The organism is Desulfovibrio gilichinskyi, assembly GCF_900177375.1.
Classification (GTDB): Bacteria; Desulfobacterota; Desulfovibrionia; order Desulfovibrionales; family Desulfovibrionaceae; genus Maridesulfovibrio; species Maridesulfovibrio gilichinskyi.
Genome location: NZ_FWZU01000005.1, coordinates 230,687 through 288,357 on the forward strand (window position 1 = coordinate 230,687; position 57,671 = coordinate 288,357).

46 protein-coding genes and 1 riboswitch (1 of these 47 cut by a window edge) are annotated in these 57,671 nt (G+C 42.8%); of the genes, 29 read left to right on the forward strand and 17 right to left on the reverse strand.

Features of this window, described 5'->3' with window-relative positions; genetic code table 11:
* The 3 genes in view from B9N78_RS14970 to B9N78_RS14980 are tightly spaced (at most 23 nt apart) and all read right to left on the reverse strand, a layout consistent with a single transcriptional unit that may run on beyond the window.
* Positions 1 to 2,111, reverse strand: the 5' portion of a protein-coding gene (locus B9N78_RS14970) for an efflux RND transporter permease subunit (RefSeq protein WP_085103733.1). It extends 1,789 nt beyond the left edge of the window; only the first 2,111 of its 3,900 coding nucleotides appear in the window; it begins with the start codon at positions 2,109 to 2,111; its stop codon lies beyond the left edge, outside the window.
* 12 nt (positions 2,112 to 2,123) lie between these two features.
* Positions 2,124 to 4,286, reverse strand: a complete 2,163-nt coding sequence (locus B9N78_RS14975) for an efflux RND transporter periplasmic adaptor subunit (RefSeq protein WP_085103734.1) — start codon at positions 4,284 to 4,286, stop codon at positions 2,124 to 2,126.
* A 23-nt stretch (positions 4,287 to 4,309) separates the two neighbouring features.
* Positions 4,310 to 5,677, reverse strand: a complete 1,368-nt coding sequence (locus tag B9N78_RS14980) for a TolC family protein (RefSeq protein ID WP_085103736.1) — start codon at positions 5,675 to 5,677, stop codon at positions 4,310 to 4,312.
* Between the two features lie 502 nt (positions 5,678 to 6,179).
* Here B9N78_RS14980 and B9N78_RS14985 point away from each other — a divergent pair.
* Both B9N78_RS14985 and B9N78_RS14990 read left to right on the forward strand, forming a co-directional pair.
* On the forward strand, positions 6,180 to 8,318 hold the full coding sequence (locus B9N78_RS14985) for a SpoIIE family protein phosphatase (RefSeq protein ID WP_085103738.1): 2,139 nt from the start codon (positions 6,180 to 6,182) through the stop codon (positions 8,316 to 8,318).
* 27 nt (positions 8,319 to 8,345) lie between these two features.
* A complete protein-coding gene (locus B9N78_RS14990) occupies positions 8,346 to 8,816 on the forward strand; it encodes a hypothetical protein (protein ID WP_085103739.1) in 471 nt (156 codons plus the stop codon).
* Between the two features lie 287 nt (positions 8,817 to 9,103).
* On the opposite strand, the gene B9N78_RS14995 is transcribed toward B9N78_RS14990, so the two are convergent.
* Positions 9,104 to 10,492, reverse strand: a complete 1,389-nt coding sequence (locus B9N78_RS14995; protein ID WP_085103741.1) for an ATP-binding protein — start codon at positions 10,490 to 10,492, stop codon at positions 9,104 to 9,106.
* Complete coding sequence (locus tag B9N78_RS15000; protein WP_085103743.1) at positions 10,492 to 11,184, reverse strand: response regulator transcription factor; 693 nt, start codon at positions 11,182 to 11,184, stop codon at positions 10,492 to 10,494. Before B9N78_RS15000 ends, B9N78_RS14995 begins: the two co-directional genes overlap by 1 nt.
* 224 nt (positions 11,185 to 11,408) lie before the next feature.
* Between B9N78_RS15000 and B9N78_RS15005 the strand changes: the two genes are divergently transcribed.
* The 4 genes from B9N78_RS15005 (at position 11,409) to B9N78_RS15020 (ending at position 16,835) form a co-directional block, all read left to right on the forward strand.
* Positions 11,409 to 12,593: an efflux RND transporter periplasmic adaptor subunit gene (locus B9N78_RS15005; RefSeq protein WP_085103745.1), complete on the forward strand. Its 1,185-nt coding sequence runs from the start codon at positions 11,409 to 11,411 to the stop codon at positions 12,591 to 12,593.
* Between the two features lie 2 nt (positions 12,594 to 12,595).
* Positions 12,596 to 14,539, forward strand: a complete 1,944-nt coding sequence (locus B9N78_RS15010) for a MacB family efflux pump subunit (RefSeq protein WP_085103747.1) — start codon at positions 12,596 to 12,598, stop codon at positions 14,537 to 14,539.
* A 15-nt stretch (positions 14,540 to 14,554) separates the two neighbouring features.
* Positions 14,555 to 15,973, forward strand: a complete 1,419-nt coding sequence (locus B9N78_RS15015; RefSeq protein ID WP_085103749.1) for an efflux transporter outer membrane subunit — start codon at positions 14,555 to 14,557, stop codon at positions 15,971 to 15,973.
* Between the two features lie 187 nt (positions 15,974 to 16,160).
* Positions 16,161 to 16,835 (forward strand): PEGA domain-containing protein, encoded by a 675-nt coding sequence (locus tag B9N78_RS15020; protein ID WP_085103750.1) that lies wholly within the window; start codon positions 16,161 to 16,163, stop codon positions 16,833 to 16,835.
* 138 nt (positions 16,836 to 16,973) lie between these two features.
* Here B9N78_RS15020 and ilvD read toward each other — a convergent pair whose 3' ends face one another.
* The 4 genes from ilvD to B9N78_RS15040 form a co-directional block, all read right to left on the reverse strand.
* On the reverse strand, positions 16,974 to 18,695 hold the full coding sequence (gene ilvD / locus B9N78_RS15025; RefSeq protein WP_085103752.1) for a dihydroxy-acid dehydratase: 1,722 nt from the start codon (positions 18,693 to 18,695) through the stop codon (positions 16,974 to 16,976).
* A gap of 134 nt (positions 18,696 to 18,829) precedes the next feature.
* Positions 18,830 to 19,732, reverse strand: coding sequence for a dihydrodipicolinate synthase family protein (locus B9N78_RS15030; RefSeq protein WP_085103754.1), 903 nt, complete (start codon positions 19,730 to 19,732; stop codon positions 18,830 to 18,832).
* A gap of 113 nt (positions 19,733 to 19,845) precedes the next feature.
* Positions 19,846 to 21,261 carry a GntP family permease gene (locus tag B9N78_RS15035; protein ID WP_085103755.1) on the reverse strand — a complete coding sequence of 472 codons (1,416 nt, stop codon included), beginning with the start codon at positions 21,259 to 21,261 and terminating at the stop codon, positions 19,846 to 19,848.
* A gap of 533 nt (positions 21,262 to 21,794) precedes the next feature.
* On the reverse strand, positions 21,795 to 22,553 hold the full coding sequence (locus tag B9N78_RS15040) for an IclR family transcriptional regulator (RefSeq protein WP_170921447.1): 759 nt from the start codon (positions 22,551 to 22,553) through the stop codon (positions 21,795 to 21,797).
* 325 nt (positions 22,554 to 22,878) lie between these two features.
* Here B9N78_RS15040 and B9N78_RS15045 point away from each other — a divergent pair, with 325 nt between their 5' ends.
* The gene (locus tag B9N78_RS15045; protein WP_085103759.1) at positions 22,879 to 23,196 is read left to right on the forward strand and encodes a TIGR03905 family TSCPD domain-containing protein; all 318 of its coding nucleotides are present in this window, start codon (positions 22,879 to 22,881) and stop codon (positions 23,194 to 23,196) included.
* Positions 23,197 to 23,409: 213 nt separating this feature from the next.
* Here B9N78_RS15045 and B9N78_RS15050 read toward each other — a convergent pair whose 3' ends face one another.
* A complete protein-coding gene (locus tag B9N78_RS15050; protein ID WP_085103761.1) occupies positions 23,410 to 26,094 on the reverse strand; it encodes a TSCPD domain-containing protein in 2,685 nt (894 codons plus the stop codon).
* Positions 26,095 to 26,328: 234 nt separating this feature from the next.
* A riboswitch (cobalamin riboswitch) is annotated at positions 26,329 to 26,471 on the reverse strand.
* Between the two features lie 561 nt (positions 26,472 to 27,032).
* On the opposite strand from B9N78_RS15050, the gene B9N78_RS18470 reads away from it, so the two are divergent.
* The 4 genes from B9N78_RS18470 to B9N78_RS15065 all read left to right on the forward strand — a co-directional run bounded on the left by B9N78_RS18470 (position 27,033) and on the right by B9N78_RS15065 (position 29,641).
* Positions 27,033 to 27,194 (forward strand): hypothetical protein, encoded by a 162-nt coding sequence (locus B9N78_RS18470; RefSeq protein ID WP_281248192.1) that lies wholly within the window; start codon positions 27,033 to 27,035, stop codon positions 27,192 to 27,194.
* Between the two features lie 41 nt (positions 27,195 to 27,235).
* Positions 27,236 to 27,847, forward strand: a complete 612-nt coding sequence (locus tag B9N78_RS15055; RefSeq protein ID WP_342743620.1) for an aldehyde dehydrogenase family protein — start codon at positions 27,236 to 27,238, stop codon at positions 27,845 to 27,847.
* A 54-nt stretch (positions 27,848 to 27,901) separates the two neighbouring features.
* Entirely contained in the window at positions 27,902 to 28,366 is a 465-nt protein-coding gene (gene ybaK, locus B9N78_RS15060; protein ID WP_085103762.1) for a Cys-tRNA(Pro) deacylase, read from the forward strand.
* Between the two features lie 87 nt (positions 28,367 to 28,453).
* Entirely contained in the window at positions 28,454 to 29,641 is a 1,188-nt protein-coding gene (locus B9N78_RS15065; protein ID WP_085103764.1) for an iron-containing alcohol dehydrogenase, read from the forward strand.
* A 57-nt stretch (positions 29,642 to 29,698) separates the two neighbouring features.
* Here the strand turns inward: B9N78_RS15065 and B9N78_RS15070 are convergent, their stop codons facing one another.
* A complete protein-coding gene (locus B9N78_RS15070) occupies positions 29,699 to 30,619 on the reverse strand; it encodes an AraC family transcriptional regulator (protein ID WP_085103766.1) in 921 nt (306 codons plus the stop codon).
* A gap of 186 nt (positions 30,620 to 30,805) precedes the next feature.
* On the opposite strand from B9N78_RS15070, the gene B9N78_RS15075 reads away from it, so the two are divergent.
* Complete coding sequence (locus B9N78_RS15075; protein ID WP_085103767.1) at positions 30,806 to 31,993, forward strand: iron-containing alcohol dehydrogenase; 1,188 nt, start codon at positions 30,806 to 30,808, stop codon at positions 31,991 to 31,993.
* Positions 31,994 to 32,072: 79 nt separating this feature from the next.
* Here B9N78_RS15075 and B9N78_RS15080 read toward each other — a convergent pair whose 3' ends face one another.
* Positions 32,073 to 32,753 (reverse strand): Crp/Fnr family transcriptional regulator, encoded by a 681-nt coding sequence (locus tag B9N78_RS15080; RefSeq protein ID WP_085103769.1) that lies wholly within the window; start codon positions 32,751 to 32,753, stop codon positions 32,073 to 32,075.
* A gap of 248 nt (positions 32,754 to 33,001) precedes the next feature.
* Here B9N78_RS15080 and B9N78_RS15085 point away from each other — a divergent pair, with 248 nt between their 5' ends.
* The gene (locus B9N78_RS15085; protein ID WP_245805570.1) at positions 33,002 to 33,169 is read left to right on the forward strand and encodes a hypothetical protein; all 168 of its coding nucleotides are present in this window, start codon (positions 33,002 to 33,004) and stop codon (positions 33,167 to 33,169) included.
* A gap of 112 nt (positions 33,170 to 33,281) precedes the next feature.
* The gene (locus B9N78_RS15090; RefSeq protein WP_085103771.1) at positions 33,282 to 34,976 is read left to right on the forward strand and encodes an FAD-dependent oxidoreductase; all 1,695 of its coding nucleotides are present in this window, start codon (positions 33,282 to 33,284) and stop codon (positions 34,974 to 34,976) included.
* Positions 34,977 to 35,352: 376 nt separating this feature from the next.
* Here the strand turns inward: B9N78_RS15090 and B9N78_RS15095 are convergent, their stop codons facing one another.
* Entirely contained in the window at positions 35,353 to 36,438 is a 1,086-nt protein-coding gene (locus B9N78_RS15095; RefSeq protein WP_085103773.1) for a glycosyltransferase, read from the reverse strand.
* Positions 36,439 to 36,854: 416 nt separating this feature from the next.
* On the opposite strand from B9N78_RS15095, the gene B9N78_RS15100 reads away from it, so the two are divergent.
* From B9N78_RS15100 to B9N78_RS15125, 6 genes are all read left to right on the forward strand, one after another.
* Entirely contained in the window at positions 36,855 to 37,229 is a 375-nt protein-coding gene (locus tag B9N78_RS15100; RefSeq protein ID WP_085103775.1) for a hypothetical protein, read from the forward strand.
* 213 nt (positions 37,230 to 37,442) lie between these two features.
* Positions 37,443 to 38,633, forward strand: coding sequence for an efflux RND transporter periplasmic adaptor subunit (locus tag B9N78_RS15105; RefSeq protein ID WP_085103777.1), 1,191 nt, complete (start codon positions 37,443 to 37,445; stop codon positions 38,631 to 38,633).
* A gap of 23 nt (positions 38,634 to 38,656) precedes the next feature.
* Positions 38,657 to 41,806: a multidrug efflux RND transporter permease subunit gene (locus B9N78_RS15110; protein WP_085103779.1), complete on the forward strand. Its 3,150-nt coding sequence runs from the start codon at positions 38,657 to 38,659 to the stop codon at positions 41,804 to 41,806.
* A gap of 147 nt (positions 41,807 to 41,953) precedes the next feature.
* Positions 41,954 to 42,298 (forward strand): DUF4405 domain-containing protein, encoded by a 345-nt coding sequence (locus B9N78_RS15115; protein ID WP_085103781.1) that lies wholly within the window; start codon positions 41,954 to 41,956, stop codon positions 42,296 to 42,298.
* Positions 42,299 to 42,333: 35 nt separating this feature from the next.
* Positions 42,334 to 43,020, forward strand: a complete 687-nt coding sequence (locus B9N78_RS15120) for a response regulator transcription factor (RefSeq protein WP_212637027.1) — start codon at positions 42,334 to 42,336, stop codon at positions 43,018 to 43,020.
* Complete coding sequence (locus B9N78_RS15125) at positions 43,010 to 44,263, forward strand: sensor histidine kinase (protein WP_170921448.1); 1,254 nt, start codon at positions 43,010 to 43,012, stop codon at positions 44,261 to 44,263. The genes B9N78_RS15120 and B9N78_RS15125 overlap by 11 nt, the downstream gene beginning before the upstream one ends.
* A gap of 108 nt (positions 44,264 to 44,371) precedes the next feature.
* Here the strand turns inward: B9N78_RS15125 and B9N78_RS15130 are convergent, their stop codons facing one another.
* From B9N78_RS15130 to allE, 3 genes are all read right to left on the reverse strand, one after another.
* Positions 44,372 to 45,196 (reverse strand): cytidylate kinase-like family protein, encoded by an 825-nt coding sequence (locus B9N78_RS15130; protein WP_085103785.1) that lies wholly within the window; start codon positions 45,194 to 45,196, stop codon positions 44,372 to 44,374.
* 158 nt (positions 45,197 to 45,354) lie between these two features.
* On the reverse strand, positions 45,355 to 46,650 hold the full coding sequence (locus B9N78_RS15135; RefSeq protein WP_085103787.1) for a hypothetical protein: 1,296 nt from the start codon (positions 46,648 to 46,650) through the stop codon (positions 45,355 to 45,357).
* 315 nt (positions 46,651 to 46,965) lie between these two features.
* Entirely contained in the window at positions 46,966 to 47,745 is a 780-nt protein-coding gene (allE, locus tag B9N78_RS15140) for a (S)-ureidoglycine aminohydrolase (RefSeq protein WP_085103789.1), read from the reverse strand.
* Positions 47,746 to 48,194: 449 nt separating this feature from the next.
* Between allE and B9N78_RS15150 the strand changes: the two genes are divergently transcribed.
* The 5 genes from B9N78_RS15150 (at position 48,195) to B9N78_RS15170 (ending at position 52,655) form a co-directional block, all read left to right on the forward strand.
* Positions 48,195 to 50,615, forward strand: coding sequence for a methyl-accepting chemotaxis protein (locus tag B9N78_RS15150; protein WP_085103793.1), 2,421 nt, complete (start codon positions 48,195 to 48,197; stop codon positions 50,613 to 50,615).
* Positions 50,616 to 50,887: 272 nt separating this feature from the next.
* Positions 50,888 to 51,118 (forward strand): thioredoxin family protein, encoded by a 231-nt coding sequence (locus tag B9N78_RS15155; RefSeq protein WP_085103795.1) that lies wholly within the window; start codon positions 50,888 to 50,890, stop codon positions 51,116 to 51,118.
* 24 nt (positions 51,119 to 51,142) lie between these two features.
* Positions 51,143 to 51,517: a putative zinc-binding protein gene (locus B9N78_RS15160; protein WP_085103797.1), complete on the forward strand. Its 375-nt coding sequence runs from the start codon at positions 51,143 to 51,145 to the stop codon at positions 51,515 to 51,517.
* A gap of 2 nt (positions 51,518 to 51,519) precedes the next feature.
* Entirely contained in the window at positions 51,520 to 51,945 is a 426-nt protein-coding gene (locus B9N78_RS15165; RefSeq protein WP_085103799.1) for a thioredoxin family protein, read from the forward strand.
* A gap of 41 nt (positions 51,946 to 51,986) precedes the next feature.
* On the forward strand, positions 51,987 to 52,655 hold the full coding sequence (locus tag B9N78_RS15170) for a cytochrome c biogenesis CcdA family protein (RefSeq protein ID WP_085103801.1): 669 nt from the start codon (positions 51,987 to 51,989) through the stop codon (positions 52,653 to 52,655).
* Here the strand turns inward: B9N78_RS15170 and B9N78_RS15175 are convergent.
* A complete protein-coding gene (locus tag B9N78_RS15175) occupies positions 52,652 to 53,080 on the reverse strand; it encodes a GNAT family N-acetyltransferase (RefSeq protein ID WP_085103803.1) in 429 nt (142 codons plus the stop codon). The genes B9N78_RS15170 and B9N78_RS15175 overlap by 4 nt on opposite strands.
* 221 nt (positions 53,081 to 53,301) lie before the next feature.
* On the opposite strand from B9N78_RS15175, the gene B9N78_RS15180 reads away from it, so the two are divergent.
* The 4 genes from B9N78_RS15180 to B9N78_RS15195 all read left to right on the forward strand — a co-directional run bounded on the left by B9N78_RS15180 (position 53,302) and on the right by B9N78_RS15195 (position 57,511).
* Complete coding sequence (locus B9N78_RS15180; protein WP_085103805.1) at positions 53,302 to 54,030, forward strand: urease accessory protein UreH domain-containing protein; 729 nt, start codon at positions 53,302 to 53,304, stop codon at positions 54,028 to 54,030.
* A gap of 16 nt (positions 54,031 to 54,046) precedes the next feature.
* Positions 54,047 to 54,463 carry a MarR family winged helix-turn-helix transcriptional regulator gene (locus B9N78_RS15185; protein WP_085103807.1) on the forward strand — a complete coding sequence of 139 codons (417 nt, stop codon included), beginning with the start codon at positions 54,047 to 54,049 and terminating at the stop codon, positions 54,461 to 54,463.
* Between the two features lie 551 nt (positions 54,464 to 55,014).
* Positions 55,015 to 57,105, forward strand: coding sequence for a ribonucleoside triphosphate reductase (locus B9N78_RS15190; RefSeq protein WP_085103809.1), 2,091 nt, complete (start codon positions 55,015 to 55,017; stop codon positions 57,103 to 57,105).
* Between the two features lie 175 nt (positions 57,106 to 57,280).
* Positions 57,281 to 57,511 carry a hypothetical protein gene (locus tag B9N78_RS15195; protein ID WP_085103811.1) on the forward strand — a complete coding sequence of 77 codons (231 nt, stop codon included), beginning with the start codon at positions 57,281 to 57,283 and terminating at the stop codon, positions 57,509 to 57,511.
* The last annotated feature ends 160 nt before the right edge of the window (positions 57,512 to 57,671 follow it).

Here is a 57,671-nt window from a genome sequence, read left to right on the forward strand (position 1 = left end):
TCCAGCTTGACGTAAGGAGCAGAGGTCCTGATTGTGTCCGGTAGAAATGAGGTCAGGTTGCCGAATCCGAGCCAGATAGACATTCCTAAAGCAATGATAAAAGCTGGCAAAGATAAAAAGAGCAATTTATGATTAAGACACCACCACAGCATTCTGGCATAGTTGTACCGGAATAATTCGAAAAAGAGCATTAAACTGCCGATAACCAAGGCTACAAAAGCATAATTATTGGTCATGCCTTTTTCCGGTCCCAGCGGCAGCCATGAACTTGTAAGAACGAAGGCGACCAGACCTACAATTGTCCATGTTTCCGCGTAACCTATAAATGTGTGCGCCTTCTCCGGAACAAATGGCAATATAAAGTGTTTTATACCTAGATAGATGAAGAAAATACCAACCCACCATTTCAGCATTATGGAAAGAGCAACTCCTGAAAGGATGTAGAGGACCGAGCGAATATAGGTCTGTTTTCCCTTGGTAAATTTTTTACGCGCAGTAAACAGAAGTTGAGCTAAAGGCGGTAAAATAGTCAAAGCTACAATGATAGATGACAGTAACGCGAAGGTCTTGGTATAAGCTAACGGTTTGAATAGTTTGCCTTCGGCCCCGTCCATGGCAAATACAGGCATAAAGCTGACAATTGTAGTCGCAACGGCAGTCATTACTGCACTGCCTACTTCTGTTGTCCCATTGTAAATAAGTTTAAGACGGCTGACTCCCTCTTCTGCCGTTTCGAGCTTTTTCAGTATATTTTCACAGATGATAATCCCCATGTCGACCATGGTTCCGATCGCAATTGCAATTCCTGACAGAGCTACAATATTAGCATCGACTTTGAAGACTCGCATACCCATAAAGCTCATGAGTACGGCAAGAGGTAATAATGAAGAAATAAGTAATGAACTTTTAAGGTGCATGACCGCAATAAGAACTACAATGATAGTAATCAGTATTTCTTCAGTCAGGGCGGTGTTAAGCGTGCCGAGGGTTTCATGAATCAGGTTTGAGCGGTCATAAAAAGGAACAATAGTCAGTTTGCTTTCTGTTCCGTCCGGCAGGATTTTTGAGGGCAATCCAGGTGAAATAGCTATTATCTTGCTTTTGATATTATCAATGACCTGCAGTGGATTTTCTCCGTAGCGGACAACTGCAACTCCGCCCACAACCTCTGCGCCGCCTTTGTCCAGTACTCCACGACGCAGGGCCGGACCCTCCGCCACCCGCGCGACATCGCGGACATGGATGGGGATGTTGTTTACAACTTTAACAACTGAGCTTTCAATATCAGATATTTTTTTGATGAATCCGATACCTCGGATAACATATTCGGCGTTGTTAATTTCGATAGTACGTGCGCCAACATCTAGGTTGGAATTTTTTACAGCGCGATATACTTCGCTAAGAGTTACATTTGCGGCTCTCATGGCATCGGGATCGACATCAATCTGATACTCTTTTACAAAGCCTCCAACCGAGGCAACTTCACTGACTCCTTCAGCAGAGAGCAAAGCGTAACGGACGTACCAGTCCTGTATTGAACGCAATTCATCAAGGTCCCACCCTCCGGTAGGATTGCCGTCAGGATCGCGACCTTCAATTGTGTACCAATAGACTTGTCCGAGGGCGGTTGCATCTGGTCCCAGTGACGGTTTTATCCCCGCGGGGAGAGTGCCTGCCGGAAGACTGTTAAGCTTTTCGAGCAATCGCGAACGGGACCAGTAAAAGTCTACATCTTCTTTAAAAATGACATAAATTGTTGAGAAACCGAACATGGAGTAACTGCGAACTGTCTTTACTCCGGGAACTCCTAGCAAGGCCACGGTCAGCGGGTAACTTATCTGATCTTCCACGTCTTGCGGAGAACGTCCGAGCCATTTGGTGAAAATAATCTGCTGATTTTCACCGATATCTGGAATTGCATCCACGGGGACTGGAGACCTGTCTATTCCGTCAATTTTCCAGTTGAAAGGCGCGGTATATATCCCCCCGCAAATGACCATAATCAAGAGGATGGCAACAATCAGTTTCTGCTCAAGGCAAAACAGTATGACCTTTTCTGTTAAGGTGCGGGGTACAGGGCGTTTTGGTTCAGGTTTTAAATTATCACTCATGGCTGTTACGCTCTATTCCTTATCTTTGAGCTGACGCTTAATTTCACCGCACTGGAGCATCGTTTCTCCAAAGTATGGATTTCGAATATTCTCGTCGCTTTGCAGCCACATAGCTCCTTTAAAATCAAAAGCCATAGGGCAGAATATTTCGTAGACAGGCTGAGACGATTTGATTCCTAGTTTGCTCACAACGTCGATCATTCCGTACGAAAGAGGTTCCAGTCCGGCGCGCACTCCCACAATATCCTTTGCACCGCGTATGGAATCAATTCCGTCGTTAATATTTTTGAGGGCGTCCATCCAGATTTTATGAGCTTCACTGCCGAGAGACCCGTGATCTATCTTTTTAAGTTCCGCAGCCATAAGTTCTGCCTGCGTTTGCGCTAAGAGCATATTATCTGACGCAAGAGCCTCGGTAAAAGCGGAATATGAAGCATAGACTTTTCCCATTTGAATTTTGAAAGTTTCAGGGGTGTCTACTTTGTTTCCAGTGTTTTTTGCGAGGCTTGATATATCAAAAGCTTTATCAAGACGCGTAAAATGTTTTGCAGTTTCATCTGTAATTGATTTCAGTCTAAAGGAGTCCTTTGCATCGCGACCTATTACGGCATCATCAGTAAGAAGCATGGATAATTCTTTCCAGACAAGCGAGTTGTCTCCTTTGAGCCCTGCACTGTCTATTGCTTTAAGACTGTCAAAAAACTTGGAATAGAGCATGCGGGTTTCGTCAAGACTGCCCGCTTTTGCTGAATTAGTCAGGACATCGAAACTTTTTTTCAGGTTTACTAATTTAGAAACAAAGATAGGAGGCAGCGAGTGTTCATATCCTTTGTTGTCTAGAACTGTTTTTACGCCGCTTTCCGGATTCATCATGCTTGGTTTAGCAATAATTTGAAGAGCACTGTCTATTTTGAAATTTCCGTTTGTAACCACTTGTTCGCCGTCTGCCAGACCATATTTTACCACGTAGAAATCACCGGCTTTGGGTCCGAGCACTATTTCACGCCCTTCGTAAACGCCTTCTTTGCCTGGTACGGCAATATAGACTACGGCACGTTTTCCGGTAATGAGCGGGGCTGATGCGGGGATAACAAGCTGTGCGACTGCTTTTTTGTCAGCCTGACTGACAGCGCGCACAAACATACCGGGTTTAAGTTTGAATTCCTCGTTCGGTACTTCAAGACGGATTCTGATTGTTCTGGTTTTTTCATTAACAACCGGATCTATGTAAGCGACTTTTCCTTGAAAGGATTTGCCGGGATATGCCTCTGTGGTGAAATCAACCAGCATACCCATTTTAATCCACGGCAGGTCGGATTCATAAGCTTCAAGAAAGACCCAGACTCTTGAGAGGTCGGCAATGGTGTAAATGGGCGTTCCTGTTTTAACATAAACCCCTTCAACTACGTCTTTTTTTAGAACAATTCCGCTCATTGGAGAATAAAGGATAATGTGTTCGGCTGCTTTGCCGTTTTTTATGATATCTGCAATTTGAGATTTGGAAAGGCCGAGTAGGCGAAGCTTTTCACGGGAAGCTTTTTCAGTACGCGCAGCAGTGTCTTTTACGATCTGCATGGAACTTCCGCGTAATGCTTCTTTTGCTTTCACAGACTGGATAAGTTCCACTTGTGCTGTAAGAAGTTCGGGACTGTATATGGAGGCCATGGCCTGTCCTTTACGGACTGAGCTTCCAGTATAATCAATGTAGAGTTTGTCTATCCGTCCTCCGGTCCATGCCGTGATGGTTCCCATGCGGGTTTCATCATAATCAACCTTTCCCACCATGCGGGTTTCAACGCCGACATTTCTTTTTTCTACTTTGCTGGTTTCAATACCGGCAAGCGTGCGAGCCTGATCCGTCAGGCTTATCTGTCTTAGGCTGAGTACCTCTTCACCTGATTTTCCGCCTTTTTCAAGGGGGATCAGGTCCATAAAACAAATGGGACATTTGCCGGGGTTGGGCAACTGAATCTGCGGGTGCATTGAGCAGGTCCAGACTACTTTTCCTGTTTCAGTTGCTTCGGCTTCAAGTTCATGCCCGATGTGTTCATCCACAAGCTGTTTGCCCATGTTCGGGTCGTCATTTCCGGAAAACCAGTATCCGGCCCCGAATGCGACCAGTATGATAACAATGACCGGTATAATCGATGATTTTATGTCTTTAAATTTTTTCATGATATCTTCTGTGATATATGGGGTTATTTTACTGGTGGAGATACTGCTGTCTTGGGCAGTAAAGATCCATGAATTGTGCATGGTATTTCATGGCCGACTAAGTATTCAATTGCGGCAACTCTTTTGGCCTGTTCCGCCAGCGACTGGTAATAGACAAGTTGAAATTCAATAAGTGTTCTTTCTGCATCAATCAGATCGGTGGATGAAGCGGTGCCTGACTGAAAGCCTTCAATAGAAACAGAAAGCGACTGTTCTGCTTTGGGAGTAAGTGAGTCCCTGTAAAGATTCACTTTGCGGATAGCATCTTCGTAGCGGTATATTTCCAGTTCAAGATCGGCAGAAAGACTTCGCTCAAGTCCTGTTCTTTCACGGCTTGCTGACTTAACGTTCTGCTGAGCCTCGACAAGCTGAGCTTCTTGTTTATCGAACCAGATAGGAAGGTTTATAGACATCCCCGCAACCACAGGATCTTTGTTTTCGTTGGTAACATTAGGAGATCTGGATTTCCCTGTCTGGATATATTCAACCCCGAAGGAAAAGTCCGGGAAGTAATCTTTTTCTGCCAGTTCAACAGAAAGTTTTTCTTTATTAATTTTATGGGTAAGAGCCATCAGATTAGGATTGGCTTCTTTAAAATCCTGTTTGAGCTGCCGGGTGTCGGCTTCTATTTTCATAACCGGGATAAATGCAGGCAGTGGCAAGGATTGTCCGTCCGGCCTGTTTATGGCGGCAAGCAGTTTAGCTACTGTAGGCCTTTTGCGTTCTTCCAGTGAGCGGAGTCTGTCTTCAAGTTTACCGAGTTCTACTTGGGTTTTTATGAGTCCGTCATACTTACCTGAGCTGGTGGAGTATTTGGAGCTGGCAACGGATTCGAGATATTTCATAAGCTCAATATTTTCACGTGTAATGCGGATGGCCTGTGCAAGGTAGGCGTAGTCGTAGTAATTAGTTTTAACTTGGTAGAATATCTTGAGTTTAAGGGCATCAAATTTTGCTTTTTTAATATCTGCATCACGCAATGCCTGTTCACCTTTAAGATTAAGTTTGCCGAACCATGGAAGAGTCTGACTTAACCCATATTTAAATTCCTGCGGTCCGGTTCGCGTTTCTACCGGCTGAATGAACCATGCAAAACTGAATCTAGGGTCCGGCAGGCTTGAAACACTTGTTTCGCGTTGCAAGGCGGCTTTCCAGCTGTAGAATGCGGCGTAGAGATCATCATTATTGCGTGCAGCTTCAACCAGATATTCTGTAAGCTCTTTAATTTCGCCGTGCTCGGTTTTGTACTCAGCCATGCTGTTATTTGAGCTGTTTTGAGCTCTTCCCGTACTTGGCAATAAGATAAGCACTGCTATAATTAAGAGTGGGGTATATTTAAAAATTTTAGACACTGGTTCTCCTGCACGTTTTCATATGATGATCATTTTGAGTTTGAGCAATTACTGTTCCATATCACATATAAAGCCTGATAAATAGGTTCTAGTCTGACTATAGTCTATTTAAAGAGGTTATAGCCAGACTTAATTTAAAAAAAAGTGCAATTCCTGTCGTGCTGGAGTTCATTATTACAGGTAGTTATAAATATATTTTGCACTTTTTGCACATATTTACTGTTGCAACTTGTTGTTAATTTATACTAAAATAGTATGGAATAGTCAAAGTAAGGAAAAAGGAAAGGTTATGTGCATTATTTTGCACACACATTGCCATAAATAAATATTGATAACTGGTTATCCCATTTAATATCTTGATATACTGAATTAAATTTTATTTGGAATGTAAAATGTATTATCTGTGAAAAATTGTTGGGGAAATGTTCAAATTTAATGTATAACTGATTTAACCTTTTATCACTTCTTTTCAGTGTCGCTGCTTTCACAAAACAGGAATTTTATGAAGATTAGATTTAAACTGCTTTTACTCTTGTTGCTTGTTTCAATAGTACCTCTTGTTGCCGTACAGACCGGGGTGCTTGAATCGCTGCATTCTCTTTCTGAAGAGATCGGCGGCGAAGTTCGCAGTGAGTTGGTAAACAAAAGCAGTGTTGAATTAAAAAGATTGGTGGAAGATCATGCAAGAGTTCTTTCCAAGCAGCGTAAAATTGTTGAGTTGAATCTGCAGCAGCTCTCCGCCGAATTGACTGCATGGATTGAAGAAGGGACCATGTTTGTGCCGCCTGAGATTCTTATAGGCATATCAGCTCAGGATGCTGAGAGTGAAAATGAACGACTTCAGCAAAAGTATGGACAGCCTGATTTTGTCATGCACGGTGAAAGCGGTATCAACTTTAACTATCTCGGTTATGATTCAGGGCGTCATGGCACAGCTGATAGAATTATTCCTCAGAGATCAACGGATGTTATATTTCCTCTTTTCAAAACAATAGAGAACAGAAATCCTGACTTGGCTTTATGGATTGAAGCTAATTTTATTTCAGGGGAATCACTTACTTATCCGGCGCGTTATACTGGCATGTCTATGGGGCGGATGATGAATGCACCACAACCTCAGGCTGCTTCAATTATCCCTGAAAATTTGCTCCCTGCATGGTCGCTTCCGAAAAAAGATCCCGTGACAGGGAGAACTGTTCTTACCGCTTCGCTGGCAATAATAGTACATGGAAATATTGTTGGATCAGTTTCTATTGATGTTCCGCTCGGGACTTTATTGTCCGGCAATAACCATCTTAATATGTTCTCTCACAATATTGATTCAATGTTAGTCCGGATTGAATCTAATACTGACAGCACAAATGATGTGGAAATTGTTGCGAAAGAAATTTCCGGTACCGGCAGTAAAACTATGATGCATATGTGGGAACCTCCAACGGTCCAGACCATGCTCTCGTCATCTGATTCTGTATTGTTTTCCAAGTTTAAAGATCTGCTTAAAGAAAGAAAATCCGGCGTTATAAGTATGCCGTATAAAGGGCGTGACAGTATCTGGGCTTTTTCATCACCTGATAAGCGCGGTATCTCACTGGTTTTAATTCTTCTTCATGATGACGTGGTTAAACCGGCTGAGAATGCGAAAAAATTTGTAACTTCCGTTATATCGCAGCAATATCGCAATACTTCTTTAGTGCTTGTGGCCGTAGTTCTGCTTGTTTCAGTCATTGCCTTTATGCTTTCCCGTCGTTTTACAAAAAACATTTTGATTCTTGCCAAGGGCGTAAAGCGTATTGCCTCCGGTGATTTTGCTGCTAAAGTTGAAATTTCAAATGCTGATGAAATTGGTGAACTTGCGGATAATTTTAATAAAATGGTTCCCAGCCTTCAGGAGCATATTGAGATTAAAAGTGCTCTTGATGTTGCGATGGAGGTTCAGACAAATCTGCTGCCGCAGAGTTCTCCTGAACTTTCAGGGTACGATATTCATGGAGAGAGCAGGTATTGTGATGAACTCGGGGGAGATTATTTTGACTACATCAAACCTTATGCCGATCAGGATAATATCCGTTTTGCAGTGGGAGATGTCAGCGGGCATGGCGTTTCGGCGGCAATGCTTATGGGATCTATCAGGGGGTATGTACGGGCGCGGAGTTTAAGCCGCGGCACTCTCGGAGAAGTTTTGATTGATGTGAATAAGCTTGTAGCAGAGGACACCTGTAAAACAGCTCAATTCATGACTATGGTTATGGTGGAACTTGATCCTTTAAAAAATGAATTGCGCTGGGTAAGAGCAGGACATGACCCTGCATTGATATTTGATCCTGGGCAAGATGATTTTACCCAACTTGAAGGGGACGGAATTGCCCTTGGAGCTGTTGCAGAGGCAACATATGCCGAGAGCTGCTGTTTCGATTTGGATGCCGGGCAGATTTTAATTCTGGGAACTGATGGAATCTGGGAAGCTTCCAACGGCGATGGAGAATTTTTCGGAAAAGAGAGGCTGTGGAGAGTGGTAAATTCTGCAAAGGATTTGCCTGCTAAGGTTCTTGTTAAAACCATTTTTGATGCTGTGCATACGTTCACAGGCAGAAGCAAACAGGAAGATGATCTCACTGTTGTGGTTGTTAAAAGAAATAATTAATAAAATAAAAAATTAAGGGGTTATCAGATGAAAAAGATTTTAAATATTACTATGCTGGTCGCATTTATTGTTGCAATGTCTACAGTCGCTTTTGCCATGGATATGAACATGGATCACAGCGCCATGCAAGGTAATGACAAAGTTACAGGGTCCATGCATGAAGGAATCATGATTATGGAGAAGGGGCTTGAAGATATGAAGAGTGGAGCGGGCATGATGAAAGATTCTGCCACCATGAAAGAAGGAATGGCTATGATGAGCAAAAAAATGATGCCCATGCATAACGGTATGAAAATGATTGAAAAAGCTGCCGAAGGAACTCCTCATATGTCCATGATTGAAAATTCTATGAGCAATGCCAACAAGGGCATGATAGAAATGATGAAAGGCATGGGCATGATGAAAAAAGGTTCCGCTGATGGCATGACTATGATTAATGGCGGCTTGCAGACAATGGAAAAGTCTCTTGAAGAAGTAAAGGCCATGTCCGGCATGTAGTATTCAGTAAGTTGTCATGTTCTTACAAGAAAATCCGGAAGAGTTGTTTATAACCTTCCGGATTTTCTTTTTTAAAAACTAGAAAGTTGTGATGTGCTGTTTAAAATATCCAGCTCAGAGGACAACACCCGGAGAGGAAAACAAGGATTGTAATAGCTAGTGCCAGTTTTTTCATTCTCACCCCTTAAAAATTAAGTTTAACATTAATTATACTGCCGACCACACTTAATTGTTTATTAAACGGCAATGTTGAGCCGCTTTAGCTAAGTGCATAGATCAAAGTTTTATTAGTCTTTACTTTCTTCTACCTCAGAGGTTTCTAAGGGAAGAGTGATGAAAACGCTTAATCCTCCTCCAGCTCTATTCTCTGCATAGATGCTTCCTTTATGTACGACTATTGCACGTTTAGCTATTGCTAACCCAAGGCCAGTACTATGGCTGTTACTCTTTTTCAGCCGGACGAAAGGTTCAAATATTTGTTTAAGAGATTCTGATGGTACACCTGGGCCATGGTCTTCAACCGTGATGGTGCAAGTCTTTTTGTCATTGTATGCGAAGAGTGTCACATCAACGGAGGCTTCGCATGGGCTATGACGAACAGCATTACGAATTACATTTTCCAAAGCTCGTCGAACCAGTTCTGCATCACCACGTACTGTGAGACTGCTTGCAGTCTCGGTTATAGTGGAGCTGTGCAGTTTGATTTGAATTTTATCCTGCTCTGATTCAAACTGAGAATTGTTGACAATTATGCGAGCAAGCTCTTGGAGATCGAAATATTCATCGGTAACAATTTCTCCTGACTCCACTCGAGAAAGAATGAGTAGTTCTCCAACGAGTTCATCCATGCGAACCGTTTCTAACTCAATCCGATCCAATAACTCTGGTGTTCGTGGAGGAATCTGACGGGCAAGTTCAATAGCTACCTGCTGCCGCGCAAGAGGAGATCTTAATTCGTGAGAAACGTCATGGAGTAATTGCTCACGAGATTCAACCAAAAATTGTAGTCGTTGAGCCATCAAGTCAAAATCTCGGGCCAAATCCGCTATTTCATCGCGGCGGCGGCCCATAAACGGTTTTAACCTTACATTTAGCACTCCATTGGTTAATTGCTTAAACCCCATGCGCAGCCGCCAGACTGGAGCGATAAGATACCATGCCAGCAAAGAGCTGAAAATAAGCCCACCCAAAATCCCTATGATAACAAGTTCTGGTGGGACTCCGGAGGGCCCCAGTTTCTTTCCCTGTCCCATTTTAGCAGTGTTATAAGTCAGGCGAATAAACGTACCATCAGGTAATTTCTCGACTCGGGAATAGACTCGAGACTCTTGTAAGTCAGGCTTTTCCATTTTATTTGCGACTACAATTTTGTCTTGTATAGAATCTGTAATTACTCCGTCTGGTAATTTATTGGGCAGTCGCTTGTATGATAATCGCAGACGTTCTTTTTCAGGCCATGATTCTATCAGTGTTAATAGCCCGTTTTCCCCATCAAGGTGGAAAGCTGCAGAAGCTGAAGCAAGTTGAACTTCGGCAAAAGATCGTTCAAATTCAATCTCCATTGGGTTATTATGAGGAGCACCGTTAATAGTTAATATTACCCATATGCCCACTACAATGCAGATGAATGTCAGCCAGAAGCCGAAAAGTATTTTCCAGAACAATCTGAATTTCATTAGAGATGTACCCTATAGCCTACGCCGCGAACCGTTTTTATAGTTATTTTTTCCCCGGCAACCTTGGCCAGCTTTTGGCGGAGGTTGCTTATGTGGACATCAACACTGCGGTCATATGGTTCGCGAGCACGACCTAAAACTTTTTCTGAAAGCTCATCCTTGCTAACCACCCGTTCCCCCATTCTTAATAATATTTCCAGACAGTTAAATTCTGAAAGAGTCAGTTCAACGGGAATTTCATCCCAGTGAACTTTTCGTTGTGGAACTTGCATTTTGAGAAGTCCGAGACGCAGTTCATCATCTTTCCATATATCTGTCATTTCATCCGTACGGCGCAACACCGCTCTCAAGCGAGCCACCAGCTCTCGTGGGTAGCATGGTTTCGGCATATAGTCGTCAGCGCCCATTTCCAATCCCAGCACGCGGTCAATTTGATCGCCTTTGGCGGTAAGCATGATTATCGGAACACGGCTGGATCGTCTTATCTCATGTAAAACTTCAATTCCATCTTGGCCGGGGAGCATTATATCAAGGAGGACTACGTCATACATGCCGGAGAGAGCTTCGGCAGCACCTTCTATACCGTTATGAACGACATGCGGATTGAATCCTTCGGCTTCAAGATATTCAGTTAATAAAATTCCCAAGTCGATATCATCATCAACAATAAGAATGCGGTTCGTTTTTTTCATGTCAGTACCCTTATATAATTTTTCGCTATATGCGAAGTTCCTAATCCATAATTTACAATCTCTTTACAGTTTCTTGTCTAATATTTAACCCCCAAAGGGGTTTTGATGGACTATAACTAAAAAAGAAACAGCGTCCCCACCTAACTTCATTTAAGTGTACCATTACCCCCTCCCTCTCACGGGGACGGTGTTTCTTATGAATAATAACAACTACAGGATATACAATGAATAAGTTTTTTAAAATAGGCATTATTGCCAGCATCTGCGTTATTGGAATAGGGATGAAATTTATACTTTTCCCTGCGAATCAGTCTGTGCAGTATCTGACGACCAAGGTAGTCAAAAGCGACATTCAAGAAACTGTATTGGCAACAGGAACCCTTGAAGCTTTCAAACAGGTCAGCGTTGGAGCTCAGGCCTCAGGACAGGTTAAGTCTCTTAACGTTTCCCTTGGCGATGAAGTGAAAAAAGGAGACCTGATAGCGGAGATAGATTCGCAATCTCAGGAAAATAATTTGCATATAGCCGAAGCGGATCTGGAAAATGTCAAAGCTCAGCTGACTGCTAAGAAAGCAGAACTCAATCTGGCCGAATCAGAATATAAACGTCAAAAGGGTATGCTCGGCGCAAAAGCAACCTCTATACAAGATTATGAAAGTGCTTTGGCTACTCTGGCAGAGACCAAGGCAGAGATTGCAGCTCTTGATGCACAAATCGTGGCAGCTTCTATTGATGTGGATACAGCGCGGGTAACTCTTGGATATACCTCCATTACTGCGCCAATGGATGGCATTGTCGTGGCTATTGTGACCAAGGAAGGCCAGACTGTTAACGCAGCTCAGGCAACCCCGACGATAGTTAAACTTGCCCAGCTTGATACAATGACCGTTAAGGCTGAAGTGTCGGAAGCTGATGTGGTCAAAGTCTATCCCGGACAAAAAGTTTATTTTACTATTCTCGGTGAACCGGACCACAAATATAAAGCGACACTTAGAAGTATCGAGCCCGCGCCAGATTCCATCGAAGATGAGGACAGTAACGACACAACCAGCTCAGAGGATGAAGCTATTTATTACAATGCTCTGTTCGATGTGCCTAATCCAGATCACAAATTGCGCATTTCCATGACTGTTGAAGCGACTATCATTCTTAATGAGGCTACGAATGTATGCATCATTCCAGAGGGGGCTTTGGGTGCTAAAGATGAACAAGGGCGGTCTTCTGTACAAATTCTCAGTGCTGACGGCAAACCAGAAACTCTGAAGGTGCATACAGGTCTGAGTGATTCAGTCAATATTCAAATCATAGATGGCTTGAAAGAAGGTGATAGCGTGATACTTGGAGAAGCTGATGCTGATTCTGTTATCAAGGAAGAATCAAATCGGCCTCGCCAGCCTATGGGACTATAATTATGCCATTACTTCAAATAAAAAATCTCAGAAAAGAATATCCCGCCGGGGATCAGACCATGATGGTGCTTAAAGACGTGAATATAAGCATCGAAGCCGGAGAGATGGTTGCGATTGTAGGAGCTTCAGGCTCCGGTAAGTCCACGCTTATGAATATTATTGGCTGTCTTGATCAGCCGACAAGTGGCACATATTGCATCTCCGGTCGGGATGTTGGCGAACTCGACGCCAACGAACTCGCAAAACTTCGACGAGAACATTTTGGTTTTATTTTTCAACGCTATCATCTGTTGTCTTCGCTTACAGCTTTGGAAAATGTCGAAATACCCGCTATTTATGCTGGAATGGCTCAAGCAGCACGGCATGAACGGGCCGCTCAACTCCTTGCCAGATTAGGACTTGAAGAACGTGTTCATTATCGTCCCGGTCAACTTTCCGGGGGGCAGCAGCAGCGGGTAAGTATCTCTCGGGCTCTGATGAATGGCGGGCAGGTAATTCTGGCTGACGAACCAACAGGAGCTCTTGATAGTACCAGTAGTAAAGAAACCATGAAACTGCTGACGGAATTAAATTCTGAAGGGCATACTCTTATAGTTGTCACGCACGATATGGAAGTGGCCGCCTATGCCCGAAGAATTATTGAAATCCGTGATGGGGAAGTCGTTTCCGATCGTTTGAATACAACCGACTCCGGCCTTGTTTTTAAAAAGAGTAAAACTCTTTCTGTCAAAAGAGCAAAGGTAGCATGGCTGGATCAGTCGATGGAATTACTGCGGATGGCTTTATCCTCTATGATGGCCCATAAACTACGTACATTTTTGACCATGCTCGGGATTATTATAGGGATTGCATCAGTTGTATCTGTCGTGGCTTTGGGAAAGGGGTCAGAGCAGAGTGTCCTTAAAAATATTAGCTCAATAGGCACTAACGTTATCGATATTTTCCCTGGTGCTGATTTTGGCGACCGAAGGGCCGGCAATGTTCATACATTGATCCCTGCCGATGCCTCGGCATTGTCTCAACAACCTTATGTCGACAGTGTAACTCCAAAACTTTCAACTACATTGGAATTGCGTTACCGAAATATAGATGTCTCTGCATCTGTAAGTGGTGTTGGTGACCAATATTTCAGAGTTTACGGCTATGAAATAGCAGAGGGTAGTGCCTTTAATAAAGATATGGTCACGAGTATCAAACAGGTGGCCGTCATTGATCAGAACACGCGGAAGAGACTGTTTGGAACGGATAAAGATGTTCTCGGCAAGGTCATCATTCTTGGCAGCGTGCCCTGCCGGATAATAGGTGTAACCAAGAAAAAACAATCTTTCTTTGGGAATAGTGACTCCCTCAACATTTGGGTTCCGTACACAACGGCCATGCACCGTATCATCGGCCAGGCATATCTGGCGAACATTACTGTACGCGTTAAGGATGGAATGCCTATGCAGGCTGCTGAAAAAGGCATTCAAAAGATGCTTGTCCGAAGGCATAATCTCAAAGATTTTTTTATAATGAACACTGATACTATTCGCAAGACCATTGAAAGTACGACACAGACCATGACGCTGCTTATCTCCGCTATTGCAATTATTTCATTGGTAGTCGGCGGGATAGGAGTCATGAATATCATGCTTGTTTCGGTAACGGAACGAACAGGAGAAATAGGAGTCCGAATGGCTGTAGGGGCCAGATGCAGTGATATTATGATTCAGTTCCTTATCGAAGCCGTGTTGGTCTGTTTACTGGGTGGAATTTTCGGAATTGTCCTGTCTCTGATAGTCGGGGTAATTTTTTCATACAGCGGAAGTAGCTACACAATGGTTTATTCCTCTACATCAATGATTTTAGCTTTTGTTTGCTCAACAATTATCGGAGTTGTCTTTGGGTATCTTCCGGCTCGTAGCGCCGCAAGTCTTAATCCAGTGGATGCTCTTGTACGTGAATAGCAAAGAAGGAACATAATGACTCGTTTTATCATTTATATAGTAAGTATCTCTTTCCTACTTAGTGGTTGCGGACCTCTGTTACGAACAGACTTCACTCCACCAGAAGTAGTTATCCCAACAGGGTGGAATGCCACAGGAAACAGTACTGACAAAGTTACGTCCAATGTCGAAAAATGGCCCGACAGTTTCGGAGACCCTAAGCTTTCGAGCTTGGTGACGCTTGCTTTAAAACGCAACAATAACCTCGCGGCTGCATCTTTTCGAGTGAGACAGGCACAGATAAAAGCCGGACTCGACTATAATAGTTTATGGCCGCAACTTTCAGGCGGTGTCGCCGGCAATAATCAGAATAATTTTAATAAAGGCGATTGGGACAACTCATATTCGACTAATTTTGATATCAGCTACGAAGCAGATCTCTGGGGTAAACTATCCCGAACCCATGATTCATCTAAATGGGAAGCTGAGGCTACAAATGAAGATAGATTAAGTACCGCTTTGACTTTGGTAGGAACCACTATGAAGCTGTATTGGAAGATAGCTTACCATAACGTGCTCCTTGATCTTAGTAAAAGTAATATCGATTCATCCAAAGAAACATTGGGGCTGATGATAGCGCAGAAGAAGTTTGGTGCCAGTTCGGAGCTGGAAGTTAGCGAAGCAAAACAAGATTTGGCTAATTTACTGGCTGAGCACCAAAGTCTTGTGCAGGATAAGCAGGAAGATCTTAACGCTTTGGCTGTACTCTTTGATATGCCTCCAGGTAAAGTTATGGCTGATCCGAATAAACTTATAAGCACAAAACTTCCAACCATTCCAGTCGGTTTGCCCGTGGAGCTGTTAGGACGCCGACCGGACTTACGCGCTGCGGAAATGCGGTTGCGTAAACTTTTGGCAAATACAGATGTTGCCCACGCTAACTTTTACCCGACGCTTTCGCTTACAGGCAGCTTAGGAACTTCAAGCACAGAACTTTCAAATTTTCTTGATAATCCCTTTGCGGCGGTTGCTTCAAGCATTGCCTTTCCATTTCTCAACTGGAACAGGTTACAGTTAAACCTTGATGAATCGCAGGCAGAATATGATGAAGCCGTAGTTAATTTCAGACAAACTCTGTACGAGTCGATGAAAGAGGTTGAGAATGCTCTTTCCAATCAAAAAAATCTGACCGAAAAGGGAAAATATTTAAAAGATAATTTTGAAGCCGCCCTTGCAGTAGAACAGATATATGAGGTCCGTTACAAGTCCGGATTCGGAACGTTGAAGGACTGGCTTGACTCGCAAGATACAAGGCGTAAGGCCGAAGAAGCATTGGCTGAAAATATATATAACCGTTTAGTCAACTATATTAACTTGTATCAGGCTCTTGGTGGTGAACCGGAAGAAAAGGATTTAAAAAACGGTCTTCCATTGCAACAAGAGCAACATATATAAGCTATTTCATTTACGAGCATCGATATATGCTGAATCTTATCTTTGATTTCAAATTAATACAGGATTTTTAATCTATAGTGCTCTTAGCATGACAATATGTGATTTTATCAATGTAAGCCAAAACATCAAAGAACAGGTAGAAGTCGGTTAATAATTAGTTTTAAGCATAATTAATGGGAAATAAGATATGAGAACTGTTAAGATCACCGGTTGTTTTTCGCTTTTATTTATTCTCGCTGCTTGCGGAAACGATCTGGTTATATTGAAACAGGAGATTCCTATTTCAACTGTACCTATGAATTCAACTGTATATGTTGATGGGAATTTTACCTGCACGACCCCTTGCAAGCTCAATTTGACTAGAAATTTTGACCACATTCTAACTTTTTATAAAGATGGTTATAAGCAAGAGGATGTAATTATTAAAAGAGAATATCAACAATCTAAAGTTCTAGCTAGCGCCGTTTCAAGCGGGATTTACTCTACAGACATCAGCCTAAGTCAATCGGTATTTCTAGGAGTTGAAAAAGGAGTAGAATCAATTAAAGAGCAAGAAATTACGGGTGAAGCGTACTTGCTGACACCTTCAGCTGTTTCATTAAAAATGAGGCTGAATAACGCTACAGATTTTTCGGAGATGGTCGCAGAGAATGAAACCGTTAGTTATGCTCCGCGACCAATTCGTTATGCTCCGCCACCAAAAGGGTTTGTGGATTATCTTTCCGATATGCCGAAGGCTAAAGTTGTATTCAGCAAAGACCAATATATGCAGACATGCGAACCTGCCAGAATTACACGTGAGGTTTTAGAAAGGTTTATAAATTCTATAATAATGAGAACGTATATAAACTTTCCTCAGTAATAAAGTCGGTAACTCAAATGAAGACAGTTTTTATTGCTGGATAGATTTTATTTTTATCTCTACCAACAAAAAAAGGCTTAGAAGTTAAATCTTCTAAGCCTTTATTCGTCATGTCAAAGGAGATACAAACTGCTCAGGTTAAGCCATGTAGGCCCCTTTCATAGCGGAAACTGCGCTGTCGGAATAACGCTTAAGGACACCGCGTTTCTGCGGACGTTCCGGCAGAGTCCAGTTTTTTCTGCGCTGAGCAAGGATGTCGGTAATTTCCTGAGGAGATTTTTTTTCTCCGTTCACTCCGACGATCTGGAGAGCTCTATTCGGGATGTTAATTTCAATTAGATCGTTATTTTCGATCAGTGCGATCGGTCCACCATCCACAGCTTCAGGGGAGACGTGACCGATGCAGGGACCGCTTGTGGCTCCTGAGAAACGGCCGTCTGTCACTATTGCAACCGTGCCGTTAAGAGTCTCATCATAGACGATTGCGTCAGTTGTCATGAACATTTCAGGCATACCGCTTCCCTTAGGACCTTCGTAGCGGATGACTACTACGGAACCGGGCTTGATATTGCCGGCAATGATGCTGGTTTGAGCCTCTTCTTCACTGTCGAAGACCATAGCCGGGCCGACATGCTGGTGCATGTCAGGCAGTACTGCCGCATATTTCACAACTGCGCCTTCAGGGGCTATATTGCCTTCCAAAACAGCTATGGAACCACTTTTCTTGGATTGTTCAGGAGTACGGATAACATCGTTCAGCGGGATGCTGTAACTTTTCAGATAACCGTGGCAGCGGTCAAAGAAACCGTCTTTTTCTAGGATTTCCAGAGAATCACCGAGAGTACGGCCGGTAACAGTCATAACGTCAAGGTCAAGCTGATCCCGCAGCAAATGCTGCACCATGGGAACGCCTCCTGCAAACCAGAAAAGTTCAGCTGTATACTTTCCGCTAGGCTGTATGTTGGTTAGATATTTGATTTCCTGGCCAATGGCATCAAATTCTTTAGGATCTATATCTATGCCGACTTCATGGGCAATTGCCGGCATATGGATGAAAGCATTGGTGCTGCCGCCGATGGCTGCGTGAACTTTCATGGCGTTGATGAAGTTTGCTTTTGTGAGGATCTTGCGTGCAGTAATGCCTTTTTCGGCCAGATACATGATTTGCTTACCTGCCGCACGGGCCATGCGTCTAATTTCAGACATGGTTGCCGGCATGAGTGCTGTTCCCGGTAAGGCCATGCCCAGAGCTTCGGACATGCACTGCATTGTGCTTGCAGTTCCCATGAATTGGCATGCACCACAGGACGGGCAGCCTGTGAGCTGATAATTTTTCATTTCCGCGAGGTCAACATGCCCTTTTTTCTTGCGTGCTGAGAGCGGTCCGGCAAGGCCGGAAGTGGAGTTATTCGGTCCTGAGCGCATGGCTCCGCCGGGAATATGAATGGTAGGTATATCCATTCTGGCTGCGGCCATAAGGTGGGCTGGAGTGGATTTATCGCATCCTGACAGCAATAGCATGCCGTCCCAAGGGATGACGGAAGCATGAATTTCGACCATATCCGCAATGATACCGCGGGAGCAGAGGATGAAGTTCATGCCTTCATGACCCTGTGCCCAGCCGTCGCATATATCCGTGACGTGGAACTTAGCAGGGCGTCCGCCGGCTTCATATACTCCGATAGAGGCTTCTTCGCTCAGGACATCTAAATGATAACTTCCGGGGTGGCTGTCTCCTTGAACATCATCAATAATAATCTGGGGCTTGTTAACATCTTCTCTTGTCCAGTTCATACCCATCATAAGGGCATCAATCTGCGACCATAGGTCTCGCACGCGTTCGCATTTTTGTTTTTGCATAGCTTTCTATCCTTTGCCCCCCCCCTAAAGAGGGGGCTTTCTTTACTGTCATTCGTTATAAACGGATGGGAATGATCAAATAACATCATGGACTATCGGATTACATCCGAAGAGCGTCCATTTTTTTAAGATAATTAGAGGCCAGCCTCTGCGAGGATTTCTGTGAAGCGTTTTTTAATATCTTCTTCTGGCTCAGTAGCAGGAGCTGCAACGCCTGTCGGAATATCTGATCCAGTGAACCGGACAGCTTCTTTGAGTAGCCAGGAGAATGGTACGTCCAGCGTGTAAAGCTGCGAAAGAATGCTGAGGCGCGGAATCAGTGTTTTTAAGCTCTCCATGTCATTATTTTTGAAAGCCTTGTATATGCCGCAGGTTATTTCAGGTGCAAAGTTTGATGTTCCAGGAATAGCACCGTCACCACCGAGCATTAAGGTAGTAAACAGGTATTCATCGAATCCGCAGATGATTTTAAAATCTTTACGTGCGCTTTTGACTTGGAAAATAAGGTCACGGATGTGGCTGATGCAATCTACCGTATCCTTGATGCCGATGATGTTCGGGCAGTCTAAGGCAATGCGTTTAACCAGTGCAGGGGACAAATCTTGTCCTGTCAGAGCGGGGAAATTGTACATCACTACAGGTAGAGAAACGGATTCTGCGATTGTGCGGTAGTGCTTATACAGTCGGTCTTCATTCATGAGTGAGTAGTATGGATTTACGACAATCACTGCATCAGCTCCGATTGAAGCCGCATGTTCGCTCAGTTCGATAACTTCCGCAGTGCCGCATGCTCCGGTACCGATGATAACGGGTTTACGTCCGGCAACTTTTGCTACGCAGAATTCTGCAACCTGCTTGCGAACAGCATTCGTGAGCTGTGAAAACTCACCGGCACTTCCAAGGAAGAGCAGGCCGTCTACATCGCTTTCAACCAGTCTGTCGATAAAAACGCCCATTCCTTTGCTGTCGAATTCGCCGTTGTCATTGAAAATAGTCGGTACTGGTGGAATAATTCCCTCTAAAGAATATAAAGACATTGATAACTCCTTTTTTAGTATGGAACTTTTGTTCCAAAATTATGGTAAATATTAAATCGTCTTTTGTGTAGGGACCCAGACGAAATTATTTATATTGAACGTGGTCAGCTCAGCTATATCAAGCCCATCGAGACAAAGGTTGCTAAAGAGATGATACCTATTACACCACCGATAGCGCGTGGGAGAGTAAGGTATTTCAGGCCTTGTTTTGTGTTCAGGTTGAAGAACTGGGTCATTATCCAGAAACCACTGTCGTTCAAGTGACTGAATATCATGGTTCCGCAGCCGATGGACAGAGTCGCAGCAACCGGGGACAGTCCAAGTGAGTCCATCATGGGAAGAACTATAGCGGCAGCGGTCAAACCTGCGGTTGTCATGGAGCCCACAGCGGTCATTATTATCGAGGCTGTGAAGAAGGGAATAAGAATCGGAAGCAGGCTTGTTCCTGCTACGATGACACCAAGTTCTTTGATGACCGGAGCAGCTTTAAGTATGCCACCCATGGCTCCACCCATAGCGGTAATGAGCAATGGAAGAAGAGCAACCATGAGTCCTCTGCCTACCCATGTTCCAAATATTAGTTCTTTCAGAGACTTATCATTGTTGCCGGTGGTGCGGAAATGATGAGCTTTAACTTTTTCAGACTTGATGAACCCAAGGATTATGGTGAATACGACGCCCAGCAATAATGCGATAACTCTGTCTCCAACGGAAGTGAAGAAGGTAAGAGATGTTCCGCTGTCTTTCATATATACCTTTGCAAAAGATGCAAAAGTAATCAGTACTACTGGAATCAGTATTGGAAGCATGGAGAAAAAGGCGTTTGGCAGTCCTGGTTCATGGATGACAATATCTTCAATCTTATCAGATTTGGCAGGCTCGAAACCTTCAACAAAGTCTTCTCTAGGGGCAATCCATTCTTTAGCTGCCCAGCCGCGCAGTATCAGCCATGTGCCGAAGAATGCTATTGCGGAAATAGTTGTTCCCCAGAAAATGGTCAAACCAAGGTCAGCGCCATACATAAGGGCGATTGCGAGGATACCGGGGGTTGGCGGAACCAGACCGTGAGTAAGTCCAAGTCCCATACTGATGAAAGCGGACATGGAGGACATTGATATTTTTTTACGTACTGACAAGATGGAGGCGATTGGAGCGGTCAGCACCATGGTTATGTCGCCAAATACTGGAATGGAGACGATGAAAGCTGTAAGTGCGGGGGCAAGTTCCAAAGCGCGCCCACGGAACAACCTGATGAAAAAGTTGGAAATTGCCGTGGCTGCGCCGGTATCCTGAATACCCATTGCCAAAATGGAACCCAGGATGATGGTAACGCCAATGCCTTTTAAAGTTCCGCCGAACCCTGCATTGATCAGATTGACCGATCCTATAATTCCGTTATTCAGAGCCAGTCCAAGTCCAAGGCTGGTAAAGAAAAGCGCAAGAACTGGATGCATTTTTACTTTCATGATCAGCAGCATTAAGAAAATAATAGCAACTGCTAGAACTACTAGAAAAAATATTGGAGTCATTGTTTCCCTCTTTTTAAATTTGAGTCGGAAGCAAAGGCAAGGCCTGTACCGACATTTCTGTTTTAACTATTCTCCTAGAAAAAGCACATGTTGTGCGTAGAACCCACTTTCAGTCAAATACCGCACAGGGAAAAATAATACTTGTAATTATTAACCTCCTTCACGCCGGGGCCACTATGCTGCTACCGGTTCCGGCAGTTATGAGTTCAGAACATTGCGCACTGCTCTTTTGATCCTCATAAGTGGTCCACTCCCCCCACAATTGATTTTTAATGTGCGATATTGTCGCACATTGTCCACATTATCCTGCCCAATATTAAATAATATTACATAATATCGTTATTACTCACTAAATATATTAATTAAGTGAGGTTGCTTGTAGTCATTATCACTGTTTAAAACGTTTTGAACCGCAGTTTGGAATATCTAGCTGCATTTATGAACACATTTTTACCGCAAAGCGGGGTTTTAATATTCTAACTATTATTTGTGCGACAATATAGCACGCTGTTCACATAGTGTGTGAAAAAAAATTAAATGGCTGCGCTGATTTGTTTAGCAACGGTGGTGATCGTTTCAGACACCTGAGCGACCATTTTTGATGAAATACCTGCTTTAGCTCCTGAAAGGCTGACTGAAGCAACAACTTCTCCGTTTTGCGCAAAGATAGGAGCTGCAATACACATCAACCCTGCAACGTGTTCCTCATCGTCGATACTGAATCCACGCTTACGGATTGTTTCAAGTTCTTGCTGCAGTTCATCCACACTCGTAATACAGTTTGGTCCCCGCCGTTCAAGCGGCACCATCTGTTTGAGCAATCGTTCCCGTCTGGTTTCGGGCATGAAAGCAAGTAAACATTTGCCTACAGCTGTACAGTACATGGGGTTTTCTGCTCCGACTTCCGATTGCATAAAGATCGCATTTTTCCCCCGTATTTTTTCAATATAGACCACCATACCGTTGCGTTCAACAGTCAGATGAACTGTTTCCGAAAACTCTTGAACAAGTTTTTCCAGAAATGGAGTGGCTCTACGGACCAGAATACTGTGTCTCCGCACTTGTCCACCGAGTCGAAGCAACTTGAGTCCTAGGGAATAGCGGGAGTCTCTGGGATTTTGTTCCAGATAGCCTTTTTGAGCCAAGGTACTGATTAAGCTGAAAGCTGTACTTTTACTGAGATCAAGCAGGTTGGCGATTTCAGTTACGCTCAGTTCTTTGGTTGAGCTATTGTATAACTCCAATATGCTCAACGCTCTAACTACTGATTGTATTTGTCTGCCTTCACCCATGCCTTTTTCTCCTGTGCGACATTGTCGCATTGTGTTTACTGTCCTGATCCATAACTGCCAGCTGTTTTGGGACTTGTCAACTCTTTGGATAATAATTAGGGTTCATTCTGTGCCTTTTTTTAGAGATACAGGTAAAGACTGAGTGTAATTTCCAAAATATTTGCAATATATTTGAGTAAACTTTTCTGGCAATGATCAAAGATAATAAATTAGAACTCAAATTCTAACTTAACCTCTCTTGACGTCACTGCGATTATTTTGAATCATAAGTCCGGTGTCCGTTTTGGCGTAAAGACTGCTAATAAAAAAATAAGACTGGTTAAAAATGGAAAATATAGAAAATATTAATCGCGGTTCAAAAATTATAATTCTTAAATCTGAAAACACATATTCAGCTGATGTTGAGACATTTATTCCGCAGGGTGTATGTTCAACAATGATCAACTTTGCAGTGGAAGACGGTAAGCTTGTTTACGTAGATTTTACCGGTGGCTGTCCGGGAAATCTCAAGGCTATATCTGCGTTGATTACTGATATGCCTGTTCAAGAAATTGTCGGTAAGCTCAAAGGCATCACCTGCGGTAACAAGAGTACCTCTTGCGCCGATCAGTTATGCAAAGCTCTTGATGGGTATATGAAATAGAAAAGCTGATGATGGAATAGTGAACTGTAATATGAATTATTGGAATGGGACGTTGCGTGCATATATTTCGTCGTGGGTGTAGGTGAATTCGCCGTATAGATTTTTCCGGTGGGATAATGTTTTGTGTTAAAAAATAGAAAATCCGGAAGGTGATAAATTCACCTTCCGGATTTTTTGTAAGAATATAAAAACCTTATAAACTAGCGTATGTGATTAGCCGCAGGTCGTGTAACCGCAGGCTTTACATATTTTACATCCGCCCTCAGGTACGTAAGCTTTTTTGCCGCATTCAGGGCATGGGCTTCCAAGTTCTTTGGAAACTATGGTTTGATCATCCATATCAAGTGATATGTAGTTGCGCAGGATGCGGGAGATAATGGCAGCCGCATCGATTATATTGTAGCTGGAACGGTCCAGCTGCGTAATAATGCGGTCGATAGGCATGCCCACGCGAAGCAGAAGACTGGTTAAACGGGTGATTGTTTCCCATAGAGAATATTTCTCCTGAAAAACCTGCTCGTTATAGATACCTGATCCGGTTAAGCCTGCTTCTTTTGGCAGCTTGACGAATATTTCAATAGGGTTGCCGGATTCATCTACGGATACAATGATATACATCTTGGACCCTTTCCATGTAACCCTATGGCGCTCTGCCCGTTCGATATCATTCAGCTCTCTTTCACGTAAGCTCGGGAATTGTCCGAGCATTGTGGGATCAGCGTCCTGCGTATCTTCTTTCTTGCTCAGTACACCTTTTTTACAACCGTTGCGGAAGACAGTCACTCCTTTGAGGCCGTGTCTCCATGCTTCAATGTAAATCTGGAAGATGGTTTCCCGTGGTGTATCTTCGGAAAGATTAATGGTCGAAGAAATGGAACTGTCTGTGAATTCCTGAACAGCGGCCTGCAAACGGATGCGGTCCATATAGTCAAGTTCATCAGATTGAACGTAATTCAATTTCTCTTTAAGTTGCAGAGCCGTATACTTGCCGAACAGCTCTTCCTGATTAGTTTCAAGCATCCATTTCAGCGGAGGCATATGGATGAACTCAAAAACTTTTCCAGCTTCAAGGCGGGTTTCGCGGGTGTAGCTGAAAAGAAACGCAGGTTCGATTCCGGATGTGCAGTTGTCAGACATGATGGAAATGGAACCTGAAGGCCCGACGGTGTTGAAAGCCGTATGGCGCAGACCGTTATCCATAATCTTTTTCTGTAACTTTTTGGGCAGTCCGAGGTTTGTGATGTACGGGCATTCCAGAAACCGTTTTCTGGCCTCAGGAGCTTTTAAAGCTTCCACAACCCCGAAGCGTCCGGCTATATCCGCGCTGACAGATATTTCGGTTATGGCTTTATCCCGAAGGATCTTTTTGATGAAGTCTATTGACTCTTCGCTGCCGTAGCGCATGCCGAGCATCGCAAGCATGTCGCCAAGTCCGGTGAATTCTATGCCGATCCGTTTACCGTACTTGTCTGCATCCCTATGCTGCTGAAGAGGATGCTTGCTCTGGTTCAGATCAGACATGGTATCCATAAAGGCAACGGTGCGCGTTAAGTCATCGCGGAACAGGTCTTCGTCGAACTGAGCTTCCTTCGTGAAGGGATTAACTACATATTTGAACAGAACCATGGCTCCTAAGAGGCAGTTGTTCCAGTAGCCGAGTCCTTGTTCACCGCAGGGGTTGGTGGACATTGGTTTAAGGCGCAAAGGGTCGATGAATGTACCGGGGGTATTGCGCTGAGTCGTATCCTGATAAAGGATTCCCGGGTCGCCGGACTGCCATGCGGAACTGCTGATTTCTTCAAGCAATCCCCGTGCTTTGACTGTTGTATATGGCTTGAAAGGAAGGCCGAATTCCTGCCAGCGGCTGTAGTCTCCGTCCCAGAGAAGGTTATAAACTGAATTGACGGGGTCGAAGATGTCTGACTTCTCGTTGCGCCGTCTGGAAGGAGAAAATAAAAGTGTGCCTTCAGGAAGGTCCGCCTGTTTCTCATTCACGGGTAGATCAGGTTTGACTTTTATCTGATACTTTTCCGGATCAAGGGCTGTCACTTTGTAGATGATTTCAGCTTCAAGGCGATCTCCCACTTGAGGATCAAGGGCATTATAGACCTCAGGCAGCAATTGCAAAGTCGCTGCATCACATATCTTGCCTGTCACTTTATTCATTTCAGGAAAAACAAACGTCCAGTCCTTGTCGTCTTCCACAGCCTGCATGAATTCGTCAGTAATTTTGAGGCTTATATTGGCCCCGAATACATCCTGAGTTTTTCCTGTAAGGGAGTCCACACCGAAAATTTCTTCAGGTTTACTTTTGCTCCAGATAAAACGGCGGGTGTCAGGATGCCTGATATCCATTGATATCATGAGTGCGCCGCGTCTGCCGTTTTGGCCTATGGTGTTTGTCAGTTCACTGAAAAGAGGCATGAAGCTGACAGCTCCGGAAGATGTGACAGCTGCGTTATTCACAGGGTCGCCGGAAGGGCGCAATATGGTAATATCTATCCCGCTGCCGCCGCGGTAAGAATAAGTCCGTGCGAGTTTTTTCTGAGCTTCGAAGATACCTTCTAAGGAGTCTGATTCGATTTTTGCTAAATAACAGTTGCTGAGGGAACATTTAGCGTAGTCGTTGCCGAGGCCGGATAGAATAGATCCGGCAGGTATGAAGCGTCCTGCTTGAAGCATTTCGCACACCTGTTCGTTTTCCTGATTTTCAAAGCTGGAGTGCTTTAAAAATTCGCGGCAAAGCCTGTTTTTAACATCACCAAATGAGTGTTCCTGAAGGTGTCCCTTGCTGTCACGGATCTGATATTTTTTAGAGCTGACTGTTTCTTGAAAGCGTCTGTGCTCTTCTAAGGCCATTTTGGCGGATTCACGAGTGATAACTGGTTGTTTGGTCATTCTTTTTCAAGGTCCTTTGAAGGGATTTTCCACGTATTCCTTTACTCACAGAGCAAAACACTAGCGATATCGCAAACGGAAAGTTGCGGACATGCAAGGTCCTCACAGTGAGAAAAAGGTATTAGCTTGTGGTGCAGGCGGCCCAGAAGGCTATTTCTGCAGAATTTTTTGGGGCCGAATGATTTTTAAGGTCTTAAAAGACAGACTCATTCGGTAGATGGAAAATATCTGCATAATGCAGACATGCTTCAGGCAGGGGAGCTGGCTTTTTTTATTCATAATGAACAAAAAATACAGCGGCAGAACCGCCCCGGAATCTGACCGGGTTCCCTTTTCAAAATTTAGAAAAACTAAATTCCTGAAGTGCAAAATCAACGTAGGACAGTTTACCAAACCATCATTTTTGGTCAAGACCTTTCTAGAGTTTTTCATGACTGAAGCTTGTCAGCCCTTGGGAGAGTAAGTGTGGGATGGAGATATTAACTGGTTTTCCACAGGTATGTGTTTCTGTTCGTAACTATTTAACCAGCTGTTTTGTAAATAATTGTTGAAAATTGTAACTAGCGATCGGTTGGTCTGAAATATGGAAATTATTTTGCTGATGAATTTTAGTAATTCAAACTTCAACTTCTCATAACTGTGCGAGCAGCTCAGAAAATAAAGCTCAATTTTATTTAGTTGAAATAGATGCTTTTTTATTGTGCCGTTTGCCTCGTATAATGTTTAAATTTCTCTCGTCATTAATCCATGTTGTAAAAATAATTCAGGCGAATTTCTACTTAGCAATAGCAATTGTCCATATATAGGGAAAATTACAATAAATTAATAAATATATTGAAATAGCTGAGTTTAAAGCGGTATAAAACTTTGGGACTTGATTTCTGTGTTGAAAAATAAATTATTATTAAGCTCAACAGTTTACCGAAAAAGTTATCGCTATGGCTCCTAAAGGAGGAGCCCGTGACGCTGCGCTCGCTTTGGAAGCAGCAAGTTCAGCTCAGAAAAGCTGGGCGGCTAAATCCTGCATTGAACGCACCGGTTATCTTAAAAAATGGCCGAAATTATCAGGGCTAACCGTGAAAAGGTGGCACGAACTTTAGCCGAAGAGCAAGCTAAAATTTTACCTCTCGCCCAAGTGTAAATTGATGCGACAGCCGAATATTTTGACTATTACGCCGGATGGGCACGTAAATACGAGGGCGAGGTTATTCAGAGTGATAATCCAAAAGAAAATATACTTCTCTATCGTCAGCCTATCGGTGTTGTTGTCGGTGTCTGCCCTTGGAACTTCCCTTTCTTTGTCATGGCCCGCAATGTAGCTCCTTCCTTGCTGACAGGTTGTACCATTGTTTTAAAACCGTGCAGTGAAACTCCGAACACCACTTTTGAATTTGCCAAGCTGATTTCCAGCATAAGGCTGCCAAAAGGTATGCTTAACTTTGTATCCGGCGGCGGTAGCTCTTTGGGTGATGCTTTGGTCAGAAGCCCTCAGGTAGGTCTGGTTACTCTGACAGGCAGTGTGGATACAGGGCCGCGTATCATTTCTGCTTCTGCTGAAAATATTACTAAAACTTTACTTGAACTGGGCGGAAAGGCGCCGGGTATCATTTGCGCAGACTGCGCCATGGATATGGCCGTTAAAGCAGTTGTTGATTCCAGAATAATATTCTCCGGCCAGGTCAGCAACTGCGCTGAGCGTGTCTATGTAGAAGCTGAAGTTTACGACGAGTTTATGGATAAGCTGCTTGAATAGGAAGTTGCTTTAAAGGGTCTTGCCAATCGACCAGCCATTTTGTAGAAATATTTTATGACTCCAGCAATTAATACAGCTAAAAAATTTAAAATTAAGTATACTGTTCACGAGTATGAACACGATCCAGCCGCAGAAGCCTATGGCAAAGAAGCTGCTGAGAAATTGGGTGTTGAGCCTGAACGTGTTTTTAAAACGCTTGTAGTAGCGAACGAAAAGCAACTTTTCGTAGCAATAGTGCCTGTCTTAAAGCATCTTGATCTAAAATTGCTGGCTAAGGCTGCCGGAGTTAAAAAGATCGCTATGGCGGATGTAAAACTTGTTGAACGGACCACCGGTTATGTAGTCGGCGGCGTCAGCCCGCTTGGTCAGAAAAAGTTGCTGCCGACCTTCATTGATTCCTCCGCCGAAAACCACGAAACAATTTTTGTCAGTGCCGGACGCAGGGGAATGGACATTGAGCTTTCTCCGCATGATCTTGCAACTCCGCTTAAAGGGACTTTTGCGGCCATCGCAAAATAATTTTTGCCTTCAGCCTTCTACATTGTGTCCGTTGCTGAAAACTATCTGGTCATTTTAACTAAACCGTATTCATTGCGGAGGTAATTCATGAATTTTGAATTTCAGAATCCGACACGACTTATTTTTGGCGCAGGATCGCTTTCCAGACTGGGCGAAGTTGTTAGTGAATATGGTCAAAAAGCATTGATAGTAACAGGCGGGGGCAGTATTAAACGCAGCGGTATTTTTGACCGCGCAGTTGTAAGTTTAAAGGGAGCAGGAATTCCCTTTGCACAGTGTGCAGGTGTAGAACCTAATCCTCGCATTTCTTCTGTTGTGCGCGGCGCAGAAACAGTTCGCACAGAGGGATGTGACGTAATTATCGCTTTGGGCGGAGGCAGTACTATAGATGCCGCTAAGGTTATTGCCGCGGCTGTTTTTTATGACGGTGATCCGTGGGATATGATCCGCCACGGAGATGAAAAACTCTACGTCCCGCTTAAAGCCTTGCCGATAATAGCTGTCCCGACTTTAGCCGCGACAGGTTCGGAGGCGAACAGTACCGCAGTCATTTCCAATGAGGAAACTCTCATTAAATCTTCCATTTCAAATAACTGTCTCTATCCTCGTGTTGCTGTGGTCGATCCGGAGCTGACTGTCAGTGTCCCTAAGGATCAGACCGCTTATGGCGTATGTGATACCATCATTCATGTTACAGAGACTTATTTTAACGGGATAGGCGGTACGCCGATTCAGGATCGCTTTGCCGAGGGAGTGATACTCACCGCCATGGAATGGGGGCCGAAAGCTCTTGCTGACGGAACCGACATCGAAGCCAGAGCGCAAATTCAGTGGGCAGCTTTGGTCGCGCTTAACGGATGGCTACAGGTAGGAACCGACAGCAGCCGTCCGGTGCATAAGATCGAGCATACGCTGTCTGCTCATCATGACGTAACGCACGCGGCAGGTCTTTCGGCTGTTAATCAGTCATGGATGCGGTTTGCCGCTAAAACTCGTCCTGAAAGATTCGTGCAGTTTGCGCAGCGTATTTTCGGGCTGATTCCAAAATCTCCAGACGATATGGATTGTGCAATGGAAGGTATTGACCGCTTCGAAGAATTTATGAAGTCTATCGGTTGCCCGACAAGCTTGTCTGAAATAGGCATCGGTGATGAACTGTTTTCCCGCTACGCCGATGATATTCTGTTTCTTGCCAAAGACAGGTATGGCAACCTTCCCGGACGGCCGACAATGAACAGAGATGATATCTTAGAGTTGTTGCGCGCGTCGCTTTAGACTTTGTTTAATGCTGTTACAGCATTCTGTCTTTTTGACTTAAGATGAGCTGAAAGATTAAATCTCTTGCAGTCTCTTAATGTCTCTTAAAGGTGGCGCACCAAATTGCCGGCTGTATTCTCTGGTAAACTGGGAAGGGCTTTCGTAGCCGACCTGAAATGCTGCACTTGTTACGTCCTGACGTTCCGTTAACATCAATCTTCTTGCTTCATGCAACCTTATCCACTTTTGAAACTGGAGTGGGCTCATTGCCGTTAGTGACCTGAAATGATGATGAAATGTAGATGTGCTCATCCCTACACGCGCTGCAAGGTCATTAATCCTAAGCTGTTTTGTATAATTCTCTTTTAACCAGTCGATAGCTTGCGTGATTGCTTGGCTATGGCTGCCTGTCATGGCCAGTTGCTGCAGGCGTGGTCCTTGTTCACTAATAAGTAAACGATAAAGAATTTCACGCTGAATAAGCGGGGCGATAACCGGAATATTTTCCGGCTCATCAAGTAAATCTAGCAATCTTTTAAATAAATTCAACAACGGGGCCGTGAGTTTGCCGACAGCTATTCCACGTTTTGATTGCTTAGGGCAGGGGCTCTTAAAGTTGCTGTCCACCATGAGTTGCGCAATCTCTCTTAGATCAAGTTTCAGCACCAGCCCTAGGTATGGCTTTTGTTTATCGGCTTCAATTACTTGAGCTAATATTGGCAGACCTACGGATGTAATAAGAAAGTGATTGGAGTCGTATACATATTCTTCATCACTTAGGAACACTCGCTTGGCTCCTTGGGCGACTAAGCAGATACTCGGATCATGCATGTAACTCGTCGGTTCTGAGAGTTTGTCATATTTGCGAAGCAGCAACCCGGGAATTTTTGTTGTCAGACGAAAATCGTTTTCGGTCCATCGGGCAATTTTATCTGCCAGAGCTTCACGTACTTCTCCTAAATCATCTGAGGGTGTAAATTGTGTATTGCTATTCATTCTGATTCTCTTTGCAATTGGGCCTTTATCGGAATTGTGTATTTGTAAACAAGTTGTTTGTAGTATTTTTCGGACGATCAGGCAAAAATCTGACAGGATCAGTCTATCTTTTCAGTAGTTATCGGCAGTAAAGATACTTAGCAACAGCAAGTTAAAATAAAACAGTATTCATTTAGGAGGTAACTCATGAATTTTGAATTTCATAACCCGACACGTTTAATTTTCGGCGCAGGATCACTCTCCAAACTTGGGGAAGTTGTAGCTGAACATGGCAAAAAAGCATTGATAGTTACCGGAGGAGGCAGCGTCAAGCGTAGTGGTACTTTCGACCGCGCAGTAGAGAGTCTGAAGGATGCGGGTGTTTTGTTTGCACAGTGTTCAGGCGTAGAGCCGAATCCGAGAATTTCTACAGTGGTACGCGGCGCAAATATAGCTCGAGAGGAGGGATGTGATGTGATCGTAGCCTTGGGTGGCGGCAGCACTATGGACGCAGCTAAAGTTATGGCTGCGGCAGTCCTCTATGATGGCGATCCATGGAATATGATTCGTCACGGCCAGGACCAAGTATATACTCCGGCAAAAGCGTTACCTGTCATCACTGTTCCTACTTTGGCGGCAACAGGTTCAGAGACAAATTGCGGCGCAGTTATCACTAATGAAGAAACTTCCGTGAAGTCTTTTGTAGCCGATAAGTGTTTCTATCCTCGTGTTGCGATTGTTGATCCGGAATTGACATTGAGCGTGCCGAAGAATCAGACCGCTTACGGAGTGTGTGATCTTATCACCCATGTTACCGAAACCTATTTTAACGGAATAGGCGGCACTCCGATTCAGGATCGTTTTGCTGAAGGAGTCATTTTAACCGCTATGGAGTGGGGACCTAAAGCAATTGCTGATGGTAAGAATTTAGAAGCACGCACTCAAGTTCAATGGGCCGCACTGGTTGCACTCAATGGGTGGTTGCAGGTTGGAACGGATTATAGAATGCCTGTTCATATGATTGAACATACTCTTTCTGCCCATCATGATGTGGCTCATGGAGCGGGTTTGTCGGCTATCAATCCATCATGGATGCGTTTTGCTGCTAAGTCTCGCCCGGAAAGATTTGTTCAGTTTGCTCAGCGGATTTTCGGGATTGTTCCTAAAGCACCTGATGATATGGATTGTGCAATGAAAGGAATCGATCGTTTCGAAGACTTTTTGAGGTCTATAGATTGTCCGACAAGTTTATCTGAAATAGGCATCGGTGACGAACTGTTATCCCGCTATGCTGACGATACACTGTTGGTTGCTAAAGATGAAAATGGTAATCTTTCAGGACGTCCGGCAATGAATAGAGATGATATAATCGAGATGTTGCGGGCGGCGCTCTAAATAGTATGTATTCAAAGAACTAAAGCCGTTTCCGTTAGTCTTAACTCTGAGATTAACGGAGCGGCCTATTTTTACCTGTCTAACACAATAAATTCCCATCACGGCAAGTTTCCAGCCGTTCTTTATTAATCAACCTCACGCTCGTCCCGTCAACTTCAATGAGTTTTTCTTTACTCATCTTTTTCATTGCTCTCGAAAGGGCTTCCGGCGTGACACCTATGATTTTTGAAAGTTCCCTGTAAGAAATTCCTAACTTCAACCAGCCCTCTTCACTTTGACTCAGAAAATACGCTGCTAAACGGGACGGAATCTGCTTGAGTGAAAGTGAATCAATCATGACCATTGCATCTTTAAGGCGCTTCGCCATGACGCTCATCATATTAAGCAGAATAGACGGGTCTTCCTGAATTAAAGTCTGAAATTTGGATGGACTGATAAAAAGCACTTTGCTGTCTTCGAGTGCGCTTAGATTTGCGGGCATTTTCCCGTCAGAAAAAGTTGAACAGAGGCAAAAAGGCTCTCCCGGACCGAAAACGAAAATGGTCTGTTCTTTTCCGTCTTCCGCTAATTTAAATAGTTTTACTTTGCCTGAAAGCAGAACATGCATGCCTTTTAAAAACTTAGCTTCACTAAAATAAATTGCTTTTTTAGGAATGTCGCTCACAACCGCATTTTCTGCTAACCGCGTAAGATTGGGATCATCCAGATTTGAAAAAATAGGGAATTCAGTGATGATCTTTTTTAGCTCTTCTTTTTCCATCTTATTATCCTGAAATTTAATAAAATTGATCGAGATCAATGTAAGTTTTTTGGTGAGCACGTAGAAGGGTATCTACACGGCATCATAAAGTGGCTTTTCTAAACGGGTCGGCCGGAATTAATACCCTGCACTAATGGAGTATGCATTATGTGGAAATTTTTACAAAAAATCACCAAAAAAATGACCGTTTGGTAGGTAAATGCTTTCTCCCGCGGGGCGACGCAATTGCTCTTGTCTAAGGGGCGGTCATGCGGAATCTCTCAATTGCTTTAGCTATTGCGATCAACGCCTTCGGTCCGCAAGGATCAGATGCCGCTCTGGTTATTGCTCTGGCATATATTGTACAGGTGCAATCCGCCGCTTGGTATGTAAAATTTACTGCAAAAATATTTGATTTTTCAGCTGAAGCGGCATGATATTAAAAGCAACAAAGTAACAAGAATAATTAAAATATAATATTTTGTTAAATTTGATAAAAGCGGTATTCTCCCGCTGAACATATAACACTCTGTAGAGAGGAGATATTTCATGAGTTCACAGAATATAGTTGTCATCGGCGGCTCTGCTGCCGGACCGAAAGCCGCAGCCCGTGCAAAACGACTTGATCAGGCCGCAAACGTTACTCTTCTGCAAAAAGCTCCGGAGATGTCTATGGCATCTTGTGGATACCCTTATTATATCGGCGGAAATTTTGATAATCGTGACCAGTTGCTTTCTACTCCTACCGGAGTTGTGCGTAATGAAGCTTTTTTTGCCGGAGCTAAAGGCGTGCAGGCGCGGGTTAATACGGAGGTAACCGCTATTGACCGGATTAAAAAGGTTGTATCATGTGTGAATGTCATTACCGGTGAAAAAGACACTGTCCCTTATGACAAGCTGGTAATCTGCTCAGGTGCAACTCCCCGTCATCCCCCTATTAAGGGTATCAATCTGGAGGGCGTGCAGGCTTTGTCAGAGATGCGTGATGCTGACAAACTTCGTGAACTTCGTGATTCAGGCAAAGTTAAAGATGTAGTTATTGTCGGCGGTGGACTGATCGGCATTGAGGTCTGCGAAGCTCTTGCCGATTCCGGCATGAATGTGAACGTAGTTGAAATGCTGTCTCAGTTGCTGATGTTTTTGGATTGGGAGCTTGCTAAACTGGTGGAAAAACATGTGGCATCCAAAGGGGTCACTGTTCACACTGAAAATGGTGTAGCTGAATTTATGGGCGAAAATGGAAAACTTACCGGCGTAAAATTAAATGATGGTTCAGTTGTTCCATGTGAGCTGGCGGTGGTTTCTATAGGGGTGGTTCCTAATGTTGATCTGGCTAGAGCCTCGGGGCTTGAGATAGGTGGTTTCGGGGGTATCGTTGTGGATGAACACATGCGGACTTCCGATTCTAATATCTATGCAGCAGGGGACTGCGTAGAGATTCCTAACCGTATCACAGGCAAGAAAACTTATGCACCTTACGGAGATCTTGCCAATCTTGAAGCCAGAGTTGCCGCTGATAATATTGTTCTTGGCGACAGTTCTACTTTCCCCGGCACTGTTAACAGCGGTATCTGCAAGGTCTTTAATTTCAGTGCAGGTTCCACGGGAATGTCGGAAAAACGCGCTGAGGCAGAAGGGTATGAGGTAGTGACAGCCACTAATGCAAGCCCTGATAAACCCGGATTTATGGGTGCAAAATTACTTGTTTCCAAGATGGTTGCAGATGCGAAAACCGGACGTATACTCGGATTTCAGTGCGTAGGAACCGGCGAAGTTAATCGTCAGGTCGCCGAAGCCGCAATGGCGGTTATGAATGGCAATACTATTTATGACATAGGCGTAGCGGATCTTCCGTATGCTCCTCCTTTTTCGTTGGCGATCGACCATTTCATAGCTACTGCACATATTTTGGAAAACAAAATGGCAGGGCTGATGACAGGTATCTGCAATGCCGAGGTTAAAGAGATGATTGATGGCGGTACTGCTCCTTTTATTCTGGATGTACGTTCGCCTGTTGAGTTCAAAGAAATGCGCCTTAATGTCGGTGAAACTTTGATTCCTTTAGGAACGCTTCGGAATTCTCTGGACAAGCTCCCAAGCGACAAGAGTGCGGAGATTATAACATTTTGCAAAATATCTATGCGCGGTTATGAAGCACAGCGAGTGCTTGAAGCAAATGGTTGGACTAATGTTAAAGTTATGGAAGGCGGCATAATGGCCTGGCCTTTTAAAGTTGAATTCTAGATAACTCACATTTCCTTTTGTTGTAACACGTGGTTGCAAGTAATTAATACGGAACACCCTTATTTATATGAGGGTGTTCTTTTTTATGCGTGCTCTGCCTGCCGATTGGTTGCTTGACTCGGGGTGGAGTAAGGAATTATAAGCAGAAAAATAGTTTAATTCAAAATTAAATCCCCGATATAATGGACTGTAAAAAATACAAGCGGAAAGTATAAAGCTTTAGCCTGCTGAATTTTATTTTTTCAATAATATAATCCGACATATTCTAAGAGTAATTACCTATGACTGTTGAAAAGCCTTTGGTGTCAATAATGATACCGACTTATAATCAACCTGAGTTTTTGCCTGAAGCCGTAGAATCAGCTTTAAAACAGACTTATTTATATCCTTTTTTTTCAATTTTATTAAGTGCCGTAAGCAAGTCTTGCTTTTGTAATTCTGATGTATATTCTAAAGAAATTTGTTTTCCGTTTTTAATTAGCTTCTCACATTTATCTCTTTTTAAAGCTGTTTGTAAGCTTAGAGTCAGTTCTTCAGTTGATTCTGGATTAAAATAAAGGGCGTAGGAACCTGTTGTCTGTTTGCAAAGATTTTGAAACATATTGTGGGCTGGAATATCGGATAAAACACAAAGGCATCCTGCAGCCATACCTTCTAAAGCTGGCATGCCAAATCCTTCCGAGAGTGATGGTGATACGACTATATTTGTCTTTCCGTACAAAATGGCCATTTCTTTTTCGTTCAGTTGAGAATAGTATTCGTCAACTATTCCTGATTTTATTTCTTCTGGGTGTATCTTCGTCGGAGAAACACGTATAAAATGAATAGGAGTTGTTTTTTTAATTTCTTTAATAGCTTCAAAAACTCTAGCAATATTTTTAAGATTTAAACGATAATCGCCAATACTTAAGATTGAATTATGAACTTTATTTGTGCTAGAAACTGAATCAAATAAAGAATGATTGACGGTATTTCTTATGAAATCGTAATCTTTATTGTATTTATTTGTAAACTCATGCGCTACGATATGACATGGCGTCCATGCAATAATTTTAGAGTTATAATACTTCTCGATACCTATTTTTTGTAATTTAGATTTTGTCTTTAGAAAAAAGCGACCAGCAAGTGATGCATATTTGGCCCTTTTGGCTTTTTCTGAATAATAAGTTCGTAAATCGTTTAGTTCATGTCGTTGATAAAACATAACAGGAGAAGGCATTTGAGGTTTCAAGCATGATTTTAGATCACGCAATCTCGTTGAAATGATAATGTCAACTTGCCCAGCTATTTCTTTAGTATCACTTATTATAATAGGTCGTTTATGAAATGGGTACTGTGTCTGAATATTTTTTACAAAGAGCTTAGCCTGATATCCCAATTCATCAAGAAGTTGAAGGTGTTGATTAATAACTTTTGTCCCACCTGTTAGTGTCAGATCTGAAAGGTAATATCCTATTTTCATTTTATAGCTCCATTAAATTTTTTCTTAATATGTCTTCACGTTTTATGATTTGTGGTTAATTGGTTTGGGAGAGCCACGGATCAATCAGAGCAAAGTTTTTCGAGAGTTCTTATTGAAGAATAAATAATTTAATTAATTATCATCAAAGTTTCAATTACTTGAGAAAGATGGAGAAGGCTATGTGAAATTCTTGCATTTCATAATATGAAAAAGCAAAATTTTTTGCTGATTTATTTGAAAGTAATATCAAAACCTAATAAAGAATATTCAGAAAAATATAAATATTAATTTAAAGCGATTGGATACTTTCCAACTTTATTGCGAGCTCACAACAAGTATCAAGAACATCCCAAGGTGTGAGTCTGCCGAATTGAAGTCAATAGAGGAAGAGTCAGTAATTATTAGCATTAAGGATTATGCAGACAGGAAAAATCGGGGTAATTCCTTCGGAAGCAATGGTTCGTCGTCGGCATGGTGGTAACGTTAGTTGTTCTTTGACGGTTGACACCTTTATAGCAGATATAGCAAGCTTCATTGCTCCATTGCGAATGGATGAGGGGATTAAAACAATTGTGCCCAGAGATTGGATGAAAAGCTGGGTTAAAAAATACACTTTTCATAAAGGAAAAGATAACGCTTATAAGATATTAAAAAATTTACATTCTAATGAAGATTATTTTAAATATTTAGGAGCCATATGGGGCTTTTTGCCTTACGTAGCTTCCTGTATTTTTATTCAGCCTAAAAATATCTTAAGAGTCTGTAGAAACTATCTTTTTAAAGCGGTGTAATCATTTTAGGATACTTAATTATTTTTTTATCCTGCTCTGGAATTTAAACAATCCAAACTTATTCCGTACAAAGTGCAAAGTTTTGTTCTCTGGTTAACCCTCAGTTAACCTGTGTTTCTGTTAATGTTTAATTTCTTCAAATTTTGTAATCACTAAATTCCGTACAGGAATTCCGTTGCATAACAGCTGGCAGAAAAAGCCACAGGAGTAAATATGCTTAAATATAACAAAATTTTTCTAACTATCGCTGCAATTGCAGTAGTAACTTCTTTTGTTTTTATTGGTTCAGGTTGCAAGAATAACGACCCGGCGCAGGCCACTGATCAGCCTCATCAAAGAGCTGTTCAAGTTGATGTTGCCGAGGTTACGACAACTTTCATACGTAAAGAAATTGAACTCCCCGGGCGTATCTCTGCGCGCAGAATTGCACAGGTTCGCGCAAGAGTTGCTGGAATTGTTCTTAGTAGAGATTTTAAGGAAGGCAGTCACGTAGAAAAAGGTCAGCCTTTATTTCATATAGATCCTGCCCAGTTCAATGCGGCCTTGTCTTTGGCGAAAGCAGATCTTGCAAAAGCTGAGGCTAACATGGTTGATCTGGCGGCTACAGCTGACCGCTACAGCAAACTTATTAAGACTAACTCTATCAGTCAGTCGGAATATGACACCGCTATTAATTCTTACAGGGCAGCCAAAGCGAGCAAAGATGCCGCAGAGGCCGCTGTAAAAACAGCCTCTTTAAGTCTCAGCTACGCCACTGTTGAAGCTCCTATTTCCGGTAGAATCGGACGAGCTTTCATAACAGAAGGAGCTTTGGTTGGTGAAGGTGAAGCTACGCATCTGGCTACAATCCAGCAGCTCAATCCTATCTATGCAGATATTAATGAACCTGTTTCAGAATATCTCAAGCTCAAAGCTACAATGAACAAGGCTGTTCATGATGAAAACGCTACGGATGTGACTGTCTCTGTTGATAATGTTGACTATGTTGCAAAAGGGAAACTTCTTTTTTCTGATGTAACCGTCGATCAAAAAAGCGGGCAGGTTTCACTTAGAAGTGAATTCCCGAATGACGATGGAATGCTGCTTCCGGGTATGTTTGTGCGTATAAAGATCAAACTTGGCGACAGTCAGGAAGTTATTCTGGTTCCGCAGCGCGCAGTCATGCTCGGTCAGGGCGGAACTGCTCAGGTCTATGTTGTTGACAGTCAGAATATAGTTCAGCCTCGCGCAGTAAAAACCGGATCTATGGAAGGCAGTCTCTGGCAGATTATTGAAGGTCTGAAAACCGGAGAAAAGGTAGTTGTAAACGGAACCGGTAAGCTAAAGCCGGGAATGACTGTCTCCATAAAAAATGTCGAGAAGCCTAACATAGCATCAAATAATACTGACAGTAAGCAGCAGTAAAATCAGATTAGAGATAAAAACATATGTCACAATTTTTTATTGATAGACCTAACTTTGCTTGGGTTGTTGCTATATTTATTTTATTGGCCGGGATTTTGTCTATTCCAGGCATGGCTGTCGAAAAACTTCCGCAGGTTGCTCCTCCGCAGATTACTATTGAAGCAGTGTACCCCGGAGCTTCAGCCACGACTATTAACGACTCCGTAGTCAGTCTTATTGAAGAGGAGCTGAACGGCGCCAAAGGACTGCTGTATTATGAGTCTACCAGTAGTTCTACAGGTTCTGCAAAGATAACCGTTACCTTCAAGCCGGGAACAAGCCCGGATATGGCTCAGGTTGATGTACAGAACCGTGTACAAAAGGCTGAGTCGCGTTTGCCCCAGTCTGTCAGAGATCAGGGTGTGACTATTGAACAGGCCAACTCAGGCTTTTTGATGATCTATGCTTTGCGCTATAAAAATGATGTCGCAGGCAAAGATCCCCAGCCTTTGGCAGATACTATGGCCCGGAATCTTAATAACGAAATTCGCCGAGTTGACGGTGTGGGAACCTTGCAGTTCTTTGCATCTGAAAGTGCGATGCGTGTCTGGGTTGATCCTCAGAAACTTCTCAGTTACGGCCTTGATCTTTCTGATGTAGCTAGAGCCATTAAAGCTCAGAATGTGCAGGTTCCTGCGGGGAGTTTCGGCGGGCGTCCTGTTGCTTCAGACCAGGAACTTATGGCTACATTTATGGTTCAGGGGCTTCTTGAAACTCCTGAAGAATTCGGGAAGATTCTGCTGCATGCCGGTCTGGACGGGTCGACCGTTTATCTTTCAGACGTTGCCAGGATTGAAATAGGCCCTGAGTCTTATAATGTTGTTTCCCGTCTAAACGGGACTCCCTCAGCTGCTGCTGCGGTTCAGCTTGCTCCGGGAGCTAACGCCCTCGGAACTGTTCAGCGCGTAAGGGCTCGTCTTGACGAGCTTGCCAAGACAATTCCTTCTGATATGGAACTTACCATTCCTTTGGATACTTCTACTTTTGTTGATGTCGCCATCGAAAAAGTTCTTCATACTTTACTCGAAGCTATTACCCTTGTCTTTTTAGTAATGTTCCTGTTTTTGCAGAAATTCCGTTACACAATCATTCCTACAATTGTTGTTCCGGTGTGTGTGCTCGGCTCATTTGCTGTCATGAACGCAGTCGGTTTTTCTATCAACATGATGACAATGTTCGGCATGGTTTTAGCCATCGGTATTCTTGTTGATGATGCTATTGTTGTTGTTGAAAACGTAGAGCGAATTATGGCTACGGAAGGGTTGCCGCCACGTGAAGCAACAATCAAAGCCATGGGACAGATTTCCGGCGCAATTGTCGGTATTACTCTGGTTCTTTCAGCTGTATTTCTTCCGCTGGGATTCATGAGCGGTTCTGTCGGTGTTATTTACCGCCAGTTCGCAATTTCAGTTGCTGTTTCAATTTTGATATCAGGATTTTTAGCACTGACTCTGACTCCAGCTCTTTGTGCTACAATACTTAAGCCTATTCCAAAAGGGCATCATGAATCTAAAGGCGGTTTCTTCGGATGGTTTAACCGGTTCTTTGCAAGACTTGGAGCCCGTTATCAACGCCTTACCGGAGCACTTGTTACCAGAACTGTAAGATGCATGGCGGTTTATGCAGTCATGCTCGGAGTTCTCGGATTTTTTTACATGCAACTACCGGAATCATTTGTACCGACAGAGGATCTTGGACATATAATTGTCAACATTCAGCTTCCCCCGGGGGCAACTTATTCAAGAACCCTTGATGTCACAAAAGATATCGAAAGTTACTTTAAATCACGTCCTGCTGTTGAATCAACCTTTACTGTTATCGGGTTCAGTTTTTCCGGTCTTGGAGAAAATGCCGGTATAGCTTTCCCCATCTTTAAGGATTGGTCAGAGCGCGGAAAGGGACAGTCCGCAGGGGATGAGGTCGGCATGGCCAATCGGGTTCTTTCTCAGAATACGGACGGATCTATTTTTGCTGTTACCCCTGCTCCTGTTGACGGAATGGGTAATACAGGCGGATTTGCACTGCGTCTTCAGGACCGCGGCGGCGTAGGGCGTGGCGTGCTTGCACAAGCGTTGGGAATGGTCCTTGCAAAAGCTAATGCATCGCCTATTATTGCTTACGCTATGCCTCAGGGGTTGCCGGATGCTCCGCAGTTCAGGCTTGTTATAGACCGCGAAAAAGCTGAAACTCTCGGTGTCAGCTTTGCAGATATAAAAAATGTTCTTTCAAGTGCTTACGGGTCCAGCATGGTCGCGGACTTCGTTAATGCCGGAAGGGTGCAGCGAGTCGTTATTCAGGCTGACGCTGAAAGCCGTAAAAATCCTAAAAGTTTAGATAATCTGTATGTTCAAAACTCAAGAGGCGGTCAGGTCCCTTTGAGGTCCTTAATCAGTACTAAATGGGAGACCGGGCCGGTACAGATTGTTCGCTATAACGGTTACAATGCATTCAAAGTAATGGGTGATGCCGCTCCGGGACATAGTTCCGGTGAAGTTATGACCGAACTTGAAAAAATTATGAAAGATCTCCCTCCTGGAATAGGTTATGAGTGGACTGAACTTTCCTATCAGGAAAAGTTTGCAGGCGGGCAGGCTCCAATATTATTTGCTCTGGCATTGCTTGTAGTATTTCTGTTGCTGGTTGCACTTTATGAAAACTGGGCTATTCCGTTTTCCGTTATGCTGATTGTTCCGATCGGAGCACTCGGCGCGGTTGCCGCGGTGACAATCTTGCATATGTCCAACGACGTTTACTTTAAAGTCGGGTTGATCACTATTATCGGCCTTGCGGCAAAGAACGCTATTCTTATTGTTGAAGTGGCTAAACAGTATTATGCTGAAGGGTTCAGCCTGAAAGAATCAGCGATTAAAAGTGCCGGTTTGCGTTTCAGACCTATCATTATGACTTCCATGGCTTTTATCCTTGGTGTTTTTCCGCTTGCTCTTGCAACCGGAGCCGGAGCTGCAAGTCAGAAGGCTCTCGGAGTAGGGGTTATCGGAGGAATGATCAGTGCGACAGGACTCGGGGTAATTTTTGCTCCGATATTCTTTGTTGCGGTGCTTTCGGTCGTTGAAAAATTCAAGGGAAAGAAAACTGATGACCATGACCATTCTACACCGATTGAGCATAGTTAAGCTTAAATAAATAACCTGCTTCCTGATAACAGGTTACCCTTATATTAACCCCTCCTTCTTTATTATAGTACCCTTATACAGGGAGAGCTTGCTTAGCTCTCCCTGCAAAAATACCGATAGCTGTGATATATATAAGTTGGAGATGATATGTTTAAAAAACTGACCGACCGATCCTTTCTTTCCCCGATTGTGGCCTTCACTTTTCTTCCTGTTGCTATCACCGGTATTCTTTTGCTTCTGCATTTAAGTTTTCAGGGAATGAAAAATATTCATGAATGGTTAGGGCTGACCTTCACCACTTTTTGTGTCTTTCATATTGCTGTAAACTGGAGAATTTTCTCTAAATATTTTAGCAGAAAAGAGACTCGCTCGGCATTGCTTTTGGCTGTTGTGTTGACCTGTCTTTGTGGGGTAATAGGTACCAGTAACGGACCTTTTGAGCAGTGGACTCACAGGGTGAAAATTGTGCATGGTCAAGTCTTACACAAGTGACTTTTTTTATCTGGTAAAGAATATAGGAGCGCCTTGTGGGAATAGCCGTATTACTTGTAGAAGATGATTATGATCTGGCGGCTGCCGTGGTAGGGTCGCTTGAGCTTGAAGGTTTTATTTGCGACCATGCTGCAAATGGTCCTCATGGATATGAATTAGCTTCCACCAATACTTATGATGTTCTTCTGCTTGATGTGATGCTCCCCGGATTAAGCGGAATAGGGGTGTGCGAAAAGCTTCGCAAAGATGGAGTGACTACTCCTATCCTAATGCTTACGGCGCGTGATACCTTAGATGATAAAATATCCGGGTTTAATGCCGGAACGGATGACTACCTGACTAAGCCGTTTAATATGGAAGAATTGTTGCTTCGCATCAGGGCGTTATCTAAAAGGTTCAGCCGCCAGTCCCGGAAACTTTCAGTGGTTGACCTTGAAATGAATCTTGATACGCATGAAGCAATTCGAAGTGGCAATCCTATACAGCTGACTCCTACAGAATGGAAATTACTCGAAGTGCTGGCCGTACATAGTCCTAAAGTTGTATCCAGAGTACAGTTGGAGCAGACTGTGTGGGGAGATTCCATCCCTTCCCAGAGTCTTTTAAAAGTTTATTTGAACAAGCTTCGTAAAAAAGTTGATATCCCCGCTTTGCCGCCTATAATTCAAACTTTACCCGGAGTCGGAGTTGTTTTGAAGCTGGTTGATGATCATGAAGAATAGTCAAAGCATCAAAAAGCTTGTTCTGCTCTTTGTGCTTATAGCCTGCTCTCTGCTGGTCATTTCTTATTCAATTCTGGTAAATATTTTTTTTGAAAAAGGGCTGGTCCTAGCTGTTCAGCACCGTCTGGAGCTGGAATCAAACTTTTATGCCGCAGCATATGAAAAAGATAAAGGCACAAGACTTCCAGATGCCGCTAATTTTAAAACATTTCAAGATTATGAAGGGTTACCTGCTGAGATTAAAGAAAAAGTCGGACCTGATTTTCCAGCAGGTGAATTTGATATTGTGCACTCTGTCAAAAACGAGAATGAATTTCACTTTATTTATTCGTGGAAACGGTCTGACGGTAAGGTCTTGTATTTTGTATACAGTCTGGGAGATGCCGATAAGTCGGAGCTTATACTTTCAACTCTCCACGGGATTGCTTATTATACAATAGCGACAGGGCTGATTTTGTTTTTGGGGATAATTTTAGTTGCTCTGCTTATCATCCGTCGCATAACCAAGCTTGTAATGCGGCTTACTGATTGGGCTGTCAATTTGAACAATGATAATGTCGAAAAGACTATCGGAGATTTTCAATATAAAGAACTTAACCAGCTTGCAGTTTTGTTCCAGAGGAATATGCGTCGTCAGCTTGCGGGTATTCAGCGGGAACAGAAATTTCTGAGAAATGCCAGCCACGAACTGCGCACACCTGTAGCTGTCTTGCAAAGTAATCTTGACTGGTTGAACCGGCTTGGAGCTGATGAAGAAGAAAAATTCAAGCGGCCCCTAAGCAGCATGGAGAAAGCTGTTAACAATATGAAAGAGCTGATTACCACGCTCTTATGGATCAACAAAAAAGATATCGATTCTATGCCTAAGCATGAGATTAAAGTCGATGATCAATTGCAAAATATTATTGATGAGAATTCGTACCTGCTGGCTAATAAAAAAGTACAGGTTAAAATGGAACTGCCACCTCAAGTTGTTTCGGCTCCGGAAACTTTAGCCCGCATTGTCTGGAGTAATATTATTCGAAACTCTTTCCAGCATACATATCAGGGGGAGATCAATATTTCCTTGTTAGAGGGCATGTTGACTGTGACTAATGATCTTATCCCGGATGCTGCAGAGAGCATCAGTGAAGGGTTTGGACTTGGTCTGATGCTCATTCAGGATTTGACCGATTCCCTCGGCTGGCACTTGACTGTTAATGAACGATCAACTTCTTATTCGGTCAGGCTGCAAATGGATTAAATTCGATGCTGCCTGGTCTGTTGGTTCCGGTTGCAATATTACGAGATGAGGATTGCTCCGTCATGAATATTATATTCGTATGAGTATAGGCAAATCCTCAGCTCTTTATTAGATTTTGTGGAATGGATTAACCCTTCTGTCAAGATTTCCTAGAATAGTAACTTCGTTTACTCCGGCAACTTGCGAAGCTGTTGTTATTATTTGGTCAAATAAATTAGTTTTAAGGCTTTTAGGAAGTTTGGTAGCTGTTATGGTAATGTTCCCATCGCGGCAATCAACATCAGCCAGTGGAGCAATATTTATTATTGCAACCTTTACTGCAGCAGCTAAGGCTTTATCCATAATTATTCTTTTAGACTCTTCAGTTGTTTTAAAGGTATCTTTTTGAACTGCGTGGCAGATAATATCTACAGCATCTGAAACTGAGAACGCTCCGATATGGATGGTCATGTCATAGAGTCTGCTGTCCCATGTATCGATACCGTAGGTTTTAAGTCCCCATTTTCTGCGCTCTTCATCATCTTTCTTTAGTATGTATCTGGCCTCGTCTACGGTGATATTTTCTCTTTTTACTTCTTCTCTGACTCTGTCCTCCAAATCTGCGGTAATTCTGAGCTTAAAGACATGCGGAATGTCTAAGAGGAAGTAGTGGCCGGCAAGACCATGGTAAACTAAGTTGTCCTTTTGAGCTTGTTGTAAAAGCGAACTGCGAATATGTGCAAGATACCTTTCTTTACCATTGGTAAAGCGTTCAAGAACTGACGGGGAATCATGGAGAGCACGGATGAGTTTAATTTCAGGGATACCGAATTCTTTTGATGAATCTAAAAGAATATCTCTGGAGGTACATCTGTAACCGAGTCGCTCAGCTACTTTTTCTGCAATTTCTTTTCCGTAACTGTATGAACCTCTTGAAATAGTGATAATTGCCACTGTTAGCTCCTTGATCTTAAAAGTAGAGAGAGTTTGTGATGTATATTTTAGAATATGCCGAAAATGAAATAAAGGCTATTCCTCTATAAACAATAATAAAGGAAAAATAATAAAGCGAAAAGGATAAAGGAATGTGTGAACTTGCGTTTCCGATATTGTCAGATTTTGAAGAAGTCCATTTCCTGCTCGGTAAGGCGTAAAACAGGGTTTGAATTTTCAGCATAAATGTTGAAAACAATTACTCGCAGATTTATTCTATATGACTTGTCATATTCGGATTGCATGGTGAAATGCCACTCATTGTCACCAAGTATTTCATCTAATGATATAAAGTTCCGGTGTGAAGTAATTATATGCAATGCTGCATTCAGAATCTCTGAAAAAACGCTATTGTTTTTGTTGAATATGACAAGAATCGCTTTGCTGTCATGCCATGAATCATGTTGCAGGAGCTTGTCAACCGTTTCTATAAACCTTGCTTCACTGCTCCATATTTTGCAAATTCCTGTAACAACGCTTTTCCCACCTTGCGAAACGGTTATGGTTGTTTTGCCTTCCTTCAGAAAAATATCCTTTCCGGTACTGTCTTCAAACTGGGTGTTAAGGGTGGAAATAATGATATCGCGCAACTCATTATCATTATGAACTTTGAAAACGTGAGGAGTTCTCTCACAACTTGAACCGGTGTGTCTGATAACTCTGATAATTTTTATGAAATCCTCTTTAGAGATTGTATGATCAGAGTCAGCCGCTGAATTGGTTAGTGGTAACGGGATAAGTCTTTGGCGTGTGTTGATAGGGCTGAAGTCGGCAGAACCATCTCTGGATTTCATGCTTATCATTGATCTCTTGCTGAGTATTGCTAATTGGTGAAGTTTCGCTATCCGCTGTGTTACAGCTTCTTCAACCGTTTCTTGAAGTTCATTTGTGTATTGCTGAATATCTAAATTTTGCCAGTGAAGATGTTTTTTGATCTTTCTTAAATCACTCATAAATTCAGTTTTAATAAGATCCAGTTCAATATGCTGATGCTGGCTGTAATCTTTAATAAGTCTGCCATTTTCGATGCCGAAAGCAAGGCTTCCTTCTTCATTAAAAGTGCTCGGGCGTAACAGCCAAAGACGTTCATCACCGGAAAAGGGGATTTCAATGCGGATCTTGCTGACATCACTGAAGTTCAGACTTCTTTTGCCTTCAGACACCTGACTTGGAGCGTTTGGTGCATCTTTTCTGTATTTGACAGGGCGTTGAGCTTTTATAAAATGCCCATATAGTTTTAATTCATTTAATGAATTTTCAGCAACCAAGCGTGCTACAGTTTTATTAGCTGGGATATTGAGAAAATCTTTCCCGTTGATAGACTCAACCTGAGAGGTAATACTGCTCAAGTTATTTTTGAATAATAAAGCAATATCATACTCGTTGAAAAGTTTTTTGTAGTCGATTTTTCTCATCTCGGCTTCCGCATTCCTCATAAAAAACAGGAATCAGTTAAAATAATCTTAACACTTTTCAAATAGGTATAGATCCTTAAATGTGTATTATAATATAAGTAGAATATAAGATGACAAAATTATATTGTATTTTTATAAATAAATTGTAAAGAACGTCAAAATAATGATCTTTTAAATAAAATTATGCATATGATGTGCCAATTGTCTATGGTTGTATAGATGAATATGCGGAGATGGTGCAGTCATTAAAAGGTCCGAGCTGTGAAGTCCGGACCTTTGTTCTTAAGACAGATGAGCGGTGAGTATAGGATAAATTTATAAAGGTTCGTCCCTATGACAATCTTTGGAGTAAATGTATTCCATGCGTGTAAGCCCGGTTCCATAGCATGCCTGTTTGCAGAAAGGAGCAAACCAGATGAAATCTTCTGCCTCGACCGGAATCCATGTGTTGTCCAGTAAGTAGAGACCTTGTCCTTCATAGATATATGCACCATGTTCTTGAACATGGGTTTCCACAAAGGGATGGCAGCCGCCGGGAAGGAATGCGAGAGTATGAAAATTCATATCAAACGCTTCATCAACTGGGAGAAGGTCGCGCACGAAAACGTTATCCATTCCATCATAGATTCTTTCTGTGATGCTTTTAATACTGCCTGTAATTATCCATGGTTTTTTCACGGCAGGATCAGGATGCGGAATAAATTTTTGTTTGTAGAGAAGAATGCGGACCTCTCCGTCTCCGTTTGAATTAAATTCAATGCCTTTACCCGGAGGAGAGTAAATGTAGCCGCCTTCTTCGAGTTTTTCCTGCTTACCGTCAACTGTTACCGTCAGCGAGCCTTTGCCGTCCATTACAAAAAGAACGGCTTCAACGTTCTCGGATTTGGCGTATGGAATTGTTGTTTTACCAGTGTTGCTGACAGTGCCGACCATTTGAACGAATCCTGCCCCTAATTTGGGCGAAGCAAGAATGGTCATTGCACAGTTTTTGATGCCCGGCACAACGTTAATGACTCTTCCTTCCGGCGAAATGACAGCGTACTTGTTGGGTTCGATTACGGATCTGTTTTTTAGAAACCCATCTGGATATGGCATTTTGTGCTCCTAGGTGATCAAAGCAGCAGAAGAGTACTTCTGCGAAATAGATTGAAAAAGTTAATCAGGAGAAAGGGTGTGGCATCCTTCCCCCGAATTATTGAATCAGACAAAAGATGTGTATGTTTATTTGCCGAATTTTTCACGCCATATTTTGCCGGTCTGTTCCATATCAGCCTGTGCAGTCCATACTTAAAACCTTTTACGAACTTTCCTTGAATTTTCTTTTGTGCTAAGGTGAAATATATTTGTATTGGCCTGAGCTTGATTGTTAATAAATTCACAATAGCAAGTCGTTTTTGTGACACTTTTCCTAAAATTTATTTATTTCTTGTGAATATAAGAACTAATTTGCCTGTTTCGTGTTTGATTAGCGATTGCCTGCTTATCATGTTAATAAGTGATACAGCGTCTTTTGCAAACGCTACTACTAATATGGGAGCACGAGTATGAAACTTAAAGCTAAATTTATTTTACCGCAGACACTGATAATAATTTTATTAGGGTGTCTTAGCGTATTTGTTATAGTTAATTCTTTTAAATCATTGCAGGAGATGTATCTGTCCTCTGTTGTTGATAACGCGTTTTCTTCTGTAACTACAGGAATTGATTCAACAACAAAAGATGCTCAAGATATTGCAGCACTTTTTTCACAACGTACTGATGTCGTAGAAGCTTTTGAACTGGCTGCGTCCGGAAATATAGATGACGAGAACTCTGCTGAGTCACAGCAGGCAAGAGAAATGCTTCGCAAAACACTAAGCCTGGACCTTAAAGGGTATGAAGATTTGGGCACAGGTAAGTTGCAGTTGCATTTTCACTTGCCCAATGGACGAAGCCTTGTCAGACTTTGGCGCAAAAAACAGGCTAAGCGAGATGGTAAGTGGGTAGATATTTCTGATGACATATCAAGTTTCAGGCAAACAGTTCTTGATGTCAATAAGCAGGGTACTCCTGTAGGCGGGATTGAGCTTGGACGAGGTGGTTTTGCCATAAGAGGTCTTGTTCCGGTTAAAGATAAATCAGGCAAGGCTTTGGGTTCTGTTGAAGTCCTTAAAAATTTCAAGCCCATACTTCAAAATGTGGAAGACGCCGGAATCGAAACAATGCTGTTTATGAACAAGGACTTGTTAAATACTGCAACTGCATTGCAGGATGCAGCTAAGTTTCCTGTTTTATTTCAGAATTACGTGTTGGTAAGTGCTATTAATAAAGATAAGAATCTTTCACTAGTCAATAAAGAACTGCTCGACAAAGGCCGTAAAGGCCGGGTTATAACCAATCGTGGCCGCATTGCTTTGGCGGCTCTTCCTATAAAAGATTACCGCGGAAATCAGATCGGAATCTTGGTGGGAGTTATTAATCTTTCGGATATGGTCGCTTTGTCTGAAAAAGCCAATATTGTGTTTATCGGCAGTATCGCCGCAATGCTTATTGTTCCACTCTTCCTCATGATGTTTATTCTGAGAAAAGCTATTTTAAGCCCTCTGAAGTTAATCTCAGGTAAGATCGATGATATAATTTTGGACCGGGCTGACCTTGGAAGCTCAATTGCTATTAAATATAATGATGAAATAGGCGATATGACAGCTGTATTTAACAGGCTGCTCAGCAAGCTCCATATCATGGTAAAGGAAATGGAAGTTTATGTGCATGTTCTTAATGCCGTTCCTGATCCTATTTTCGCTGTGGATGATACGGAGCAGGTTATAATGGCAAATACGGCTATGTCCGAATTGTCCGCGCTCAGTGATCAGGAACTTATGAACAGCAAGTGTACTGATGTTTTCCGTAATACAACATGTGAATCAGAACAATGCTCTGTCCACATGTGCAAGAAAAGCGGACGTCAGGAGATTGCAGACGTTGTAAAGATGAAGGATTCTGCAAGGAAGGATGTATATATTCAGGCTGTTTCAGACATTTTGAAAGATAAGAACGGGAGCCTGCTTGGATATGTAACTGTCGCAAGAAACGTGACGGATCTAATCATTAAAGAGCAAAATATTAATGAGCAGTTGGAAAGGATTAACGAGGTTAATAAATCTACCGCTTTAGTTGCCGGTAACATTTACAGATATTCCGAGGATCTTGAAAAAGAAATGGGCTCAGTAAATGAGTCGGTTGGTGTCCAGCATCAGCGGCTTGCTGAAACGTCCACTGCCATGGAGCAGATGAACGTAAGTGTGCTTGCTGTTGCTGAAAGTGCTTCAAGTGCTTCAGGTAAATCTCTTCATACAAGAGATATGGCGCAGGATGGTGCGAATATTGTTGGTGAAACACGTAATGCCATAACCGCGGTTCGTAATCAGACTGAATCCTTGAACGAGATTATGGATCAGCTTGGCACTCAGGCGCAAAGCATTGGCGGAGTTCTGGGCGTGATTAATGACATTGCTGATCAGACGAATCTGCTTGCTCTTAATGCCGCCATTGAAGCCGCCCGCGCAGGTGAAGCCGGCCGAGGTTTCGCAGTTGTTGCCGATGAAGTAAGGAAGCTTGCGGAAAAAACAGTTGCTGCCACAAAAGAAGTTGAAGTTGTCATTAAGGGCATTCAAGATCATGCAAAAAGTTCAAAGGATTTAACCGCAAAAACAGCTTCACTGGTCGTTGCTGCTGCGGAGTCTGCGGAAAAATCCGGAACATCTTTGAAAGCTATTGTTGAGCTGGCAGATGAATCTGCTGCAGATGTGAGTAATATTGCCGCTGCGGCTGAAGAGCAGTCAGCCAGTTCAGAGGAGATAAACAGAGCTATGCATGACGTGAACGAACTTGCATTATCTGTTTCAGAGCGAGTAAAAGATTCTGCAAACTCACTTAATAATTTAGTGAAACTTGCAGAGGAGTTAGACGAAATCTCGAATAAGTAGAGATTCAGTATCAGAATGATTCAAGGGCCGGGACGCAAGTTCCGGCCCTTTTTTTTGCTTAACGATCAGAAATGACAGACTAAAAAGCGTGGTGAATAAATTATCAGTATGAAAGTATCTTGAGAAGTGTCGATAATTAAACATGATAAGTTGACAAAGATTATTATTTGGCTAAATTGCCAAATAAACAAATAGTAAATTGCAGTTATAGTTTAAATGTGAAAGCCACCAGGCAAAACAAATGTAGACTACTGCGAAAAAGGAGATTTTATATGAAAGTTCAAGTGTTGGGACCTGGATGTCCAAAGTGTAAAAAAGTAGAGAAAATAGTCAGGGAAGCGATAGCCGAAGCAGGAATCGAAGCAGAAGTGGTAAAGGTATCTGATTTTCAGGAAATAGCTTCTTTCGGAGTATTTTCAACTCCTGCCGTTGCAATTGATGGTGATGTAAAGGTTGTGGGAAGAGTTCCCAGTAAAGATGAAATTCTTGAATGGATAAAATAGAAATTATTAAGGGGATTAATAGTTATGTCTAAATGTGATTGCGCATGTGGTAGCGCTCCTGAATTTGTCTTTTCGTGCTCTGGAGCCGCTGATGTAGGCGAAATGGCTGATCAGGCTGCTCGTCAACTGTCACGTGAAGGATGTTTGAAAATGTTCTGCCTTGCAGGCATAGGTGGTAGAGTTTCCGGTATCATGAAAAGTACCGAAGCGGCGTCTAAAATTGTTGTAATTGATGGATGCCCGCTTAATTGTGCTAGAAAGACTCTTGAGGAAGCAGGTTTCTCAGGTTTTGAGCACCTGCAGCTTGATAATCTTGGGCTTAAAAAAGGTGTAGCAAAGACCTCTCCGGAAAATATTAAGTTGGTCGTAGATTCTGTAAATACTCTTTTGAAAGGATAACTATGAGATCTGCAAAAGTTATATTTTATCTGGTCATACTGACTCTTGCAATGAGTCTGCTGAACGCTTGTTCTTCTGAGGCCGGTGATGCTGAAAAAGTAATAACTCCTTCGGAGTTAATTTCCGGCAAGCCGCAAGACGTACCTATTCCCGGCATGGTTACCATGGTGGATATCGGTGCTCATTCTTGTATTCCGTGTAAAATGATGACGCCTATTATTGAAAAGCTTTCTAAGGAATACGCCGGACGCGTTGCTATAGCCTTTATTGATGTCTGGCAAAATCGTGATGAGGCTCCGAAATATGGAGTTAGAACAATTCCTACACAGATTTTCTATGATGCCGCCGGAAACGAAAAATATCGGCATGAAGGGTTTTTGGGTGAAAAAGACATAGTCAGCAAGCTTATAGAACTTGGTGTTAAATAGGAGACGGAGTGGAGCACTTCTTTTTAACCGTTAACTCCTGGATGACAGGAGGCACAGCCCTCGCAGCTCTCGGCTGTTTTTTCTGGGGAGTAGTCAGTGTGCTGTTTTCTCCCTGTCATCTGGCCTCTATCCCATTGATTGTCGGATATGTGGGTGGACAGAAGGAACTTGTAAAGGGCAAAAAAGCCGCTCTTTACGCGACCATTTTTACAGCAGGGCTGTTTATAACCATTGCTCTGATAGGAATGATATGCGCTTTGCTCGGGCGTATGTTGGGTGATGTCGGTCCATATTGGACTGTGCTAGTTGGGCTTGTTCTCATTTGGGTTGCTTTGGATATGTTAGGGGTCTCTGGATGCTCAATATCCGGAGGGCTTATGTCGAAATTAAAGGTTAAAGGAAAGTCCGGAGCCTTTGTTCTGGGGTTAGCCTATGGAGTATTATCCGGTTCATGTACTTTCGGTTTTATTGCTCCTATTTTAGCGGTTATTACCGTGCAAAATCAGATTTTCACAGGAATTGTTTACATTGTGCTTTTCGGCATAGGGCATTGCATTCCTATTGTTATTGCAGGAGGATCTGCGTCTCTGGTTCAAAAAATGTTATTAAATCAGAGTTGGCAGCGTGGCGGAATCTTCTTTCGCCGCCTTGCAGGAATTTTAATAGCATCAATGGGGGTATATTTTGTTATTCAGCCATTTATGAATTAATCTTTACTAATATAATTCATCTGTTTCATCTTTTCCATATCTATAAAAGATCCCATCGCGGTCAGCATTGTTTTGAATCCGAGTTTTTCATAAAAGCCCTGTTTGCCGGGAACAGCATACAGAATGACATTTTGATTTTGCAGTTTTTCCAAAATGCCGTTCATTATTAATCTGCCGATACCTTTACTTTGATATTCAGGCAGCAAACACAGGTCGTATATTGCGGCGCAAGTAACACCGTCCGAAAGAGCTCGGCCAAAGCCGATTATACGGTTTGAATCCCATGCAAAACAGACTACAGCGCTGTTTTCAGAGGCAATCATTAGCTTGACTGGGTCCCGTGTTCCTAAAGGTGCTTTTTCGAATATTTCGCATACACTTTTCCAATCAATGTTTTCCAGATCAAAACGCAAAAAGATTTCCATTTTGCCTCACAAAATATCAATAGTTTAGTATGTTAGCATGCTATTGCCTTAGTAAATTGTATTTTGAAAAACATACTCGTGAATGTTATTATTTGTCTAGTCTGATGTGGTTGTGGTCTGCCTTTTCTATTGTAAATATAGTTTGACTATCAAGCTAATTTTGTGCAAAGAGTTTTGAAGCACGAATAGTTTGATAATCAAATTATATTTAGGGGATCAAAATGGAATTTGAAACTATATTTCTGGTGGCACTGCAAAGCAGTTTTTTTATCGGCCTCATTCATGGTATTAATCCATGCGGGCATTCGTGGCTTATGCTTGCTCCTTTTGTTTACGGTGAGAAAAAAGGAAGCCGTGTTTTTTCACTGACTTCCGCTTTTGTAATGGGAACATCAATTGCCTGTCTTCTTATCGGTTTTACATTGGGATCTATTTCTTTGGCCATTCCGGCATCATTTGAATACGTCGTGGATATTGTGACCGTTTGTGTCTTGATCGGTTTAGGGGCAATCTTAATAGTTAAGCCGGAATTGCTCCATAGCCATGACCACGAGCATGGGCCTGATGAGCACAGTCACGAGCATGAACACAGTCACGCTCATGATCATGATTGCCAGTGCGGAAACGATTGTGAAGCTAAATCTGCAATTCGCAGTGTGACTTTCTGGAGTCTTTTTTCAATCGGTTTCTTCAATATGCTTGTGCCGTGTCCAACTGTTGCAATTATGTACTCATACGCGCTTGATTCCGGCAGTGTTTTCAAGGGAACAGCCGTTTTTGCAAGTTATGCCATAGGAACAGGAATAGCTCTTTCTGCCGTGATTTACGCTATTTATAAGGCTGCCGGTTTTATCCGTACTTTGGAACAGGGATGGGTTGAGCCTCTTGTAATGAGAACCGCCGGAGTTATGACAATAGCTTTCGGAATTTACAGCTATACAACTATGTAAATAATATGGAGTGCTAATGAGTCCTTTAAATAAACTAAATCAGAGTGTTATAGAATTTTATGAAAAGTTGTCATCTTGGGAGAATGATATTGTCCGCGGGAAGGGGATTACTCTTCCTCAGATGCACACTCTGGAGGTGCTCGGCAGTCAGCAGCCTATGCGGATGAAAGAGCTTGCACAGGGGATGGGGATAACAACCGGAACCCTGACCGTTCTCGTAGACAGACTTGAAAGCAAAGGTTTTGTATGCCGCAAGCCTCACGATTCTGATCGTCGCTCTATTCTTGTTGAATTGACCGAATCCGGTGAAGCCATGTTTGCAGAACATGATCGGTTACATCTGCGTCTGATTGATGAGCTTACTGCTGAAATCTCAGACTCCGAGCGTGAAGTTTTTTTGAGTTGTCTTGAAAAAATGAATAAAGCATTTTGAGTTATTTAAATTTGTCATAAAATTTCTCATGAAAACAAATTGTTAAAAAGTTATGAACAAAAAACGAACAATTGTGGAAAAGTGATGTTCGTTATCTTTCCATCCTTACTCTCGCAAGGGATTTCAGAGAACTTTCACGAAAATGTCTAGAAGTTCTTGACCCAAAGCTGAGGTTTGATAAACTCTCCTGAGTCGTTTTTGAACTTCAGCTGTCCGGAAATTTCGGATAATTTCAGGAGATCCGGTTAGAATCCGGGGCGGTTCTGCCGCTGTGAAATTTCTTCGCTAAGGAGAAATAAAAGCCAGCCCCCTGACTGAAGCCTGCCTGCCTTTTGCAGGCATTTATTCCATTTTCCGGAGAGCCAATAAAACTTACGGCTTCCGGTCTAAAGTCCTGCAGGATGAGCCTTCCGGGCTGCCTGCGCCATAAGCTCAGATCAGAATCTCCATACGGGAGCCAAGTAAGTCAGCAACTTTTCCGTTGCGCCTCTTCTAGTGCTTTGCTTTGTGGATGATGTTCTGTGCGGACAACCACTTAACAGGTAATATTGATGCCAAAACAAATTTTGAAACGTGATGGAAGACTTGAGTCATGGTCAACAGCCAGAATCTCTGAAGCAATTTTCAAGGCTCTTAAAGCAAGCGGAATAAAAGATCCTCTCTTGAGTAAGCGTCTGGGCAAAAAAGTTGAGCAGAAGCTTGCAGAATTCGACGTTCCTGAGCAGGAAACAGTTCAGGATATGGTGCAGTTGGTTCTGATGGAAAGCCGCCTCTATTCCGTTGCAGAGCGTTACATTATATATCGTGAAAAAAGACGTGAACTTCGTAAACAGGATGAAGCTTATCTGGATATTACCGGAACGATTGAAAGTTATCTGGATCGTTCAGACTGGCGCGTAAATGAAAACTCAAATATGGGACATTCCTTTCAGGGACTCATGCTGCACATGTCAGGAGCTGTTCAGGCTCGCTACTGCCTTGAAAAATATCCTGAAGAAATCAGACTTGCTCACGAGCATGGTTATTTTCATATCCACGATCTTTCTTTCGGCCTTGCAGGATATTGCGCAGGCTGGTCACTCCGCGATCTGCTGATTGAAGGGTTCGGTCTTCGCGGCCGCTGCTCATCTTCTCCGGCTAAGCATTTTGATTCTGTTACCGGACAGATGGTCAATTTTCTTGGAACATTACAGAATGAATGGGCCGGAGCTCAGGCTTTCAACAACGTAGATACTTATCTTGCTCCTTTTGTCAGACATGACGGCCTTGATTATACCCGTGTTAAGCAGATTATCCAGAAGTTGATATTCAACCTGAATACCACTTCCCGCTGGGGCGGACAGAGTCCTTTCACCAATTTCACTTTTGATATGGTTCCTCCTAAGCACATTGCCAGCGAGCCTGTTATCATCGGCGGAGAATTTCAGGATACCACTTACGGTGAATATGCTGCTGAAATGGAGATGATTAATAAAGCGTTTGTAGAAGTCATGCTCGAAGGTGATTCTGACGGACGTATTTTTTCCTTCCCGATTCCTACTTACAACGTAACTCCTGATTTTCCTTGGGAAACTGAAGTTGGTGAACTGCTTCTGGAAATGACCGCCAAATACGGCGCACCGTATTTCCAGAACTTCATCAATTCCGACATGAATCCGGAAGATGTCCGCTCCATGTGCTGCCGTCTGCAGATGGATGTCAGAGAAATCCGCAAAAAAACAGGCGGTCTTTTCGGCGCAGGTGACCTGACCGGTTCTATCGGTGTTGTTACTCTTAATCTTCCTAAGCTTGCTTACCTTGCTCAGGGTGAGGAAGACTTCCTTGACCTCGTTTCGGAATATGCGACTCTTGCCAAGGATTCTTTGGAGTTCAAGCGCAAGCTGGTTTCAGCCAACTTTGAAAGCGGTATGTTCCCGTTCTCACAGCATTACTTGAAAAACGGATTTAAGGGACATTTCAGTACCATCGGATTGATCGGCGGTAACGAAGCATGTCATAATATGCTTGGTAAAGGCATTGAAACTGAAGCCGGAACCAGATTAATGCAGCGTGTTCTTAACCATTTGCGTGATCTAGTTGTTAAGTTTCAGGAAGAAACAGATAATCTGTACAATCTTGAAGCAACTCCCGGTGAAGGCACATGCTATCGTCTGGCTAAGATTGATAAGAATCTCTATGCGGATATTTACACTGCAGGGGACGAAGTACCTTACTACACAAATTCAACTCTGCTGCCTGCCGGAGCAACGGAAGATGTTGTTTATGCTCTTGAACATCAGAATAAATTGCAGACACTTTATAATGGTGGAACAGTTTTTCATACTTTCCTTGGTGAAGCTGTTTCAGATACAAAAGCGTTACGTAATTTCATAATCAAGGCCATGACCAATACTAAGATTCCATATATATCAGTAACTCCTACTTTCTCAATCTGCGATGATCACGGTTATCTGTACGGTGAACATTTTGAATGCCCTACCTGCGGTAAGGATGCGGAAGTCTACACCCGTATCGTGGGCTATTATCGCCCTGTTAACCGCTGGAATAAAGGTAAGCAGGAAGAATACAAAGACAGGGCTGAATATGGACATTCTTCGTGCGGGTGCAGTGCTCCCGGTGGAATCGTCGTAGAATCCTTATAGTTAATTCATGGATTTTAGTTAAGTTAATGATTATCAGGTCCGGAAGGGGGTTCTCTTTCGGACCTTTTTTATTTAAAATTCATGATAAAGTATTTTACTGCAAAATCTTGCAGAAGTTTCCGTGCAAGGTTAATTTGTGCCTGTGAACAGTAAAAATTTAACCACTTATTAATTTATGATATTATCTTCCAGCCAGTTAAGGGCCTTGCGCCAGAGAAATGATGAAGAACTTCGCAAAGGTAATTTTGCGAAATACGGATACCCTGCGAATACAATACAGGATCTTCTCCAAACTATTGAAGCTTTAAAAAGCGAAAAGAAAAAATGGAAGAAAGTAGCTCAGGAGCGGGGAGAATTGTTAGGTAGACTAACGGGGATGCTTGAGGAATATAACAAGCAGAAATGAATTTACTTTAAATCGGAATTATAGCCGCATTGCGAAAGCAATGCGGTTTTTTTGGGATTTGAAAATCGTATTTTAAATCTAATGATAAAATATATAATAAATAATTTTTATATTGGTTGTGTTACTTTCTGTTTCCGTAGTTGGTGAGACACTATTTTTA

What these genes read in the sequence shown, in the direction of transcription:
- B9N78_RS14975 (WP_085103734.1), bottom strand. Translation starts at nt 4,286, where the DNA reads ATGAAAAAATTTAAAGACATAAAATCATCGATTATACCGGTCATTGTT.
- B9N78_RS14985 (WP_085103738.1), top strand. Translation starts at nt 6,180, where the DNA reads ATGAAGATTAGATTTAAACTGCTTTTACTCTTGTTGCTTGTTTCAATA.
- B9N78_RS14990 (WP_085103739.1), top strand. Translation starts at nt 8,346, where the DNA reads ATGAAAAAGATTTTAAATATTACTATGCTGGTCGCATTTATTGTTGCA.
- B9N78_RS14995 (WP_085103741.1), bottom strand. Translation starts at nt 10,492, where the DNA reads ATGAAATTCAGATTGTTCTGGAAAATACTTTTCGGCTTCTGGCTGACA.
- B9N78_RS15000 (WP_085103743.1), bottom strand. Translation starts at nt 11,184, where the DNA reads ATGAAAAAAACGAACCGCATTCTTATTGTTGATGATGATATCGACTTG.
- B9N78_RS15005 (WP_085103745.1), top strand. Translation starts at nt 11,409, where the DNA reads ATGAATAAGTTTTTTAAAATAGGCATTATTGCCAGCATCTGCGTTATT.
- B9N78_RS15010 (WP_085103747.1), top strand. Translation starts at nt 12,596, where the DNA reads ATGCCATTACTTCAAATAAAAAATCTCAGAAAAGAATATCCCGCCGGG.
- B9N78_RS15015 (WP_085103749.1), top strand. Translation starts at nt 14,555, where the DNA reads ATGACTCGTTTTATCATTTATATAGTAAGTATCTCTTTCCTACTTAGT.
- B9N78_RS15020 (WP_085103750.1), top strand. Translation starts at nt 16,161, where the DNA reads ATGAGAACTGTTAAGATCACCGGTTGTTTTTCGCTTTTATTTATTCTC.
- ilvD (WP_085103752.1), bottom strand. Translation starts at nt 18,695, where the DNA reads ATGCAAAAACAAAAATGCGAACGCGTGCGAGACCTATGGTCGCAGATT.
- B9N78_RS15030 (WP_085103754.1), bottom strand. Translation starts at nt 19,732, where the DNA reads ATGTCTTTATATTCTTTAGAGGGAATTATTCCACCAGTACCGACTATT.
- B9N78_RS15035 (WP_085103755.1), bottom strand. Translation starts at nt 21,261, where the DNA reads ATGACTCCAATATTTTTTCTAGTAGTTCTAGCAGTTGCTATTATTTTC.
- B9N78_RS15040 (WP_170921447.1), bottom strand. Translation starts at nt 22,553, where the DNA reads ATGGGTGAAGGCAGACAAATACAATCAGTAGTTAGAGCGTTGAGCATA.
- B9N78_RS15045 (WP_085103759.1), top strand. Translation starts at nt 22,879, where the DNA reads ATGGAAAATATAGAAAATATTAATCGCGGTTCAAAAATTATAATTCTT.
- B9N78_RS15050 (WP_085103761.1), bottom strand. Translation starts at nt 26,094, where the DNA reads ATGACCAAACAACCAGTTATCACTCGTGAATCCGCCAAAATGGCCTTA.
- B9N78_RS18470 (WP_281248192.1), top strand. Translation starts at nt 27,033, where the DNA reads ATGGCTCCTAAAGGAGGAGCCCGTGACGCTGCGCTCGCTTTGGAAGCA.
- ybaK (WP_085103762.1), top strand. Translation starts at nt 27,902, where the DNA reads ATGACTCCAGCAATTAATACAGCTAAAAAATTTAAAATTAAGTATACT.
- B9N78_RS15065 (WP_085103764.1), top strand. Translation starts at nt 28,454, where the DNA reads ATGAATTTTGAATTTCAGAATCCGACACGACTTATTTTTGGCGCAGGA.
- B9N78_RS15070 (WP_085103766.1), bottom strand. Translation starts at nt 30,619, where the DNA reads ATGAATAGCAATACACAATTTACACCCTCAGATGATTTAGGAGAAGTA.
- B9N78_RS15075 (WP_085103767.1), top strand. Translation starts at nt 30,806, where the DNA reads ATGAATTTTGAATTTCATAACCCGACACGTTTAATTTTCGGCGCAGGA.
- B9N78_RS15080 (WP_085103769.1), bottom strand. Translation starts at nt 32,753, where the DNA reads ATGGAAAAAGAAGAGCTAAAAAAGATCATCACTGAATTCCCTATTTTT.
- B9N78_RS15085 (WP_245805570.1), top strand. Translation starts at nt 33,002, where the DNA reads ATGCGGAATCTCTCAATTGCTTTAGCTATTGCGATCAACGCCTTCGGT.
- B9N78_RS15090 (WP_085103771.1), top strand. Translation starts at nt 33,282, where the DNA reads ATGAGTTCACAGAATATAGTTGTCATCGGCGGCTCTGCTGCCGGACCG.
- B9N78_RS15095 (WP_085103773.1), bottom strand. Translation starts at nt 36,438, where the DNA reads ATGAAAATAGGATATTACCTTTCAGATCTGACACTAACAGGTGGGACA.
- B9N78_RS15100 (WP_085103775.1), top strand. Translation starts at nt 36,855, where the DNA reads ATGCAGACAGGAAAAATCGGGGTAATTCCTTCGGAAGCAATGGTTCGT.
- B9N78_RS15105 (WP_085103777.1), top strand. Translation starts at nt 37,443, where the DNA reads ATGCTTAAATATAACAAAATTTTTCTAACTATCGCTGCAATTGCAGTA.
- B9N78_RS15110 (WP_085103779.1), top strand. Translation starts at nt 38,657, where the DNA reads ATGTCACAATTTTTTATTGATAGACCTAACTTTGCTTGGGTTGTTGCT.
- B9N78_RS15115 (WP_085103781.1), top strand. Translation starts at nt 41,954, where the DNA reads ATGTTTAAAAAACTGACCGACCGATCCTTTCTTTCCCCGATTGTGGCC.
- B9N78_RS15125 (WP_170921448.1), top strand. Translation starts at nt 43,010, where the DNA reads ATGAAGAATAGTCAAAGCATCAAAAAGCTTGTTCTGCTCTTTGTGCTT.
- B9N78_RS15135 (WP_085103787.1), bottom strand. Translation starts at nt 46,650, where the DNA reads ATGAGAAAAATCGACTACAAAAAACTTTTCAACGAGTATGATATTGCT.
- allE (WP_085103789.1), bottom strand. Translation starts at nt 47,745, where the DNA reads ATGCCATATCCAGATGGGTTTCTAAAAAACAGATCCGTAATCGAACCC.
- B9N78_RS15150 (WP_085103793.1), top strand. Translation starts at nt 48,195, where the DNA reads ATGAAACTTAAAGCTAAATTTATTTTACCGCAGACACTGATAATAATT.
- B9N78_RS15155 (WP_085103795.1), top strand. Translation starts at nt 50,888, where the DNA reads ATGAAAGTTCAAGTGTTGGGACCTGGATGTCCAAAGTGTAAAAAAGTA.
- B9N78_RS15160 (WP_085103797.1), top strand. Translation starts at nt 51,143, where the DNA reads ATGTCTAAATGTGATTGCGCATGTGGTAGCGCTCCTGAATTTGTCTTT.
- B9N78_RS15165 (WP_085103799.1), top strand. Translation starts at nt 51,520, where the DNA reads ATGAGATCTGCAAAAGTTATATTTTATCTGGTCATACTGACTCTTGCA.
- B9N78_RS15170 (WP_085103801.1), top strand. Translation starts at nt 51,987, where the DNA reads ATGACAGGAGGCACAGCCCTCGCAGCTCTCGGCTGTTTTTTCTGGGGA.
- B9N78_RS15175 (WP_085103803.1), bottom strand. Translation starts at nt 53,080, where the DNA reads ATGGAAATCTTTTTGCGTTTTGATCTGGAAAACATTGATTGGAAAAGT.
- B9N78_RS15180 (WP_085103805.1), top strand. Translation starts at nt 53,302, where the DNA reads ATGGAATTTGAAACTATATTTCTGGTGGCACTGCAAAGCAGTTTTTTT.
- B9N78_RS15185 (WP_085103807.1), top strand. Translation starts at nt 54,047, where the DNA reads ATGAGTCCTTTAAATAAACTAAATCAGAGTGTTATAGAATTTTATGAA.
- B9N78_RS15190 (WP_085103809.1), top strand. Translation starts at nt 55,015, where the DNA reads ATGCCAAAACAAATTTTGAAACGTGATGGAAGACTTGAGTCATGGTCA.
- B9N78_RS15195 (WP_085103811.1), top strand. Translation starts at nt 57,281, where the DNA reads ATGATATTATCTTCCAGCCAGTTAAGGGCCTTGCGCCAGAGAAATGAT.